The following is a 48,775-nucleotide window of genomic DNA, read 5'->3' on the forward strand; positions in this document are numbered from 1 at the left end:
TCGCCATCTTTGTCTCCCGCTCCGTGGGGCGAATCATTGACCGTTATGGCAATGCGGGGATTTTACGTTTTGCACCATTGCTCGTATTGACCGCTACCATCCTATTCGCTTTCTTTGCTGGGCGGTCATGGATTGCCGTCATGTTCATCTATATGATTATGAGTCTGGCCTTCACGACACTGTCCAGTAGTGTATCCAATGAAATCTCTCGGATTCTGCCTTCTTCGCAAATCGGCTCTGGGATGGGCCTGTTCCAGCTGCTGCAATTCTTTAGCGGCGCCTTCAGCGTGGCTATGGCCGCAAGCGCTCTGGAATGGCAGCGCGGACTGCCGCTTTCTGCAGCCTACTCCAATATCTACTGGGGACTCTCTATTGCAGCATTGATCGCCATCATCTCAGCTATTCTCTACCGCCGAGGCAACCGAAGTAGCTCGCTGACCGACATAGTAGATGCAGCAGATGCATAAGACCTAATCGGCTAACACATATATTATTTCATGCAAAAAAACACCCTGCGGCCCATTTCCGGGACTGCAAGGTGTTTTTAATAAATTTTAACAGTCCTTTAGACCACTAAATATTCCGCATTCTTCTCACATTCCGCACATTTGGCCGGCGGGTCCCAGTCCGAGAACTCGGTCTCCTTCAAGTCCACAATATCAGGTGCATCCTCATACTCGTCCACAAATTTGTCGATGGCTAACTCTACATGTTCTTTACATACTACATACATTCAACCAAGCATCCCTTTCTGTGCCGCTGCGGCCTAATACTCCTTCTATTGTTCTACCATACTTCCCACGAAAATGGAACTCCTATCTATCCATTCCAGCAATCTGTTCATCCATTGTCTATATTCTTGCCCTACCGAAAAAAAAGATTCCTCCCACCCCAAACGGGCAAAAGGAATCTCTTCACTTATCTTTCTCTAATTTCTATAAATGTTATCTGCAAACTCTCCATCCTACCCTAGAAACTCCACTGGACGATCCAGCTCATACAATCTGCGGTAACGTGGTTCTTTTTCCATCAGCTCCGCATGGGTTCCACGCATTTCTACCGAGCCATTTTCCATAAAAATCACTTCATCCATCTGCTCCGCACCAACCAAATGATGCGTTACCCAGATCAGAGATTTACCGTCCATAGCTTCAAACATCGTCTGCAAAAGATCACGCTCCGTGCTTGGATCCAACCCTACGGTCGGTTCGTCAAGAATGACGACAGGTGTATTTTGCAGCAAAATACGAGCTAACGCTATCCGCTGACGCTCTCCACCGGAGAAACGTTGCCCCGCTTCACGGACAAAGGTACTGTATCCATCTGGTAACGAGGAGATCAGCGTATCCATTTTGGCTAATGCGCCAGCTTCTTTAATCGCTTGTTCGGAAGCCTTCGGATCACCCATACGAATATTGTTCGCTACCGTAGTATCAAATAAGTGTGGGCTTTGATTTAGCACCGCTATAATAGAAGGAATATTATCGCCATAGGCAGCAGCCGCGATTCCATTAATCATAGCCGAACCTGCAGAAGGTTGGATAACCCCTTGAATAGCCTTTAACAACGTCGATTTCCCTGCCCCGCTACGGCCAATGATGGCAATTTTTTTGCCTTGTGGGATGTCGAGGCTGAGATCACGAACCGACCAATTATCCTCTGATCCATAGCGGTAACCCACATTTTCGAGCTTGATATGAGCACTTTTTATGGCCTGAGGTAGAACATCGACTACAGATGCCTGTTCGGAAACTATATTCTGCTCTTCTCCGACCACTCCAGACAACCGCTCCAGCGAGTTACGGTACTGCGGGATTTTCTCCACTGCTTCGGATACTGGCAAAAAAGCATCTGCTACAGGAAAAACAACCAAGACAAACGCCGCAATCAAAGTACCTGCAATAGCACCATCCGCATACTCTCCGGCGGCCCAATATAACATCGAAAGTACACCAACCCCAACGACTGCTTGCCCGATGAACGCACGTAGACGCGCCCAGCTGCGCAGCGCTGCATCAGTTTTGGCCACTTTTTTCTCATCTGCTTCGTAGGTCTCTACGAACTGGCTTTGCCGTCCACTAATGACCCAATCGCCCATACCGAGAACGGCGTCCGTCAGCTTTTGATAGAGGCGATTACGCTCTACCTTCACTTCACGTTGACGTTTCTGGGTGAACAACAAAGATATAAGCGGCAATACCACGACCAACACCAAAATATACAAAGCCATTAATAACGCAAAACCGATATCAAAGGTGCCCAACGCAATCACTGCAACCCCGTAGATCAATAAAGCAATAACACTTGGAAATACGGTTCTCAGATATACATTTTGCAAATATTCGATGTCATCAGCTAACATCCCGAGAATATCCCCAGTACGGAAACGCGACGACAGGAACAAGGCCTGTGGCTCCAAAATATTGTACAGGCGCACACGCATTTTAGAAAGAATCCGTAAAATGGTGTCATGCCCAATCAGCCGTTCCACGTAGTGAATGACTGCCCGGCTTGTTCCGAACGTACGTACACCAACAATCGGCACGTAGATCATCAGGATATTTTCGACCGGTGTAGACGCTTTTGAGATCAGAAATCCTGAAGTATACATCAATGAAGAGGCAGTAAAAATCGTCAACGCCCCAAGCACAATAATTAGCACAAAACGCCAAAAATACGACGATACATAGGGAGCAAACCATCCTTCACGTTTCAATGGATTCCCTCCAATTGCGACCCAATCAACTCATAATACGCACCCTTGCGGGCAAGTAACTCCTGATGGGTACCGATTTCTGCCACTTGGCCTTGCTTCATTACTACAATAATGTCCATATCGAGCATCCAGTGCAGGCGATGGGTAGCCAGAAAGACCAGCTTTCCTTCAAAAAGGGGCACCATCGTCTCCTTCAGCTCATATTCCGTTTCAATATCCAGATGCGCCGTTGGCTCGTCTAGAAGCATAATCGGACGGCTGCTAAGCAGTGCCCGGGCTAATGCCACCCGTTGCTCCTGGCCACCGCTGAACGAACGGCCGCCGCCACCAATCATCTCATCTAAGCCATGCGGAAGAGTATCCACCAGCCCCGATAAACCAGTAGCTTTCACTGCCGCGGCAACAGCCTCCATAGAAGCCTCAGGGTAATAAAAACGTATATTATCCGCTAACGTGCCGCTAAAAATATACGGACGCTGCGGGATATACGAGGTCTGTTTTCGCCAAGCCTCATCCGTTAATGCACTAACCGTAGTACCGTTAACCGTGATACTTCCTGAAGTAGGGTGTAAGAAGCCCCCTAATATATCCACTAAAGTAGATTTACCGGCCCCGCTCTCTCCGATAATCCCAATTTTGCTAGCTCCTTTAAATTGCAGGTTCAGCGCTTCCAGCGAAGAAAGCCCTGCTTCCTCATACTTCAGGCTAACGTCATTTAATGTGAGCACGCTATTCTCATGCCAAGTGAATATTTGTTCCGATGTTTTTGCTGCAGAACCGACAGATAGATCACCGTTAGGGACGATTACTTCAGCCTTCACCTCATCTTGATCTATAATGCTCTTCATTGCTTCAGCGGCTTCTTTCCCATCCAAAGTAGCATGGAAATCTGAACCTACCAATCTGACAGGCAGGAAATATTCCGGAGCCAAGATTAGAATCGTTAAGCCCGTAACCAATGTCATTTGTTCATTTACAAGCCGCAAACCAAGACTTACCGCTACAGAAGCTACAGACAGCATAGTGAAGAAATCCAGGGCGAACGATGACAAAAAGGCCACTCGCAGCGTACGCATGGTCGCCGAGCGATAACGATCGCTGACAGCAGCAATGCTGTCGCTATGACTACGACTGCGTCCTAGAAATTTTAATGTTTCTAGCCCACGTAATGAGTCTACGAAATGATTAGATAATGTGCGATACGATTTCAATTGCCGATCCATTTGCTTACGGGCCGTCATCCCAATCAAAATCATAAAAACAATAATAATCGGCATAGTTACCGTAAGAATAATCCCGCTCGTAGTGTCCATCGTAAAGACGTAAATAAGCACCAAGATCGGTGTAACAGACATCCCTACCATTCTAGGAATGATCGCTTCCAGATACGTGCGGAATTTAGTTACCCCTTCCAGCACCAGTGTAACAAGATCCCCGGTTCCACGCCCGCCCACCATTCTAGGGCCAAGCTGGAAGAGCTTGTCCATCATTTCCCTCCGCATAGTGCTGCCCGTTGCTTCCGCGAAGCGGTAAGAGACACGGCTCATCAGCATAGCACAAGCATGGCGCACAAGAAATGCAAGAAGGAACAATAGCGCAGTGCCCCATTGTTCCTTCAGAGGTTCTCCCGCAAATAGCGCAGAGATGACTTCTGCCAGCGATTTAGCCAGCAGAAGTATGGACAAGCTTTGCGCCAGGGTAAGGAAGCCTACAATCAGAAAGACTGGCTTAACTCCTTTATACCCAAGCAAGTTTTTATCCATTAGTATTCAAGATGCTCCTTCTCGTGAACCCGTTTATGAAAAACAAAGTAACTCCAAATTTGATATCCCAATACGAACGGAAGGATAGTCAGTGCCACAATCGTCATTACCTTCAAAGAGTAATGGCCGGAAGCCGCATTAGTGATCGTCAAATTAAAAGCTTGATCAATTGAACTAATCATAACACGCGGGAACAATCCTACAAAGATAGAAGTTACCGAAAGCGCCATTACCGCTCCTGTCATTCCAAAAGCGTAGCCATCCTTCTTCTTCGTCATGAAGTAACCGGACAGTACAAAGGCGATAACTCCCAGGGCTACAATAATCATAAGAATCGTTCCACGTTGCTCGAAAATATCCGTCATATTATAAGTCATAATCACAAAAGCAGTAAATAAAGCTGCGAGCGGGATTAGCAATTTTTGAGCCAACTTGCGAGCGCGAGCCTGTAGATCCCCCACTGTACGCAGTGTTGTGAACATGAGACCATGCACCAGGCACAGAAGGACAACAGTAAGCCCTGCTACTACAGTGTACACATTCACGATATCTGTGAACCCTGCATACATTTGCATCTCCCCATCAATAGGCAATCCTTTGATAAAGCTTGCAAATACTACTGCCAAGAGGAATGGTGGAAGGAAGCTGCCGATAAAAATACAGGCATCCCAAGTTCTTTTCCAAGCCAATGAATCACGTTTACCTCTGAATTCAAAAGCGACACCACGCGCTATCAAAGCTAATAAGGCAAATACAAAAGGAATATAGAATCCACTAAACAGCGTTGCATACCACTCCGGGAAAGCCGCAAACATTGCACCCGCAGCTGTGATAAGCCATACCTCATTCCCATCCCAGAAGGGTCCGATCGAGTTAATCAGAACACGGCGCTCTGTATCATTTTTAGCGAGAATTTGTGTTTCCATCCCTACGCCGAAATCGAAACCCTCCAGGAAGAAGAACCCTATAAACAGAACTGCAATCAGCACAAACCACAATTCATTAAGAGATATCATGGGAACCCTCCTCGTTATATGGATCATTCGAATCGCCGTGATCGTTATCCATTGCATAAGGACCTTTTTTAATCACTTTAATAAACAATCCGACCAACACTAATCCTAGAATTAAATAAATCGTTGTAAAAGAAATCACGGAGAACAGAACTTGACCACTTGTAATATTAGGCGACACACTGTCTTCCGTTGTCATCAGTCCGAATACCGTCCATGGCTGACGCCCGAATTCGGTCATAACCCAACCGGCTGTATTCGCAATCGGAGGAAGCAACAAGCCCCATAACATAAACCGCATAAACCAAGTGTTCGGACGGTCCATTTTTTTGCGCCACATTAAGTACATAGCGTACATTCCCAATACAATCATTAACGTTCCTGCTAGAACCATGATCCGGAAACTCCAGAATGTCGTACGTACAGGTGGAATATAGTCACCGGGGCCATAGGTTTGCTCATACTCCGCTTGCAGCTCAAGCATACCTTTAACTTCACCGGAAAATTTACTGTATGAAAGGAAACTCAGCATATAAGGAATTTGAAATTCTCCACTACTAATTTGATTTTTTGGATCAATGTTTGCCCATACGGTCCAAGGTGCCGGGTCACCACTCTTACCCCACAGTCCTTCGGAAGCTGCCATTTTCATTGGTTGAGTTTCAACCAAATATTGCGCTTGGGCGTGACCAGCAACAGCTACACCAATAGAAGAAATAATCCCTACGATGGCTGCAATCTGAAAAGACTTCTTAAAGAAAGAAACCTCTTGTTTCTTCAATATTTTATAAGCACTAATACCAGTTACAAGAAAAGCACCTGTTGCATAAGCAGCCAGTACGGTGTGTGGGAATTCAACCAGCAATTGTCCGTTCGTAATAAGCGCGAAGAAATCATTCATTTCTGCACGTCCATTATTTATCTCAAAACCCACAGGATGCTGCATAAAAGAGTTAGCCGCTAGAATCCAGAATGCAGATAACATCGTACCGAATGCTACCAGCCAGATGGACAGTAAATGTACTCGCTTGGACACCTTATCCCAGCCGAATATCCATATCCCAATAAAAGTAGACTCCAGGAAAAAGGCTGCCAATGCCTCAACTGCAAGTGGAGCCCCGAATACATCACCCACAAAACGTGAATAATCGGACCAGTTCATCCCGAACTGAAATTCCTGCAAGATTCCTGTAACTACCCCTACTGCAAAATTGATGAGGAATAGCTTTCCCCAGAACTGCGCCATTTTTTTGTACTCTTCATTACCTTTTCTAACGTACATTGTCTCCATGATTGCAATCAAGAGCGCTAGTCCGATTGATACCGGTACAAAGAAATAGTGGAATATTGTCGTCGACGCAAATTGTATACGCGACAGCATTACTGTATCCATATTTGTCCCTTCCTTCTCCCCTTTTCGTTAATTATATTCTGTCAAAAATTTAAACTTCTTTTTGTGATAAATGTCACATAAAGATAGTCATTTAACGGTGAAATTCAAATGATTTGTGACAAAGATCACAATTTAGCATAAAGAAAGCAAAAAAAATAAGACGGTTTACCCGTCTTGAGTGGTTCGTCGTTCTATTAAATGCTTGACTCATTTAGGTATTGGTTAGATGGAAATACCCTTCTTCAGCGATTTGAGATCGCCATTCGAATTAAGCAATTGGGGTAGCATCTTCGTGCTGCGAACCATTGGAGAGTCACATAGACGGCAAGAAGGCGCATGTTCAAATGCGAAATTATCCCTCATCCATCCGTTGCATCCCTCATTGGTACATGCCCAAATTGCGGTATTTTCTTCCGGTATTTCTTCCAAAGGTTTCTTCCGGTAGTTCATTGCCGTTCCTCCCATCCTGTAAGTCAAATAGTGAGTAACTAGATATAAAAAGACCGTCCCAACTTTCACAAGCTGGGACGGTTTCTTCTATTATTACAGTTTTACAACGTTTTCGGCTTGTGGTCCACGGTTGCCTTGAACAACGTTGAATTCAACGCGTTGGCCTTCGTCCAAAGTTTTGAAGCCGTCGCCAGTGATTGCGCTGAAGTGAACGAATACGTCGCTTCCGCCTTCAACTTCGATAAATCCGAATCCTTTTTCTGCGTTGAACCATTTAACTGTACCTGTTTGCATGTGTGTTACCTCCACAAATTTAAATTAATATGTTCTTTTTATCTTCAAACAAAGAAAAAATTCACACATTGAAAAAGGTTGTATTACCAAATATGACAGCCCTTTTCAATGCGAGAATTAGGGACTAAATGTATGATTGATATCATATTACCACACCTGATTAGCAAAGGCAAGCAAGCATCCGAATATATCCGGTTTTGCCCTAATAAGTATTACCTTCCAATGTAAGGGCTGCCACTTAGTGTTTATTCCCTAAATAGATCCTTTTTCTGGCATAATTATCATGGTTTTAGAAAAATAGCTTTTCCAAAAACGTTACTTTCATCCGTTTTTTCAAGAAGGTACCCCCTCGGAATCGAAGGGGTAGTCCGCTCTACTTGTCGTAACTGCTATATCATTATATACCGACTTCCAGCATATTATTCCTGTGGTTTTTCAAGAAGTTTAACTGTTGCCTGTTTGGCCTCGCCGTTTCGATAATAAGTAATTTTCAGATCATCACCGATCTTCGTATGATTATATAAGTACTTGCGAAGAGAAAGGGTAGATATGATTGATTGATCATTAAATTTGGTAATGACATCATTGAATTGCAGTCCAGCTTCCTTCGCAGGGCCAACGGCTTCTAGAACAACTACTCCATCCTTAACACTGTTCGGCAGGTTCAATTCATTGCGTTGATCTTCTGCTAGTGGAACGTACGGATTGTTCAAATCAACTGAATATACACCCAAGTACGAACGGGCAATATGTCCTTTTTCAGCCAGCTCATTAGCGATATCTATCACATGATTCGCAGGAATTGCAAAACCCAGACCCTCTACACCCGTATCTGAAATCTTCATTGTGTTAATTCCAATGACCTTACCATCCAGATCCACTAATGCGCCGCCACTGTTTCCTTCATTAATCGCCGCATCGGTCTGTATCACTTCTTGTTCCCAGTCATATACTCCATCCTGATTAAGGGATACGGGGACCATCCGTTCAGTATAGCTAACAATCCCCGAGGTCAATGTATCACCAAGTCCTAGCGGATTACCGATAGCAATGACCGTTTCACCTAGACGAAGCTTAGAGGAATCACCGAGCTGCGCGATGGTATCGATTCCTTTGGCATCAATAGAGAGTACCGCAATGTCGCTTACTTTATCCGTTCCAACGAGTGTTGCCTTACGAGTCTCTCCGTTCACTGTAACTACTTCGAGATTACCGGAGTCTTCAATGACATGATTATTGGTAATGATAAATGCTTTATTCCCTGTCTTTTTATAGATCACTCCTGAGCCTAGTGCAGACTCATCCAGAATGTTTAATTCTTCATTATCTTCTTTATGATTGATAATACTTACTACTGCAGGGCGAACCGTGGCAGCAGCTTGAATAATCCGGTCAAATGGATCACTACTGCTTGGGGCAACATTTCCAGTTGCTACAACCGGCTTCTGAGCAGTCTCATGACTCATCTGGCCTGTAAACATACTGAATAACAAAACTGCCACCACAGCGCTGACTAAGGAGCAAACGGCGGATATTTGCCAAGTAGATAAACCCTTACGCGATCTGCGTACAGAATGTCTACGATTAGCAAACGATCCCTTTGATGCTTCATCCCCTCTGGACCGCGAAACTTTAGTTGAATAGAAATCATCATCAAACAATCCCACCGAAAATCTCCCCCTTCTATTGCCAAGCGTTCACTGTTGGTAAGACCTGAACCTATAGCAACCACGTCCGAACCAAACCTCTGTAACCATTAGACTCCAAATATCACTAAAAAGTTTCACTTTATCCATTAACCCCACAAGAGTTTCGATCAATCGTTAGATTATGATAATCTTTTAATATATCTTCTCTATTAGGAATATTTTGCAACTTAAAAGACTACAATAAAATAGAAGTGTCCCTAAAATTTTAGCTTTGCTCATCACGCTTTTAATTGTATCACAGGCAACCTGCAATTCGGGATTTTCCTCAGCTAAAACACCTGCGAATTTTTTACAGTTTTCAGTTCTAATTACACTATATATTCACACTATTAAAGGAGGATTAATTATGAGTTCTTTTTCAACAAGTATGGATTTAGTCGAGTTTATCGGTAAGCTTGGTGACTTAAAGGATGAACACTACCACATGACCCTTGCCTTTAGCGCAATGATCGAATTGATGATTGAAAAAGGCCTAATCTCCCGCCAAGAATTAGATCGCAAGACCGCTGAACTTGATCAGCTTATGACTGGCTCAGCTTATCCCATGGCGTAGGTTGATCATAATACGTATCACACAGTCTGAACTCACTATCTTTGAAAAAACAGCCCCGATCCTCCATTGCGCCGCGTACCGACATTTTTGCCAAATCCATCATATTGTGATCCCGGCTTAAATGCGCCAAATAGGTCCGTTTGGTCCGCCCTGTAAGAATTTCGCTAAGCGCAGCTCCAGCTGCCTCATTGGAAAGGTGACCCATGTCGCCTAGGATGCGCCGTTTCGTATTCCACGGATAACGTCCCATTCTCAGCAATTCGATATCATGATTTGCCTCCAGCACCAATACATCTGCATCTGAAATTGCATCTCTTACCTTATCACTAACATAGCCCAGGTCTGTAGCTACACATAACTTCTCTTTTCCATCATAAAAATTGTAACCCACTGGCTCCGCCGCATCATGAGAAATCGCAAAGGATTCTACTCGCATACTGCCGAAATCCTTGTGCTGGCCAGACTCCATGATCATACGGTTATACTCCGGTATTTTACCAATTCCCTTCTCGATAGCTCCCCAGGTATTGGTGTTCGCATAAATCGGAAGATCGTATTTACGGGCCATGGCCCCGAGTCCCTTGATATGATCGGAATGTTCGTGTGTAACTAGAATCCCGTCTATATCATTACCCGTTAGTTCACGCATGGCCAACAGCTCATCGATCCGCTTGGCACTAAAACCTGCGTCAATCATAAGTGTTGTCTCCCCGTTTCGTACCACCGTTACATTGCCGGTAGACCCACTGGACAGTACTGTAAATGAAATCCCCATTTTCCTTACTCCTTCTACTCTGTTGTCTTAGGACTGATGATGTCCGCACTAATAGCATCCACATAATAGGCATTGCCGTTCTCCAGCATAAACCGCCACATCGGCGAAGCTACCTGACTTTCCGAGTTGAACAGCTCACCGTAATACCCCAGCTCAATCTCCTTCACTACGGAATCTGCCGGGAAATACTTCTCTATCAAACTACTAAGTGCTTGCGATGCTGGAAGCACCTTCTGTTCTTTATCGCTGCTGCTTGTCCCTATTTCAATCTTCGGCCAGCGGTAAGCTACGATTTTTTGATCACTGTTAATCAACTCTAGCCTAACACGGAACAACGACCACTGATTTTGAACCAGCGGATGAAGAACAAACTTTCCAACCTCACTTTCCTGTGAATCAAAGCGATAATTGGAAATGTCAGGAATCTTATCCTCAAGTGCCTTGCTAAGCTCTGAGAAGGAAGAATAGATCAGCTTGCTGTCTATAGGTACATCTAATTTAATTGGTGGTTCAGTCTGCTCTTCAGCAGAATAACGATAAGTAATGTTAGGAAGCTGCGGGGTAGAGGCCGGAATGGGACACAATACACGAATCCCTTTCTGCTCCATTACGGCTTGGGTCTCAGCAGACAGGGAAGTAAAATCAAGATTAGCACTAACCTGATCGCGCAAATCGACCCACAGCTGGTAACATAGCAGCAGATTCAGACCTAAAAAGGCGCAAATCAGTACATTTTTAGCTCTTCCCCAATCCATACCCGAACCTCCTAAATGTTATATGAACCACTTGCCCATTAATTCAAAGTAAGCACGCTGCCATCACTAAGTGTAACTTTCCAGACAGGTATCAGCTCCAGATGATCTTCCTTCACCTCAGGCACATAAGCAGGCGTTAAATCCTTCACTGCCGAAGTTTTACTGACCAGAGACAACCTATACTCCAGATCCGCACCTCCAGATAGCTCCACTACCTTTTTTACGGCCTTACTTTCATCTATATAGATTAGAGAACGTTCATAAGAGGATACTGTTCCCTGCTGCAGTTCCAGATTTATTACACCATACTGTAATGATGAATGGCTCATTATCGGATAGGAGCCGTACGGATAGGAGCCATAATATTGTTGAAAAGAGACCTTTCTCTCCTGTCTCCCTTCCTCTGTAGCCTCCAAACGGTAAGTCCCATTCCATCCGCCATGCTGGTTCACAAATTCTACAGCTTCCAAAGCATCCTTGGCAGGGGTACTTTCTCCAGCTGGAAGAGCCGCAGGGTCGCTATAGCTCATCCAGTTCTTACCCTGGTCCACCTGAAGGCTTCGTTTGCTGTCCGTATAAATCTCCGAGCCGTTTTTCTCCCGGATATATCTAGTACTTCCAACATCGAAGAAAAGATTACTCTGCATTTGCTCTATGGTGTACATCCCGGAAGGCATGTCTACCTGAACCAGAGAAATCTTACTGTCTGGCACATAATAATCCCCGCTTACGGTCTTGTAAGGCGTCCAATTCTTACCGAAATCAACATGCTGCTGCACATCCTGAACCGTTAAATCCGCTTTTGCCGCTTCGTATATGATGTCGCCTCTCGTACTGAAGAAAATAGCATGGGCCTTGGAATCGTTCTTAATGTTATAGATCCAAATGCGATCGATGCTTTCTCCTTCAAAAAGGGAATCTGGCGATAACTGCATCACCCGCTGCAATAACGTTACCGGAATGCCCGCTCCGAACGAAAGCTCAATCCCAGGATTCTCATTGCGGATCTTATCCCAATCATAATCCTGTACCGAGTGCCGCTGAAAGCTTTCGAAGCCACGACCTTTTAAGCGATTCATGATCAAGCTATAGAACGTAGAGTCCGGATAAAAAAGCGTATGCTTGCCTTCCCCCATATGGATGATCATTTTGTCAGGGTATAACAGGTTCTCTACCTTCTCTTCCGGACCCATATTATCTGTCTTCACATACAGGTTCTCAGAAAGCACCGCAGAATCAGCACCAGGCAAGCGGTAGATCAAATAATAGCTTTCAACCAGGCTTCCGAGCACGAGCAAGGCTAGAATGCATGATTTGATTCGTTCCTTCACGCCTCACTCCCCCTTTGCTCGTTCAAAGGCAGGGTAAAGGTTACCTTTGAACCTTCATTTAGCTCGGATTGCAGGGAAATGGAGCCTCCATGTGCCTTCACAATTTCCCGGGCAATGGAAAGGCCAAGTCCAGTGCCTCCCATGTTCCGCGAACGTGCCTTATCCACGCGATAAAATCGTTCGAAGATCCGCTCGATATCTTTTTTCGGAATCCCTATCCCCGAATCACGTACAGAAATGGAGAGCATTCCATCCTCATTCTTCAACGCTTCCAATTCAATTGTACCGCCTTCTGGCGTATATTTTAGCGCATTGGAGACCAAATTCCCCAAGACCTGGTCGATTTGATCACGATCAAGCCACGCCGTAGTAACATCTTTGCGGACCCTTGTACTGATATCGATACGCTTTTGCCGAATTTGAAAAGAAAAACGATCCGCCACATCCTCCAGCATCTCGGTAATATCTGTCTGCTGAATTCGAAGGAGAGCTTCCTTGGAATCCAGACGGGAAAGATGCAGCAAATCCGTAACCAGACGAATCATCCGTTCCGTTTCGTTGCGAATCACCCCAACAAACCGAACCGCCAGCTGCGGATCTTCAAGTGCTCCATCATCCAGTGCTTCAACATAGCTTTTAATAGTGGTAAGTGGTGTTCTTAGCTCATGCGAAACGTTCGCCACGAACTCCCGGCGTGATTCCTCCAGATTCTCCTGTTCGGTGACATCCTGCAACACAGCAATTGTGCCGGCAATGCCACCCTCACGACGATGAATCGGAGTAAACGTCACTCTTACGATATTAGAATCTTCTCCACCCATATGGGTCAGATGAAGCATTGCAGATTGGGCATTGCCTTTAGCCAGGGATCCGCTTTGTTCGTAATCTAAGCCCAACAGTTTATCTAGAGGAGCACCTTCCGGCAACGGACCTTCATTTCCGAGCATCAATGCTGCCCGCCGATTCATCAGAATCACTACTCCGTTCTCATCTGTAGCCACAACACCATCACTCATGTTCGTCAGAATAGAGGTAAGCTTCTCCTTCTCTTCTTCATTCTGCGAGAGTGCCTCACGCAATCTACCGGTCATATAATTGAACGCCTGACTGAGTTGTCCAATTTCATCATTGCCCAATACGGGCATTTTACGATTGAATCGGCCTTCAGCGACCGCCGTAGCATGCCTCGTCATTTCCTTAATAGGCTGCGTGATAGTGTGCGCCAGAATGACGCATAAAACAACCGTTAACGCTAGAGCTAACAGCAAACCTGAGATAAATACACTATTGATCCGGCCCATCGTGGCGTATAGATCCTTCATGTCAGCAGCAATATAGATTGCGCCCACTACCTTGTCCCCCGAGAGCACAGGCTTAGCCACAACCTTTTTCCGCACATTATCATCCGCAATAATATATTCCTCGTTATCACTGATGCCCTGCAAGGCCCGATTCACAACTGTCTGGGTGTTACGCTGCCCGACATAGTCATTCTGCGAGGGAACGGAAGTGGTGATGATTTTGCCGCTGGCATCCAGTACCTGAATTTCAGCCCCGTTAATGTACAGATTATTGACCATCCCGCGCAGACTTTCCACAGCCGTTTCCTCATCAGCCGTTCCAGCCTCACTACCAAATTTATCAGCAGTCAGGATAGACAACATCTCAGCACGTGCTTTAAGGTCCTTGGTGAAATTATCTGTTAACGAGTTCTTCATCGAGCTCACAAAATAAACCCCGATCAACTGCATAGCTATCAGAATCAGCAACACGTAAATAATAATAAGTTTTGCCTGAATTGTCCGGATAAAGGACCGCCACTTCATCACAGTCCTCCATTTTTAGGGCTATGCATCAAATAGCCAAGTCCACGCCGAGTATAAATATATTCGGGCTTGCTGGGGTTCTCCTCAATTTTCTCTCTTAGACGACGGATCGTCACATCAACGGTCCGCACATCACCGAAATACTCAAATCCCCACACTGCCTGCAGCAAATGCTCCCGAGTCATCACCTTACCGGCATGTTTGATCATATAGTAGAGCAGCTCATATTCACGATGGGTCAAGTCAAGCGGCTCCCCGCCCTTATAGACCATATACATATCTGTATCTATAAACAGATCAAAATGATAAATGCCCTGCTTATTCTCTGCTGGTTCACTCGCCATCCCCTGTGGTGACGGTTTATGCTGTCTCCGCATCTGGGCTTTAACTCGGGCCAGCAATTCACGTGTACTAAAAGGTTTGGTCACATAGTCATCAGCACCAAGCTCCAGGCCAAGTACCTTATCAATCTCTCCGTCCTTGGCTGTAAGCATAATGATAGGAATGTCCAAGTGCGCAGAACGCACCTCGCGGCAGACGTCCATGCCATCTTTGCCGGGCAGCATAAGATCAAGCAGCATAAGATCGGGCCTTTTGGACAATGCCAGCTCCACTGCACTGTTGCCATCAAAAGCACAAATAACCTCGTAGCCTTCTTTTTCTAAATTAAATTTCAATATATCAGCAATAGGCTGTTCATCATCTACTACCAGAATCGTTCCCATCTGCATGTCCCAGCTTCACCTTCCTATCCTTACTTAATGATCATTCCTTTATTTTAACATACCTGTCTAACCGTCACATCCTACGAAATAAGCAATCCCCCTGCCCAGCAAAAAGAACCGGCTTTGCCGTCACTCGTAGATTAAAAAAAATAAAAACCGCCCGATTAAAATCGAGCAGTTAAAGGATTAAGTATGAATTATTGCAAATACTTCATTGGATTTACAGCAGTGCCATTCTTCCGAATCTCAAAATGCAGATGTGTACCCGTCGAACGTCCGGTGCTGCCCATTACGCCAATCTTGCCACCCTGCTCCAAACGTTGGCCTGTAGAAACCGAGATACTTTTTAAATGACCATAATAGGTTTGATATCCGTTGCGATGGTCCACAATAACTACATTCCCGTATCCACTCTGCACCCCTGCAAAGATTACGGTCCCGGCATCAGAAGCTTTTATATTCCGATTGCTAGATACCATATCAATACCCTTATGGGCACGGCTCCAACGCTCACCGAAGCTACTTGTCAGGGTTGCGCCGCTTACCGGCCAACTGAACATGCCTGTTCCTTCACCAACAACCTTCGTTCCCCGATAAACAACTTCTGGCAGCGAGGCTTTTATAACGGTCTGGCCTAACCATTCTTCTTGGACAACCGTACCATTTTCCTTCGTTACCCGATACTCCATTTCCTTAAGTCCAGTTTGCCCTGGGCGAACCACTTTACTTTTGCCTGCCGCTAGCTGATCGCTCGAACGCACAACCACTTCCGGCTCAGTCACTATCTGCTCAGTCACTTTTTCCACAGTTACTACTGTAACATCTGGTTGGGGTACCTTCAGCTTCAGTGTATCTCCAATCTTCAACGTCAGCTCTTTCACGTTAGGATTGTTACTATAAATCTCTTTTTGGGTGATTTCAAACCGTTTGGCAATCCCCGAAATCGTATCGCCCTCTTGAACGGTATAAAGAAGAGGCGCCTCTTTGCCTTCGGTAAGTGTCTGGACCGCCGCTTCCACATCCAACACTTTATTAGGATCTGCTTTGATAGGAACGATAGAAATATCCTCGCTAATCTCTACCGACTCTACTTGCTCTGGAGCCTTCGCTTTTGCAGCAGATGAGCTGGAAGCAGCCGTTCTTGTTAGCTTACTAGCCGTCGTTGCTACTTCTGCTTGTGGGACATAATGATTTTTTACCCCTTCGAGCACAGCATTAGCAGTTTCCTGATCCTTAACTATGCCAACGGCCTTGCCATCTACCATCAATTGCACGCCTACCGCATAAGCTTTCAGCATTCCATCTAGTTTAGTAAGTGTCGCCTCACTATCAACTTCTGGCTTGTATGCCTTCTGCTCTTCTATTGTTATGCCCTCTGTTTGCAGCACCATGGTTGAATTCGGATATTTCTCCTGATATTCTCGTTGTTTCTTATCGTATAGCTGGTTAAGCTGCGTCTGATCGGTAAGTCTTCCGACTTCTTCACCCTTCACCAACACTTGATAATAGGTAACCGTGTTAGCGGCTACATACTTTTTCTCTGCTCCAACCAACACCGTAGCTAGAAGCACAAGGCCGACAGATCCCAAAATCCAAGCACGCCGAAATCTGCGAGTACCTTTCTCTTGTTGAAAGTGTTTGGAGTCGTGATCGAAATTGTGGCTCTGTTGAACATTCGCCTCGGATTCTGCTGGATGTCCATCCTGCAGCTTGCTCATCCGACGCATGAACTTAAATCCCTTCATGAAACTCTCCCTTTCAGTCCGCTTTTACTTCCGACAAAAGCGGCCAAGCTAATTGTACGACCTCGATTATATAGATTACGTCCATGTAAATTTCTACGTATACTAGTGCTTAATTCCTGCTTCTAATGAACCTATAAAAAGGTTGTTAAGGAGGTTACAAAAAATTAACCTCTTGAGGTCCTTGTTTACTGTACCATAGCTTAGAGAAAAATTTCAACTTTAGACATGACAAAAAACCCGCCAAATACGCGGGTTATTTGCGCAAATATGAAATTTTAACCTTTTTCTTGTGTCTATAAAGTGACAATTACAAATGCTATTGCGTAGATTCTGTAGTTGGTGTAAGCATTTTCATTATGCTCTCATATTCGTCTGCATCAACATATTTTGCAATTACCTGTTGCAGCTCTTTAACCTCATCTTCTGTTAATCCATCCTCCATCGCTGTTGAAATTTTTGCCATCTCATCCTGGGGTAGTTTGGACATCAAAATATTGAATATATTTACCTTCTCTTCCGATGGAAGATTATCTTTGAAGTCACTGAGTGCCTCAGGTGTCATTACTAATTGTTGGTCACCAACACTTCCGCTTCCGTTATCAGCTGAACTTTCGGTTGTAACTTGCCCCATAACTGGTAAGGCATCAGTCGGAGTATTATCATCTACGGGCTCACCCTTGCCTTTAGCTGGCGAATCCGTGCTTTTGTCGGTCTCCTTGCTAACTGTACTCCCTGTGGTTACTTCTTTATTGGCTGTATCCGAGTCAGATTTGTTATCCATGCCAATGATGCTCCGAATCATTCCTCCAAATCCCGGACCGGGAGTATTCACTTTAATATCGAAGCTAGCCAGTACCGACTGAATATAAGCATTTACAACCACGCCCGTTGTTAGAATTGAAAGAGTGCTGGCAAGTACCACAATCAGACATACGCTAAGTGCACGCTTCACGATCTTCATCTTCATTTCTCCTCTCACCTGTGTTCAAGTCTATCTGGTAGATCATGTACATGTTCTTCTATACATCCAGTATTGACTAGAACCGGCCTTGGGAAACGTCTAGGTATAAATCTAGGCCCCAAAAGAGAGAGATATAGTCCTCAGAACAAAAAAAAGAGCCTCTAACGGGGCTCCTTATTATAACTAGATTTTAGATATAAATTGGCAATACTTGATTCGTCTGCTCACGGTTACGACCCACTGAGAAGATAGCAATCGGAATACCTGTAAGCTCAGATACACGTTCAACATATCTGCGTGTATTTGCTGGAAGATCATCCAACGTTTTTGCAGAAGTAATATCTTCGCTCCAGCCTGGAAGTTCCTCATATACCGCTTCACATTCTGCCAGCATTTTGAGGCTAGCAGGGTAATGAGTAATTACCTCACCACGGTATTTGTAGCCTGTGCAGATCTTCACAGTCTCAAGTCCGCTAAGTACATCCAGCGAGTTAAGAGATAGCCCTGTGATTCCACTTACACGACGAGCGTGACTCACAACTACACTGTCGAACCAGCCTACACGGCGTGCACGTCCGGTAACTGTGCCATATTCATGACCTGTTTCACGGATATAATCACCTGTTGCATCATTCAGCTCTGTAGGGAACGGGCCATCTCCAACACGAGTGGTATAGGCTTTTGCAACCCCAATAACCTGTTTGATTTTGGACGGTCCAACACCAGAACCTATGCACACCCCACCAGCAGATGGGTTGGATGAAGTAACAAACGGATACGTGCCTTGATCGATATCAAGCATTACTCCTTGCGCACCTTCAAACAACACTTTGCGATCCGCATCAATGGCATCATTAAGAATAACAGAGGTGTCTGTTACATAATTACGCAGCACTTCTGCATATTCCAGGTATTGAGTCAGAATCTCTTCTACATTAAGAGCTTCAGCACCATAGACCTGCGTAATCACTTGGTTCTTCTCTTGCATCAAGGGGCGGAGTCTCAGTTCGAATTCCTCAGCGTCCATCAAGTCAGCAATACGGATACCGTTGCGTGCTGCCTTATCCATATAACAAGGACCGATACCTTTACGTGTAGTACCAATCTTGTTCGGACCCTTACGGTCTTCTTCGAGAGCATCCAGCACCATATGGTATGGCATAATGACATGAGCACGATCACTGATCACTAAGTTCTTAGTATCAAAACCGTTCTCATGAATATAATTAATTTCTTGGATCAAGGCAGCCGGATTAATAACCATTCCGTTACCAATTACACAAGTTTTCTCTTTATAAAATACACCCGAAGGGATCAAGCTGAGCTTAAACTTCTCACCGTCAATCAGAATCGTGTGACCGGCATTATTGCCCCCTTGATAACGGGCGACCACATCTGCACTTTCCGCTAGAAAGTCAGTGATTTTCCCTTTACCTTCGTCTCCCCATTGTGTTCCCACGACGACTACCGTTGACATGTTCATTCCTCCGTAGGTGCTACTTAGCACCATTATTTTTCATAATATGGACCCTATACGTCATTCTTATGTACGTGGCCCTCCGGACGCCAAGCAGATTTAACCCGCTAAAGGACAATTCTCAGTGTAACAGCGGTTTTTTTCAAAGTCAAATAAAACGAACGATTACACAAAGAAATGTGCAATCGTTCGGGAATTATACATGTCAGGTTTAACCAGCAAATGGTTCCGCATGTGCTCGCTCGTAGTTAACGAACTTGTTGAAATTTTTAAGAAAGACCAGTTCTACCGTGCCTACGGGACCATTACGCTGTTTAGCTATAATGATCTCAATAATATTCTTCTTCTCCGTATCCGCATTGTAATAATCATCACGATACAGAAACGCAACAATATCGGCATCCTGCTCGATAGAACCCGATTCACGCAAGTCACTCATCATTGGACGTTTATCCTGGCGCTGCTCTACACCCCGGCTTAACTGCGACAGGGCAATAACCGGCACATCTAGCTCACGGGCAATCTGCTTCAGTGTACGAGATATATCCGATACTTCTTGCTGACGGTTCTCTCCGCCTTTACCGCGGCCCTGAATGAGCTGCAAGTAGTCGATGACGATCATGCCAAGTCCTTTTTCCTTCTTCAGTCTCCGGCACTTTGCACGAATATCGGTTACCGTGATACCTGGTGTATCGTCGATATAAATCTCCGCTTCAGATAGAGACTGAATACCCATCGTCAGCTTGGACCAATCATCATCACTCTTGAAGTCACCGGTACGCATAATATTGGCATCTAAGTTGGCTTCAGCACAAATCATCCGCTGTACCAGCTGTGGCGCTGACATTTCCAGACTGAATATCGCAACAGTTTCTTTAGCGCGTACTGCCACGTTCTGTGCAATATTCAGGGCGAATGCAGTCTTACCAACAGATGGACGAGCCGCAACAATGATCAGATCGTTACGTTGGAATCCGTTAGTCATATGATCTAAATCCACAAATCCGGTTGGGATACCTGAGGTACCCCCCTTATTTTGATGAAGCAACTCAACCTTGTCGAACACTTCCATCAAGACATCGCGGATCGCAATAAATCCACTGCCGCTCCGCCGGTTGGAGATTTCAAGAATGCGCCGCTCTGCATCACTCAGCATATCGGCTACATCTTCACCGCCAGTATAACCTTCGCTCACAATTTGCGTGGCTGTGCGAATCAAACGGCGCAGCATGGCTTTCTCTTCGATAATCTGGGCGTAGTATTCTACGTTAGCAGCAGTAGGCACGGCATGCGCCAGCTTAGCTAAGTAGCTAACCCCACCAATATCTTCAAGCTCTCCTTTGTCCTGCAGTCTGGACGTAAGTGTAACAAGATCAATCGGCTGGCTCTCTTCTCCGAGCTGCACCATCGCCTCAAAAATCATTTGATGCGCTTTATCGTAGAAGTCTTCGGTATTCACCCGTTCCATTGCAGTAATGAGCGCTTCATCCTGCAACAGAACCGCACCAATTACCGCCTGCTCGGCTTCAAGATTCTGCGGGGGAACCCGATCGAAAAAGAGATCTCCACCCATGTTACTCCTCCGTTACCTCAACCTTAAGTGTGGCCTTTACTTCAGTATGCAATTTTACGCTTACTTGAAATACTCCTATATGGCGAATTGGCTCACCTAATTCAATCTTGCGCTTATCAATAGTAATTCCTTTGGTGGAAGCCAGTGTCTCAGCAATCTGTTTGCTTGTAATAGCACCGAATAAACGTCCGCCTTCACCTGATTTTGCTTTCATTGTCAGTGTTAGCTCGTCAAGCTTCTTACCCAATTGCTGTGCTTCTTCTTTTTCGTTATCTTTACGGCGTTGTTCAGCAGCCGCTTGATTCTCCAGCGTCTTCACGTTACCTTCCGTTGCCGGACGAACCAATCCACGTGGCAATAAGAAGTTAGAAGCATAACCTTCGGATACCTCTTTAACCTGACCTTTTTTACCTTGACCCTTAACATCTTTTATGAATATGACCTTCATTCGAATAACCCCTCTTTCGATTCGATTTCAGCCAGCACCTGCAGTAATCTGGCTTCTGCTTCTTTACATGTTCCTTCAAGCTGTACCGCGGCATTGGACAGATGCCCTCCGCCGCCTAATTTCTCCATCACGACCTGTACATTCATACGTCCTAGTGATCGGGCACTAATGCCAATCAGGCCGTCAGGCCGCTCGCTGATGACGAATGAAGCAACTACGTTGGTCATCCCAAGCAGCGTGTCCGCAGTCTGAGCAATAAGAAGCTGCGGAATTTTCATGCCTGGTGCCGTAACTACAAGCGCGATTTGGTCATACACCATCCGCGCATGTTTGATAATTTCGGCTTTGGAAATATACTCCTGTAAATCCTCCTTGAGCATGCGCTGAATAAGTACGGTATCGGCACCATTCCGGCGCAGGAAGCCTGCGGCCTCAAAGGTACGCGACCCCGTATGAAGCGCAAAATGCTTCGTATCCACCGTGATCCCCGCTAACAACATTGTAGCATCAAGCGGACTGATCTTTACCTTCTCATGAATATACTGAAGCAGCTCTGTCACCAGCTCACAAGTCGATGAAGCGTATGGCTCCAAATACACCAATACAGCATCGTTAATGAACTCTTCACCTCTGCGGTGATGATCCACCACTACAATTCTGCTGGCATATTGCACTAACCGCGGCTCCATCGTCATAGACGCCTTATGTGTATCCACAACAATTAGCAGGGTATGCTCTGTCATGATCTGTAGGGATTGCTCCGTTGTGATGAATGACTTATACAATTCATCGTCCTTACGAATCTGCTCCATCATGTTAGTTATCGATGGATTAGGAGTCTCCATCACAATGCTAGCCTCTACATTATACATCTGCGCAGCCCTTAACAGGCCGATTGCAGCACCCACAGCGTCGATATCCGGTGTCCGATGACCGAGGATCAGCACACGATCGCTCTCCTGCATCAGATCCCGCAAAGCATGCGCAATGACCCGCGCCCGCACTCGGGTACGCTTCTCAGCAGCATTACTCTTGCCACCGTAGAAGGATAACCGTTGGCCTGCTTTTACAGCCGCCTGATCACCACCTCGGCCAAGCGCCATATCTAGACTGGATTGGGCCAATGCCCCTAATTCACTTGCAGAGTCTGCGCCAAAGGCCAGACCAATACTCAGTGTCATGGGTACCTTAAGATCAGCAGTCATTTCTCTGACTTCATCTAGAATCACGAAGCGGCTCTCTTCCAACGCTTGCAGGCTACGATGATTAAGCAGCATTAGATAACGTTCCGAGGACAACCGCCGCAGATAAACCTCAAACTGCTTACTCCATTCAGTGATTTCACTCGTCACCTTAGCAATCAGCGAGGTTCGCTGTTGATCATCCATCCCTTGAGCAGATTCATCCAGGTTATCCATCATCACTATGCCGATCGCCAGCTTCTCATCCTCATACCGCTCACGTAACACCACAAGCTCAGTGATATCATACAAGTAAAGAATACGCTCACTCGGAATAATGACAGCTTGATAAAATCGTTCATCCACGGTGATCTCAAGACGGGTGTCATGGAGCACACCTTCTTTGGCGACCTCCCGCTTACCCGCTGCAGCACCTGTGAAAAAAGACTGCATATCAGGCAATAATTCTTGCAGTGATTCCCCAACTAAAGACTTGCGTGCGAAAATATCGCCGGCATAGCGGTTATTCCATTCCACCGTTCGATCCTCGCTAAACAGAATGATTCCAAGCGGCAGCATGCTGACTGCTTCGCCCTCTACCCGCTTAATGCGGAAAGATAGCCCATTAATATATTCCACCAGATTACGGCGGAACGAGATCTCCGCTTTCAACATATAGAAGCATAAAGTACCTGAGAGAAACAGGCCGGCGACCCCAAGCGCCCAGTTATAAACACTGACAATTATAATAAGGACCAACAGCAGCATGAACGCCCATACGGTATGATAGCCGTGCCAGCGTCTTTGCAGAAATTTAGGCATGAACTCTCACCCTATCGTTTCGATTTGGTCACATACTCCCGCAGTGGGAACGCAAGATCAATAATACCAATAATGCGCAGCGGCGGCAGTAAAATAACCGGTATCGCTAACAAAACGGCAGACATCTTGTTCCATTTGCGTTCATGCGCCAGGAAGAAGAAAAATCCGATGGCCTGAATCATAAAGCCAATTCGCAGCAGTGGCAGAAGATTGGCAGAAATCATGAGGATGAAATTGTTCTCCGACCCTGAGAAGAAGAGCTGTAGAACAACACCAATCAGATAGTACCAAATAAACGATCTCGAAAGTCTCCATTCACGTGCAGGCTTCATCTTAGGTACTGCATAATTCATACTGTTCAGAATCGGGCGGGCAATAGAATGCGTAATCACAGCAATCATGAAGGAGCTTACGATTAGAGTCATAGGGATCATTTGAACCGTCATATGACTTATCTTGTTTACGTCCTCAGTTGAAAATCCAATATCAGTGAGCAGAGGATTGGTAGTTCCGAGCTCAGACAGAGGTGAATTAACCATTTGCAATACATCGTTCACATAGGTAGACAGGTCAAAATTAAATAATGCCGTACCCAGCAGCAAAAGCAGCAGGAACTGTGCAAGAATCGTAACCGTACCTGCGATCACGGTAGACATGGCCGGGGCATGTCTTTTATACCAGCGCCCCATAACCAGAGCCGGTATTAAGAAATACGCAGCTATCAACAGATAAATTGGTGTAATCAAGCCTACAATCAGCAACACCGGCAATACATGCAGCACAAATTGTCTCGTGTTCAGGGTAGTAAACAACACTACTGCCGGAACAATCATAAAAAGGGTAGTGATGATGAGGAGTGGAGTCGTTAAACTAAGCAGCAAAAGTAAGTATGCTACGCTCCAAGCCACAGATGACCAGCGAAATTTCAACAGTATTCACCTCTTACGCATATGTTCTTCTAAAGCAGATATATCTTGGTACCAATCTTCCAGTTGATGCCCTTCCTGCTTGTGCTTTCTAAGCTTCTCCAGTAGCAAGTCATCTAAAGAACGATAAGGAATCCCTAGTCTGCGGCCCAAAATATAAGAGCTCATAATCAAGCTAGCCAGACTGTCACCGACACGGGTAGTACTGCCTTCCCATAACGCTTTAAATAACCTTGAAACTTGATCAATCACTTCGGTTTTCAGCCATTCAATTACCTTGGCGCGCTTGGCTACATCCAGATCCTTCGGCACATTGGACACGTCTCTCTACCTCCGGCAAAAAGCTTTATTCTCCATTATAGCATAAAAAATTCGGTGTCACACTGGACGCCCCGCGCCCCTTAAGTATGCTTCAATCCATGCTGACTATGCCTCTTTTGGGAGAGGAGCTTTCTTTAAAAAAGACCCGCATTCCGTTATCGCCGGAAATACAGGCCTTGTTCCGATAGCTTCTATAACCGCGAATACACTGGGACTATAATGATTCCTGTGATTGTCTTGTTACAAATTTCTCGCAATATTCTATGACTTGACTCCGGCGAACAATTCCAATAAACCGGTTCATATCATCGACCACAGGTACAAAGTTCTGCACCTTAGCCAAATTAATTAGATCTTCCATATCCGCATCAATTGAGACCGGCTTGTTATTCATACGTAATGGAACGTCCTTCAGCAAAAATTTTGAAGCGTTCTCAAACGAAACCTTACCCTCCGACTCTTTCATGTACCAGAGCAGATCACCTTCCGTTACCGTGCCGGCATACTCTCCATTACGGTTAAGAATCGGGACTGCTGTATAGCGGTGAAACTCCATCCTCTCAAGCGTTTGGCGCAGCGTAGAATCGAGCGTTACGCAGGCCACCTCCTGTTTCGGAAGTAAAAAAAATGCAATATTCATCTCTTGATCCTCCTCAAAGAGTTCCGAAGGAATTACGGTTCTTTAACTTCCTTTTACTGCCATGCCAATGTGATTATACGTAGCAGCTAAATAATAGTTCCAACTCATTATAACATGAAGACAGTAAGCAGCAGCCATGAGAATGTTTATGGCTGCTGCAATTTATTTATATGAGTTTAGCTTTCCAATTAGAATTACTGCGTAACTGCTGTTGCTTTGGGCTCGAGTGCATTACTTGCTTTTCCCGGCTCAATCAGTTGATCTACAGGTGTTCCTGCATTCATCCAATTATCAATCAGCGCCTTAGCTTCGCGCAAGTCCTCTTCATCAACGATATCATAATAAAGTCCGTCAATACGTTTTCCTTCGCCCATTACCGTAAAGCTTGAGATATCCATATCTTTGCCGCCCATAAATTTCTTGGCCAGACTAATAATCATTGAAGGCTCAATATCGGTCTTGAAATTATCGCCCATAATATCCAGCAGCTTAGGAATATTGCCGATTTGGCTGATCGATAACATTTTATTAGCTACGACATCAATAAAAACCTGTTGGCGTTTGGTCCGGTTAAAGTCACTATCTTCACGGTAGCGTGTATAGTTGAGTGCTTCTTGACCGTTATAATTCGACTTTCCACCCTCGATCGTAAACTTTTCATGGTCCTTACCCTTGTTTACAATGTCCTTCTTGATTGGCAGCGGAACGCCTCCAATAGCATCAACGGCATCCTTGAGCCCTTGAAAGTTAATGGTGGCATAATACTGAATATCATGCTCCAGCAGTGCTTCCAGAGTATCCTTAGCCATTTGCTGCCCACCAAAAGCATAAGCATGGGTAATCTTATCTTTTTTATTATCGTTATGCCCAATAATCTCGGTATACGTATCACGTGGAATAGAAATAAGCAGAATTTTGTAATCCTCAGGGCGAACAACAGCATACATCATAGTGTCTGAACGTGCGGTTTCATTGTCGCGTTGATCAGTCCCGAGCAGCATCAGCGAGAATGGATCGCTTTTGTATACAACCGGCTCTGGCTTAACCTTATTCTCATCCTTAAGTGGCTGGTAAGATTCTTCTTTCAGCTTGCTTTCTACCCGATCGGACAAAAAGAGGTCAAAGGCTAATACGGCCAAAGAATTCCGAAACAGAAAGCCTCCCGCTATAACAACGACGAGAACAATTAGCGCAATGTATCTTTTCTTTATTTTTTTCATCTTTGATTCCTTCTTTATTGTAGAATAATTACACATACCATATATTTACAATGCCTCCTGAACGTTCTCAGGCAGTCATGGTTTTATTTCTCTCGGCGGCGAATTTACTGTCCCTTATTCCATTATCTTATTGTCCCCCCTTTCAGGAAATTCGGGTCATTCTAAATTATAGAAAAAAGTTTTTTTGCGTTTCTAAAATAATATGGGATAAAACAATATTTCTATTGTAATCACTAAATGGATAAAAAGAAACAACAAATACCGACATGAATAGGGAAAAAGCACCATACCAAGTAATAATTACTGGTATGATGCTCCAAATTTAACTTCGAATTCCAAGGGCATGTATAATATGTTTTACCCGTTCTCCATAATGTAAACCTCGGAAAAACCCATAATCGAACAATTTAGCAGCACCCTCAAATCGGCTGCCATAGGTCTCTGCCCCCATAACGACCGCAATAAGCCGGTGCCCCTCTCGCTGGGCTGATCCCGCAATACAATATCCCGTCTGGCTATCATATCCAGTCTTCAACCCATCTGCTCCATCGTATGCGTAAGCGCCGCCCATACCTGGAAGCATAAGGTTGCTATTACTAACATATAACCCTTTATCCTTTAATTGCATCTGTGTACGACCGGAAATATTCAGTACATCAGGATGATTATGGATTAGCGCAGCTGCCAATTTGGCTGTATCCCTCGCTGTCATCATCGTCTGGCCACCGATATGCGTAGGCTGACGAATGATACCAAGATCCTTGCTCGACAATCCAGAGGCGTTGGTAAATACCGTATTAGGAGATAAACCTAAACTACGTGCTCTATCATTCATCATAAGTACAAAAGAATCCTCTGATCCTGCCATATATTCTGCCAATGCAACTGCAGCATCATTAGCAGAATAGATGGTGATGCCTTCGAATAGCTCCCTTACTGTATAGAAATCTCCTCGTTTTAATGAGAGACTCATACCTCCCATTTGACTGGCGTAAGCACTAATAGGGACTCTATCCTCCCACCTAAGGGTTCCAGAGGTTATGTGATCCAGCACAATCATTTCAGTCATTAATTTAGACACACTGGCCGGTGGCATAGGCACATCGCCGTTTATATTGACCCATATGTCTCCACTATCCATATCTAGCAGCACTGCTGAACCCGCGTCAATATCCGGTTTAAAGCCCAGCTCGATAGGCCTCCACACCGTAATTAAGACAACGACTATCAAAGCTGCACCAGCCCATATCAATATCCGTCTCTTCATCGTTGTCATCCTCCATAATATATATGACGAATGAAACAGCAATTTGATTTCACTTTTTGCGTAATTTTTTTTATTTTTTTTAATTTAGTCCTTTATCCACCATTTATTAGGCTCAATTATGGAGCCCAAAGAATCAACACGCACACCTTGTAGACGTTTATTAACAGCAGTAATGCTTTCTCTTTCCGCAAAAAAGATCATTGGAACCTCTTCATTCACTAGCTTCTGCCATTCATAATAGATTTGTTGTCGATAATCTCTATCATATGCCTTCATACTTGTGCCATCGCGAATCAATTCTTCATTCCGCTCCGAGGACCAACGTGGGTAGTTCCACAAATCATTCTCCCTCCAGAGACCTGAAGGATCAGGATCATTAGCTAATCCCCATACCCCGTTAAACAACTCAATGGACGGATCATCAGCCTCTACTGCTTCATAGAAGGTGTTGAGCTCTTTTAACGCCCCACCATTAAGCTGCACATCGAGTCCCACATTTCGCCAATCCTCCAGAATAGCAGCAGTTCGTAACTCCGCTGAATGACTGCCTAGCATAGAATCATAATGAATAACTAACTTTTCTCCTTTTTGATCCTCACGCAGCCCATCTCCATCAACATCTACAAAACCAGCCTCATCAAGCAGCTGCTTCGCTTTTTCCGGATCATAGGGATACGTATTAATCTGACTGTCAGGGATCTTCGCCCAGCTTGCACTGGAAACCGGAGTTTCTATAGGCTTGCCTAACCCATGAGAAAATGATTGAATGATCCCCTCCCGATCAAGTGCATAATACATCGCCTGACGTAATCTTTTATCCGCAAATTTAGGGTTATCCATTACGATTTTTTCAGCTTCACTATCCCAATACCCAAATTTAAACCCTATATACTCATAAGCAAGCTCATTTGATTGTAAAATATTAATATTATCGAGTTCGCTCAGCTTTTCATAAGTATCTCGTGGGGCATTCTCTATATCAATTACGCCTTGTTCAAACAGGCTGATGATTTCCTTGTCATCAAATACCTTATACAACACACCATCCAATAAAGCCTTACCTTTATAGTATTGATCAAAGCGCTTCATCTCGACCCGCTGGCCAGGTTCAATAAGGCTCACCTCAAAGGGGCCAATCCCAATCGGATTTTTTCGCATCTGATCACTCTCAGGCATATCCTTAACAGCGACTCCAGTATAATATTTTTTATTCATCGGATACGGCCATAGATTATCAATCGTATTAACGCGGGCAGCTGTCATTGTTATTTTCAAAGTATAAGGATCTATAACCTTAAGGCCTGTTATATTCTTCGCCTCACCCTTATGATAGGCTTCTGCACCTTGAATCATTTCCACACTATAATAACGCGATCCGGTGTATTCTGGACTAGCAATAGTCTCCATCGCAAATTTCCAGTCCTCTACGGTCAGTTCATCTCCATTATGCCAACGGATTCCCGGTTTAATTTTAAAGGTAAATATTCTATGATCCTCGGACTCCTGCCAAGTGGCGATATTAGGAACCGTTGATAAATCATCATCTATCGTAAACATGGCCTCAGTAATAAACTCCAGCACATGAAAGTCATCTTCACCTTCATAAAAAGCAGGCTCAAAGAAGCCCATAAACGGCGATGAGTATCCATAAGTAACTACTCCGCCAGTCTGTGGCTTTTCGACCACCTCATTGTGATGTAAAGATAATGAATTACTGCTGGTACCTGCTCTGCTGCATGCTGACAATACAGTAGTCATCACGAGCATTGTTAACAAGAACCCGCATATCTTCTTATTCTTCATGTGTTCCTTCCCTTCTCTAGTTGAACGTATATCTACATATAAGCTATGGAATAAATATTTACTGTAACAAAGTTTTAGAATGGTTACAATAACTTCTAAGCTTTAGGCCTATACTCCTGCTTGAATTTACGCATATTTCATAGTATTTATAAAAAAAGAGGGACCTACCTCATAGGCAGATCCTTTTATTACATTATTCTTCATCCTTATGCGTAATTCTCAAGCCTTCGACATGCTTACGCTGCATCAATTTCCGCTTTTTACGGGTATCCTTGCTCTCAAAAATTATATCAAAGTCATATTCCTCAGGATACAGCTCATCTTTGGATAGATATGGTTTTAAACGTTTATGATTAATCCGCATTTTTTGCTTCTGGATCATCACTCCGACCATTCCTAAGTGATCTCTTTTCTCATAAACAATGCCTATCCGCCCTAGTGAAGTTACAAGAACAGCATCACCAATTTCATATTGGGTCTGCTTCTCCTTATCGCTCAGTGATTCCGCAGACTTTTCTTCTTTTTCAAAATCCTCTATAACAGGTGCAGTCTTCCCTTTCTCCCCCTCTTTGCTAAAAAGACTTGCCCATGCCGACCCATCACCTTTCTGTAGCCTTTGCTGCTGCGCCTCAACGATCTCCCACGAACGCTTGATAACGTTATCCTGGATACCCAGCTTTTTGGCAATTTGCAGAGCGTAACTCTCCCCCGCTTCTCCGATAGTCAGACGATACAACGGCTGCAGCGTTTCTTTGTCGAATTCCATTCTTGCATTTTGAAAACCGGCTGTCGCAGCGGCAAAGGCTTTTAGCTCATTAAAATGGGTTGTGACGATAATATTGGCCCCTTTACGGCTCAGCTCTTCCAGAATGGCGATTGAGAGGGCGATTCCTTCACCAGGGTCTGTACCTGCCGCCAGCTCGTCAATGAGCAGCAGCACCCCTTTAGAGGCATCTCTCAGCATTCCCTCAATACTCTTCATTTGTGCCGAAAATGTACTGAGTGATTGGGCCAAACTTTGTCCGTCTCCGATTACACTGATCACATCCGTAAAGACCGTAAACTCACTCCCCTCCTCGACCGGAATCAACAACCCGGATTGAGCCATGAGGGTCAGCAGCCCGAGGGTCTTGAGCACCACCGTTTTCCCGCCTGTATTTGGACCTGTAATGATTAGGGATTTATATCCCTTCCCTATCTCCAGGCTAATTGGAATCATGCCCTGCAGCATGGGATGTCTGCCTCCGTTCATCCTTAGAAAACCCCTATCATTTAGAGTAACCTCAGATGCTCCCAGCGTTCTTGCATATTTTGCTTTGGCAAAAATAAAATCATAGGTGCCTGTAACCTCGATATTTAGGCGCAGTGCAGTTTGTTCCTGTTCTACCATGCTGGTCAGCATACTGAGGATCACAGCTTCTTCACGCGCCTCTTCTCCTAATAACAAATCCAGCTCAATCTGCATGGAGGCGATCTCATCTGGTTCGATGAACACCGTCTGTCCACTTGTGGATTGATCAAGTACCGATCCCTTTATTTGCTTATGATACTCCCGCTTTACGGGGATAACGTAACGTCCACCACGCTGACTATAAATATTCTCTTGCAAAATCGATTGATGGCGCGACATGATCCCGTCAATTTTTTTATGAAGACGTTCTTTAGCTACGCCAATCCGTTTACGAACCCGCTCTAACCCCTTACTAGCTCCATCATCAATCGCCCCAAAGCGAATACAACGATCAATTGCTTCCCGCACATGATTTAATTCCAGCAGCGAGGAAGCATAAGCAGCAATCCGGGGAGCACTTTGCTCTTTAGAAGCCATATATTTGCGCAATTGACTACAGCTCTTTAGAAATGTAGCCACTGCAGTGAAGTCTTGCTCACTGTACAAATATCCAGTCCCCATTAGTGACATGATCCACTCAATCCCCTCCAATGAAGGAATCGGTATACTGGACCCCCGCTCGAGCAGCTCTTTAGCTTCAGACGTTTCCTCCATCGCTCTTTGAATCGAAGGCAAATAGGTCATAGGCATAAGCTCTTCTACAGTTTTCTTTCCTACATAAGATACCGCATGACGGCTAAGCTCGGTTTTAATAATTTCGTATTCCAACGTGTTTAGACTTTGTAAATTCACAGCAAATCCTCCTTATTGATCTAACTTTTTTTGGAACTAAATCTCCCTAACGCAAAAAGGACAAAGAATGCCACTATGGCAGTCCTTGCCCTTCTTTTTATGCTATTGTTCTCTGGCGTCTTAAGGTCCCCATAAAAGCCAGGGTGGCCGAAAAACAAAAAAACCGTGCTCTAAGAGCACGGTTAATTACAAAGAGAACAACAGCCGTAAAGAGGCCATATGACGCTTCGTGTGTTCTTAACTAAATCATCCACCGTTAGGAACAACAGACCTCTGCGCGAAACGAACTCAAATAGAGCACGTAAACGCCAAAAGACGAGCCTGCTAAAGCCTTCCTAATCCAGTGTTATGAAATTGCTAGTTAAGAACGGTCACCAACATCAATATTTCCCCTTTTGTTATAGGATAGCTGTAATTTAACACATTCCAGATGGAACGTCAACGTAATCCACACGCTGGTTTTTCACAACAAAAAAGCAGCCGGTTTCCCGACTGCTTCTATAAAACGTCCTATTCCGTTGTGTAAGGAAGCAACGCGATTTGACGCGAGCGTTTTACAGCAATGGTAAGGGCGCGTTGGTATTTTGCACTTGTACCCGTTACACGACGTGGCAAAATCTTTCCACGTTCGCTGATGAACTTCTTAAGAAGTTCAGTATCTTTATAATCAATGTGAGTAATCTTGTTCACAGTGAAAAAGCAAACTTTTTTACGCTTGTTGCGTCCACCACGACGTGCTGGTCTTTTGTCGTTGTCAGCGCCTTCTCTTGGTTTAAAAGCCATATTCTTTTCAGTCCTTCCTAATTAAAATGGCAAATCATCATCCGATATATCAATCGGTTTACCATCGCCCGAAAAAGGATCTTGAGTATTGTTGTTACGCGAGAAATTATTGTTGTTATTTCCGCGTCCAGCGTTACCACCGCCACCATATGCTGGCTCTTCAGGCATACTACTTGCACCACTTGAAGTATTTCCACCTTCACGGCTTTGTGAAGATTCCAGGAAACGAACATTATCAGCAATAACTTCAGTTACGTATACACGTTTACCTTCGTTATTCTCATAGTTCCGCACTTGGATGCGTCCTTCCACTGCTGTCAGACGACCTTTGCGCAAATAATTGGCACAGGTTTCTGCTAGCTGTCTCCAGGTAACAACCGGGATGAAGTCTGCCTCACGTTCACCGTTCTGGCCCGTAAAGTTACGATCTACGGCAAGCGTAAATTGAGTTACGGCAACACCAGCGGGAGTATAACGAAGTTCCGGGTCACGGGTCAACCGTCCGATCAAAATGATACGGTTCAACAATTCTGGTCCCCTCCTTTAGAGCGATTCATTACAAAGCTTGTCAAGATCTTAAGCAACGTCGTTCGTAATGAGATAACGAATAACTTCGTCAGAAATCTTCATAAGACGTTCTAATTCAGTAACTACTGCAGGTTCTGCATTGAAGTTAACCAAAACATAAACGCCATCACGGAATTTCTTGATCTCATACGCAAGACGGCGTTTACCTTGCACTTCGTGCTTTGTAATTTCCCCGCCATTGGAGATGATGCCTTGGAATTTATCGACTGCTGCTTGAACAGCTTCTTGTTCAATGTCAGGACGAATAATGTACATCACTTCATATTTGCGCATAATTTTCACCTCCTTATGGTCTGAGGCCCCTAATCACGTCAGGAGCAAGGAACGAGCACAAACATAGACTCGCACCTGATTAATATACCAAAACGAGCAGCAGAGTGCAAGCAATATTAATACCGGACAACCCTCCACCCTCTTTTTACATGAAAAAAACCCTACCTGCGCACAATAATCGGTGAATTCATCTGCACTTAAGGAAGGAGCGATAATGATGGGCGAAAAGACAGAATATGAAAAAGGCGACAAGGCCCCCAATCCAGGCATGTATACAGAGGTAGGTGAAGCGCGAAGCTTCCACACCGAAATTCAGAATCCACAGCATATTAAAATGGAAAAAGGGGACACCTTCCCCGAGACCAGTAACAAAAATCGGAAGTGGAAAAAGGTTGAAAAAGCACGTGTACATTAAATAAAAATAAATGTGTATAAAAAAAACGACATTACACATACTATACTCAGGCAGTACAAAAGAGAGGTGTGGTTCCGTTGGCCGTCGTAGACGAACACAATCACAGGATATCTGATTCAGCATCTATTGTTAGCTGGGAATAGTAGTGGGTTATTGTCTAAAAAGCAGTAACCTCAGCAACGCCTAAATCACTTTAGTCGCTATATACAGAGAAATTCCAACATCATTGATGTACTGCCTCTTGAAGAAGGACCCGAAAGGGCCCTTCTTTTTGCATGTTATGATCTTTTGCAAACAGCTCAGTGGACACAAAAAAACCTCCGTTACAGGAACGAAGGATTCATTAAAATGTTATATTATGCTGAAGTGGCGGAGAGGGTGGGATTCGAACCCACGCACGCTGTGACACGCCTAACTGATTTCGAGTCAGCCCCCTTGGGCCTCTTGGGTACCTCTCCGCAGCAAAAATAATTGTATCATGCAGACATGCCATTTGCAAGCTTAATTATTGTCTGTATTTCCCTCTGCAGAACGCAGTACCTTCTTCATATTCTTCTCGAATTTCGCCCGGGGAATCAGAACACTATGCTGACATCCTGTACACTTAATGCGGATATCCATCCCCATACGAATGATCTCCATCTCATTAGAACCGCAAGGGTGCTGTTTCTTCATCTGTACAATATCTCCAAGCTGAAAAACTTTACGTTCCACTACCCTTCCCCCTTTTTCCCCTCTTGTGTAGCTGCGATTTGGCGTCTTGATCCAGTGTCAGGCGTATCCGATACTTCCTGCTCATTTTCTGTTTTTTCCAGTTCAATTTCAGCCTTTGCTTCTTCTTCTTCTGCCTTCAAACGCGCTTCCTCTTCGGCTTGAGCAGCTTGGGCCTGCTCTAGACTGCTTAGTTTCTCTAGTGCCTGCTTAATATCATTCTGAATCTGTCTCTCCGCAACCTCTTTTGCATTAGGTAAACAGCTAGCCGCTATACGAATTACATATTCCGAAGTACTCATGGACTGTATACCGAGCACATTAGGATAAGCAAGAACATTAGAGTTACGCTCTTCTATTCCTTTTAGCGCTTCTCCAATCAAACCTAGCGTGGCCTCCAAGCTCCGCTCCATTTTTACAGGAACATCAACTACAGCCAATGCATTCGAGAGAGAATAATTGGTCACGTTCGTGATTAATCCATTCGGGATAATAAATACTTCTCCAGTTGTGCTTAACAGTCTGGTTGTTCGCAGTCCAATTAATTCTACCGTTCCTTTATAGGTCCCCGTTTGAATTACATCACCCACTGCAAATTGATCCTCTAAAATAATAAAGAAACCTGTAATAACATCCTTCACCAAACTTTGTGCCCCAAAACCCACTGCTAAACCAAGCACACCCGCTCCAGCCAACAATGGTGCCAAATCGAAGTGGAACTCAGAAAGCACGAGCATGATCATCACAAAATTACAGATAACTGTCACTACATTTTTCATCAATTCCCCAACCGTAGTAAACCTTCGTGTGTTGGACAGAAGTCTGCCACCGGTTTTACGCTCAAGCGAACGATCAATAATATTAGAAACAATTTTAATAATAACCCGGGTTAAGAGAAAAATAACAAGAATCCGTAGACCCGCAAATAATACATCCGCCCACATATCAGCATCGGTAAACCAATTCCACACCTTATCTTTAAAGCGAATGGCATCTTTTAATGTATCCGCACCGGGTGTATCAGCCTCCAGTATCCACATATTCATCGCATGTACTCCTCCCTACCCCTAAATCAGTATGTAGTTCTCGTTGTGTTTTCCGTAGATGCCGCGTATTTCTATTTCTTGCTCAACTATAATTCTTTTTACCTCTTCCAGCGCATTTTGAAAAAACTGAATTGAAATTGCACAGCCTGCGGTGATCTCCTTCGGAGTTGGAAATATATCAATTTCTATTTCAGCATACTCAAGCAGCATTTCAGCACGAAGCGCCTGCTGGGTGGAGTCAAACGCTATTAACATCTCATCCTGCATATACGTCAAGCCTCTCCATAGGTTTATCGTCCTATCTCTTGCTGCTGGAGTATAAAACCCCTCTTCTATCCATATACTAGATACCAAGAAATAGAATCACCTTTAGAAAGGAAGATGGTATGAACTCCTCATCCAAGGCTACAGCAGCGCAAGAAACGTCCTGTTTAAAAATATCACATACAGATCCCGATATCTATTCCGCAATTACTCATCGGCTACTTTTTCACTTTTCACGCACGCGTCCAGAGACTCAAATTATCGTCATCTGTGTAGGCACTGATCGCTCCACCGGAGATTCTCTCGGTCCTCTTGTTGGTACTGCATTATCCCGTTTTCATAGTCCATTGTTTCATTTATACGGTACCCTTGAAGAACCGGTTCATGCCGTCAATCTTGAAGAGACTTTGTCTCTAATTAATGAAAAATATAATAACCCGTTTGTCATCGGAATAGATGCCTGCTTAGGTCACTCTACTAGTGTTGGCTGCATCCAAGTCGTTGAAGGTCCCCTCAGACCAGGAGCTGGCGTAAATAAACAATTGCCGCCGGTTGGAGATATCCATTTGACTGGAATCGTTAATGTCGGCGGCTTTATGGAGTATTTCGTATTGCAGAATACACGGCTAAGTCTAGTCATGCGATTATCTGATATTATCGCTACAAGTCTATATTCTGCTTTAAAACAATGGAACCTGCATGCTACTTCTGCTGCAACGCGAGAGTTATAACTTCTTTTTCTTCAGGCGATAAGGCATATTGTGATTCCCCATTTTGCATAGGCTTGGAGTAAATATATGAGTTCTCACGATTATGAAGGCTGGTTAATACAATGCCACTGCTATTGTCATCCAGAATAGCCACCGAGAAGCTCAAATCATTACCACGTTCACCGAAGGCATTATAACGCTTCAGAGCGATATTTGACTTCATGCCGCGGATTTTGACTTGGGTAGCTTCTATCAACGCTTTTTGCTCACGTTGTTCTTCTTCCAGCATGTCGCTTTGGTTCTTCAGATCAACCAGAAGGCCTTCCAGATCCTCCACACCGCTTCCTGCCATCATGGCCTCATATTTGCGCCGTATAGTCCGCAGCTTAGCTCCCTGGGCGATTACAGTCACTATCAATACTAGCATAATTACTACGAAACCAAACACAAACCACTGCAACTGTTCATTAATTAATTGATTCATTTCAGACATGAATGGACCATCCTTTTTATTTATCTGCTGCGGGCATCAGCCATATAACTCATCCATAGCAGCTAGCATTCTGCTTATATTATGCTCTGTTGTATCTACGCCTACACTCGCCCGAACAGCACCACTTTCTAGTGTATCAACAGCCTTATGTGCCAGTGGGGTACAATGCATACCCGCTCTGACGGCTATTTTATACTCACGATCTAGACGGTGGGCTATATTCGCCGATTCTTCCCCATCCACTACAAACGACACAATTCCAGTTCTCGGAGCCCCTAATGTGGGCCCTAATAGTTTAATGTTTGGAATATGGGACAAGCCCTCCATCAGCAGTTGAGTCAGCTTCCACTCTCTTTCGTGGATAACGTTTGTCCCTATCGATTTTACCTTTTGAACACCGGCTAGTAAACCAGCAATTCCTACCGCATTTTGCGTTCCCGCTTCATACCGATCTGGGCGAACAGAGGGTTGTTCACTATTCTCAGATTGACTGCCTGTCCCTCCATGCATTAAGGGCTCAAGATCCAATTCAGGTGATATATAGAGCCCACCAGTCCCTTGTGGTCCAAGCAATCCTTTATGCCCAGGAAAAGCTAATAAGTCAATATTCATCTTTTTCACATCAATATCAAGCGAGCCTGCACTTTGAGCAGCATCCACTAGAAATATAGCACCGTTTGCTTTAGCTAGATCTCCGATTTCACCAATGGGAAGTATACTACCTAGTAAATTGGAGCTATGATTACAAATTACCATTTTAGTGTTTGGTCGAAACACCTTGTCCAATTCGTTCAAATCCAATTGCCCTTCTCGATCCACCTTCAGATAATCAACACTTATCCCTAGTGACTTACGTAAATATTCCAAAGGTCTCCGCACAGAATTGTGTTCAGTCATTGTAGAGATTACATGATCCCCTGCTTTGAGCGTACCTCTAATCGCCATATTTAATGCCATCGTAGTGTTTTGGGTAAACGCTATGTCTTGTGCATTAGAAACCCCAAACAACTCCGCCAGCAAACTCCGGGCTCTCACCAACACCCGTCCGCTTCCCATGGCCAGCGAATAATTCCCTCTTCCAGCATTTGCTCCCGACTGCAAAGCATTCATCATCGCAGCTGCCACCTCTGGAGGTTTAGGCCAGGACGTAGCCGCATGATCCAAATATACGAAGTCTTCCATAACCCCGCTCCTCGTCTCATACTCTTTTTCATTAAGAAGAAACAACGTTGTCGCCCTTTATTGATAATAACCTTATCTGTAGAAAATATAAGGATAATATTCAGCTGCACTTTATACATCCTTATATTTTGAAAAAACATACCCCTACTCATCCGATTACGGATAGCTCAGGATATGTTCTTGGCATAGATACCCATTTAGTTACCCAATAATTCTAACAATCTTTCTAAGTCCTGCGCACTGTAGTAATTCAGTTCAATCTTCCCTTTTTCCTTACCTTGTTTTATCTTAACCGTTGTTTTAAACCGTTCACGTAATACTTCCTCTACATTATCAATATAGGGATCACGTTTAACAACTTTAATCTTTGTACCGTTCGTTGGCTTTCGATCCAGATTTTTCACTGTTTCTTCAAGCTCTCTTACGCTCCATTGCTGTTCCACGCATTGTTCAGCCAATTGTTTAATAACTTCCGGATCTTTCAGGGCAACAATAGCTCGTGCATGTCCCATAGACATTGTTCCACGTGAAACATATTCTTTTACTTCTTCCGGTAAAGTAAGCAATCTTAGGAAGTTAGCGATGTGTGATCTGGACTTTCCAACTTTAAGTGATAGCTCTTCTTGTGTGAGTGAAAATTGATCCATCAAACCTTGATAAGCAACTGCGATTTCCATTGCATTTAAATTTTCACGTTGCAAGTTCTCAATCAGGGCGATCTCCATGACCTGTTGATCACTTAGATTTCTTACGACTGCTGGAATCGTAGGTTTACCACAATATTGCGATGCCCGGAATCTGCGTTCACCGGCAATGATTTCATACCCCTTCAAAACACTCCGTACAATGATCGGTTGAATCACGCCATGTTGTCTGATGGACTCAGCCAATTCCTGGATTGCTTCTTCATTGAAATCCTTGCGTGGTTGATAAGGGTTAGCCCGTAATTGAGCTAATGGGATTTCTACTACCTTATCATCTTCATTAATAGATAAAGAAGGAATCAGAGCATCCAGACCTTTTCCTAAACGTTTACTCATAAGAAATCACTTCCTTTGCCAACTCTAAATACACTTCTGCTCCCTTTGAGCGAGGATCATAAGTAATAATGGATTGTCCATGAGACGGCGCCTCACTTAAGCGGACATTCCGAGGAATGATAGTTCTGTAAACTTTTTCCTGAAAATACTTTTTAACCTCTTCGATGACTTGGATCCCTAGATTCGTACGGGCATCCAACATGGTTAATAGTACTCCCTCTATTTTTAAATACGGATTAAGATTTTTTTGTACTAGACGCACGGTGTTTAAAAGCTGACTCAACCCTTCGAGCGCATAATATTCACATTGAATCGGAATGATTACCGAATCAGCAGCTGTAAGGGAATTGATCGTCAAAATCCCAAGGGATGGAGGACAATCAATGATGATGTAGTCATAATTATTTTTAACCGCATTTAGGGCTTTTTTCAATTTCAACTCTCTGGAAATCGTTGATACTAATTCGATCTCCGCCCCCGCTAATTGAATGGTCGCCGGGATGATGTGCAGTCCTTCATTTTGAGTTTCAAGTATCGTTTCTAGAGGATTTACTTCATTAATGAGAATGTCATATATACAATTCGCTACGTCCGCCTTGTTGATGCCAACGCCGCTGGTAGTGTTACCTTGAGGATCGATATCAACTAGAAGCACTCTTTTTCCTAATGTAGCCATACCGGCACCTAGGTTCACAGAGGATGTTGTTTTACCGACACCGCCTTTTTGATTTGCTATGGCAATAATCTTGGACACTAATTTCACCTCGAATAGTTAGGAAGAATCTTCTCGTAGATCGCAAGTACAAACGGCCAAACTATGTTACTTTATATGAGCTAAAACTCTAAAATGCAGGACTGAGCAATACATCCTGGTTTAAGTCACACAAAAGGCGGCCAATCACTTTAAGGCCGCCTTCAGCTTTTGAAACAATTTATCTTTTGGGGATCTGGATTACAATCTCGTAATGGTCACCACGGTCATTTTCTGACGTTTTGATTTCCATACCTGAGCCTGACACCATATCAATAGATTGACGAATTGTATTAAGAGCTAGACGAACATCCTTGGTATAGGAGACCCGTTTTGACTTTTTAGTTTGCGAAACTTGTTTATAGAAAGCAATACGAGCTTCCGTCTGTTTAACATTTAATCCTTTTGCAATAATCTCTGCCAAAACTTTTAATTGCATTTCCACACTATCCAGTGATAAGAGTGAACGCGCATGTCTTTCGGAAATCTGACGTTCCATCAACGCTGTCTTAACCTCTTCAGGTAAGTGGAGTAAACGAATCTTATTCGCAATAGTCGACTGACTCTTGCCTAAGCGTTGTGCTAAGCTTTCTTGTGTTAATTGATGAAGATCAATTAACTTCTGATAAGCGACAGCTTCTTCTATGGAGGTCAAACCTTCACGCTGTAGATTTTCTATGAGCGCAATAGATGCAGCCTGAGAATCATTGAACTCACGGACAATAGCAGGGATCGTCTCTAAACCAAGCTTTTTAACTGCCCGCCAGCGCCGTTCACCTGCGATGATCTCATATATGGAATCTCGCATACGTACAACAATAGGCTGAATGACACCATGAGTTTTAATTGTCTGACATAACTCATCAATTTTGTCATCATCGAATATAGTCCGTGGTTGGTAAGGACTGCTAACGACCTCATGAACTGGTATTTGTTTGATTTCTTCTCCGCTGCTCCGCTCGTTAAACCCAAATAGCTTGGTAAATTGTTCTTTCATTCCGTTCATAACCACCTAATTTCGTTATAGTACGATCTTCTTGACCTTCTTCACGGAAAGCATATCGTACAGCAATCTAAAACATTCTGATATTATGGAATTACCTGTAATGAACAGGCATCATAATCTCTCCTTCTTTCGAACAAGAGTACAGAGAAGGAGTTATATACAAAATTAAAGTCTACTATGCTATTCTATCACTTTTCTCCACATAATCATATTCTCCGTAAAGACCTATTTTTCCTGCATTTTTACAGGTGCAACAACCAAATCAGCTTATAAATCTAATTTTTATCTAATTTGATATTTATCGATTTTTGTTATCATCAACTTCATAAAAAAAAAGCATTCCCTTTGTTCAAAGAGAATGCTCCTAAAGGAACTTTGAGTATCGGCAATGTTTCACGTGAAACATTATTTTATCAATGGTGTTTTGGCAGGAATTCCCGCTTTTCTTGGATATTTAGCTGGTGTTGCTCCTGTCTTACGGATCATAATAATATGTCGATCCGACTCCTCCACTGGTAAGCTGAACGACTCCACTTTGCTGAGTTCAGCACGAAGCTCTTTTAAGCTGTACTTAGCTTCGCTTAATTCCTCTGAAGGATCGCTGCCCTTCATTGCAGTGAACACCCCATCTTTGCGTGTGAAGGGAAGACAAAATTCATTCAATAAAGACAGTCTTGCTACCGCACGTGCTGTAACCAAATCATAGGCATCACGATGAGTGAACTTGCGCGCGACATCCTCTGCCCGCCCATGGATCAATTGTACATCAGTTAATCCCAATGTCGTACTTACATGCTGCAAAAATGAAATTCGTTTATTGAGCGAATCAACAATCGTTAGCTTCAAATGAGGAAAACATATTTTAAGTGGGATTCCTGGAAACCCAGCTCCTGAACCTATATCTGCGAGATTGGTGATCTCGTTAATATCAAGGAAAAAAGCTAATGAAATAGAATCATAGAAATGCTTCGTATATACCTGCTCTCGCTCAGTTATACCCGTGAGATTCATTTTTTCATTCCAGGTTACGAGTTCCTTATAATACAGATCAAATTGTGCTAACTGTTCTGCTGTAAGGGATATGCCTCGTTCCTGTAATAGTTGTGTGAATTGAACTTCCGTATTATCCATAGCTTATCCTTTCGCCGCGGTTACCCGGTTGTAATGCTCAAGATATACAAGAAGAATGGAAATATCAGCAGGTGTAACTCCCGCAATCCGAGAAGCCTGCCCGATAGAGATCGGGTGAATCTTAGTCAGCTTCTGCCGCGCTTCCATCGCTAATCCATGGATTTCATTATAATTAATGTCATCTGGAATTTTTTTCTTCTCCATCTTTTGCAGGCGCTCCACATGTTGAAGTTGTTTTTCTATATATCCGGCATATTTAATTTGGATTTCTACTTGCTCCTTCATTTCTGCATCCAGCATCTCTGGTGATGGTGATACTTGATCAACAAAACTATATACAAGCTCTGGGCGCCGCATCAGAACAAGCAAATTACTGCCATCTACAATAGGTGCCGATTCATATTGCGCTAGTACTTGGTTTACATCAACAGGTTTAACCTTTGTTTCTTGCAGACGAACAATTTCACGCTCCACCCGTTCTTTCTTATCTGTGAAGTTATCGAAACGCTCCTGTGTGATCAAACCAATGTCATAACCGATAGGTGTAAGTCTTAGATCTGCATTGTCATGGCGAAGCAACAAACGATATTCTGCACGTGAAGTAAGCAGACGGTAAGGTTCATTCGTTCCCTTAGTCACGAGATCATCAATGAGTACACCAATGTATCCCTGTGAACGATCTAGGATTACGGGTTCTTTGTCTTGCACTTTGCGTGCTGCATTAATTCCAGCCATAACCCCTTGGCCTGCTGCTTCCTCATAACCGGAAGTGCCATTGATTTGTCCAGCAGTGAACAGACCTGGAAGACGTTTGGTTTCAAGAGATGGCCATAGCTGTGTAGGAACCATTGCATCATATTCAATAGCATAGCCGTTACGCATCATCTCTACCTTTTCCATACCAGGAATGGAACGTAAGATAGCTAGCTGTACATCCTCAGGAAGACTAGTGGACAGACCTTGTACATAGTATTCCGATGTATTTTTTCCCTCCGGCTCTAAAAAGATCTGATGCTTAGATTTATCACTGAATCTTACGACCTTGTCTTCTATAGAAGGGCAATAACGTGGGCCAGTTCCTTCGATAATACCTGTGAACATCGGCGCACGATGAAGGTTATCATTAATAATCTGATGAGTAACCTCAGAGGTATACGTTAACCAACAAGGAAGCTGTTCGTTATCGGATGATTTCGTTTCGAACGAAAAGAATTTCGGTTCATCGTCCCCTGGTTGAATTTCTGTCTTAGAGAAATCGATCGTATCACGATGTACACGTGGTGGAGTACCTGTTTTAAAACGAACCAATTCAAACCCAAGCTCCCGTAAGTTCTCAGAAAGCTTCACGGATGGCTGTTGATTGTTAGGTCCACTTTCATATGTTAGCTCACCCATAATCACTTTACCACGCAGGTAAGTACCTGTTGTCAGGATAACAGTCTTACTATGGTACTCAGTGCCAGTCTTCGTAACTACACCTACACAACGTCCATCCTCAACGATTAAACGCTCAACCATCCCTTGACGAAGTGTCAAATTAGGCGTTTTCTCCATAGTTTCCTTCATTGTATGTTGATAAAGGAATTTATCAGCTTGTGCACGTAAAGCATGTACTGCTGGTCCTTTACCTGTATTCAGCATACGCAGTTGAATGAATGTCTTATCTATATTGCGGCCCATTTCTCCGCCAAGCGCATCAATTTCACGCACTACATGTCCTTTGGCAGGTCCGCCTATGGACGGATTGCAGGGCATGAATGCAACCATATCCAGGTTAATTGTGATCATTAACGTACTGCAACCCATCCGGGCTGCAGCCAGTGCTGCTTCACAGCCAGCATGACCAGCGCCAATGACGATAACGTCATAGTTGCCTCCATCATAACTCATGTCCTGTTTCCCCCTTGAAATTATATTAAATCGTGAATCTTATTTTCCTAAACAAAATTGTGAGAATATTTGGTCTAACAAAGAGTCAGCTGCAGTATCGCCAATTATTTCCCCAAGCTGTTCCCATGCGAGCCGTACATCGATTTGAATCATATCAATCGGTATATACTGTTCTGCAGCATCGTATGCATCTTGAAGTGATTTATAGGCTTTTTTGAGCAGGGCTATATGTCTCACATTACTCACATATGTCAAGTCACCCGATTCCAGCTTTCCACCAAAAAAGAGTGTCGAAATGGCATCTTCAAGTTTGTCTAGACCTTCCTCTTCCAGAACGGACATCGGTACAATGTTAGACTCTTCAAAAAATGAGAGCAACTTATCCTTATCCAGTTTGGGCGGTAAGTCCATTTTATTCATGATTACTAGGCACTGTCTACCGTGGATTTGTTCCATCAATGCCAATTCATCCTCATGCAGCTCTTCATTAGCATTCAGCACAAGTAGAATCAGGTCGGCGTCACTAACTGCCGCTTTGGAGCGCTCCACCCCAATTTTCTCAACAACATCCATCGTTTCACGAATTCCCGCTGTATCGAGCAGCTTAAGCGGTATATTATTTATCGTTATAAATTCTTCTATTACATCACGTGTTGTTCCTGGAATATCTGTTACAATCGCTTTGTTATCACGCGCTAATGCGTTTAGCAATGATGATTTACCAACGTTCGGACGTCCGACAATAGCTGTCGTAATCCCTTCACGAAGTATTTTTCCTTCATTAGATGTCTTAAGCAGCTTTGTTATTCCCTCCATAACCTCACTGCTTTTATCTTTAATAAATTCAGCTGTCATGGATTCTACATCATGTTCTGGATAATCTATATTCACTTCAATATGAGCCAGCATCTCAATAAGTGTATGGCGTAAAGCATGAATTCGATCCGATAAGGATCCGCTAACCTGTTTTAAAGCTACAGAAAAAGCCCGGTCAGACTTAGAGCGAATCAGATCAATAACAGCCTCAGCCTGCGATAAATCGATACGTCCGCCCAAGAAAGCACGCTTGGTGAACTCCCCCGGCTCGGCTAACCTTATCTCCTGCTGCAGAAGTAAATCCATCACTCTTCTTACAGAAATTACACCGCCATGAGCACTGATCTCTACTACATCCTCTGTCGTAAAAGAACGTGGTCCTTTCATAACGGTTACCAACACTTCTTCCATCTTCTCTCCGTTATCAGGACTGACGATATGTCCGTAATGAACGGTATGCGATTCCGCTTCAGTTAATGGAACTCGGCTACGAAATAATGGTGCCACTTGGGAAATAGCCTGTGGGCCACTTACCCGAATAATAGCAATTCCTCCCTCGCCTAATGCCGTCGATACGGCAGCAATGGTGTCACTAAGCATGCTGTTTTTCACCCCAAAACTTATATTTTTTGAATAGAAACGTTCTTTTATTTTTAAAAAAACAATGACCCCTTACATTGGTCAAGGAGTCATTGCATCCATATAGTCTTTACTTCAAGGTTATAACGACGCGGCGATTTGGCTCTTCGCCTTTACTGAGGGTACTCACTTGCCGGTGATCCTGTAACCTGGAGTGGATAATCTTGCGCTCCTGAGGAGACATTGGCTCCAATACAACCTCTTTACGAGTGCGAATTACACGTCCGGCTAAACGATCAGCCAGCTCTTCAAGCGTTTTTTTACGGCGCTCACGGAAGTTCTCTGCATCTAACACAAGCCGTATAAAACTGTCAGAATAACGGTTAGCTACAATATTAGCCAAATACTGTAGAGCATCGAGAGTTTGTCCTCTTCTGCCAATTAACAGTCCCAAATCTGGACCGGAAATTTGCAGAATCGTGGATTCCTTGGTGTGGACGATTTCTACCTCCACTTCGAGCCCCATGCTCTTAGCGACATCCACAATGAAATGAACGGCTTCTTGGTAAGCTTCCTCCACCGGTTGTCCGGAATCTTGGCGTGGCACACCGCCGATGGCCTCCTGTTTGCTCTCTCTTGCTGACTGTTGAGGCAGTGACGGAGCACTCGCCGCTGATGCCGGTGCGGCTTCGGCTATCAAGGTTAGTTCAACCTTGGCACCTTTCGCACCGATCAATCCCAGGAATCCTCTTGATGGCTGCTCAAGTACGTTGACCGTTACCCGGTCCTTTTGAACTCCAAGCTGGGTTAGTCCCCGTTCTACAGCTTCTTCAATGGTTTTCCCTGTTGCGACGACTTTGCTCATTTTGACTTTTTGGCTCCCTTCGATGACTTGTTGCCGCCTTTGCTCTTCGGAGCAGGACTGGAGTCATCTGTACTTTTTACAGCACTTGCGATTGCCAATTTGTGTTTATCGTTGTTGCGGTATAAGAAGTAGTTCTGAATAATAGTGTAAAGGTTACTGTACACCCAGTATAATGGCAAGGCTGCAGGGAAGTTGTACGACATAACGAAGATCAGAACTGGATAGATCATCATCATGAACTGCATTGGCCCTTGTTGTTGCACTGGGTTCATTTTGGTCATCATTCTAGTTTGAATAAATGTTGTTAATGCTGCTAGTACTGGCAAGATAAACAGATGATCCGGTTTACCTAGCTCCAGCCACAAGAAGGTATGCTCCCGTAGATGTGGATTATAGTAGATCGAGTTGTAGAGAGCGATAAAGATAGGCATTTGTACGATCAGCGGTAAACAACCCGCCATTGGGTTAACCTTATTTTCTTGGAACAAACGCATTGTTTCTTGCTGCACCTTTTCAGGTGTGTCTTTATATTTTTTCTGGATCTTTTGGAGTTCCGGTTGAATGGCTTGCATTGCACGCGAGCTCTTCACCTGTTTAATAGTAAGCGGAAGAATCAACGTGCGGACAATAATAACCATCACAAGTACGGCTAAACCATATTCTCCGTTAAACCAATCTGCAAACTTGTCCAAGGCAATGGCGAAATAATACACTACATTACTTTGCCAGAAGCCTCCATTCTTCAAATCCTCCGTAGTGTGCGTGACAGCAGTCGACGGAGCGCATCCCGACAGAACAGCTAACGACAACACCATTACCGTGATGAGGAGAAACCATTTTCCTCGTCTAGTCTTCATTAGAGACACTTCAAAACCCCTCTCTTAAACATTCCATTCCACCGTAAATCATACCATAATTATGAATACAAATAAACAAGCCTCTTAAGCACCCTTTATTTGCGGGAAGCCTTGAGTAGCTTGGCTTTACGAAGCACATGCAGCACACTTTTTTCGAGCTCTGCATACTCCATGGAAAGCGCTCCTTTTCTTACGATAAACACCATGTCTAAGCCACCTGCAATCTCAGGTTCATGGTGACGGACGATTTCCTTAACTAATCTTCTCATACGGTTACGGACAACCGCGTTTCCGACCTTTTTGCTAACAGACACACCTACTCTAAATCGCTCTACCTCTTTTTTGCCAAACCAATACACTACAAATTGATGATTCGCAAATGACTTCCCATGGCGGTATACACGACTGAAGTCGGCACGGTTTCGTAAACGTAACTTTTTGTGCACGGGAATCTCCTTCATAAAAATCCGGTTTAAGTGTCCCTCCGAATTTTTTCTTCTAATAGTATAGGCATTTGCAAGCAGCCATAAACGACCACATTTGCTGTGCTGAAATTAAGCTTCTATATATAGTAGGAAAAATAATTTCAACTTCTCACAAAATATTTCTCAATATACGTTAAATAGCCCCGCAAAGTATAGCTAGCGCATTAAGCGAGATCCTAGACTTTTGCAGAGCAATAATAATAAAAAGCAGTAAAAAAAGACCACCGCAGTGGTCCCTTAGTGGCCTAACTTACGCACTCAAAACTTTTCTGCCTTTCAAGCGGCGAGCTGCCAGCACTTTACGGCCGTTTTTCGTGCTCATTCTTTTACGGAAACCGTGAACCTTACTACGTTTGCTCACATTTGGTCTAAATGTCGGTCTCATAATTGCACCTCCCTTACAGGAACTTAATTACTGTCATATAAGCAGAAACGGACTAAGCCGTCCTTATAGTAGGGACAGTATCTACAAGAATTATCATTTTTATATATCGAGACATATCCTTACAGAAAACACCTTTATATATTTAAACATATTTTATGAGCAAAAGTCAACCTAGTAACCGGCTTGTTCCTCCCCCTCAAGCTCAGGTGTTTATCCACAACTCTCCCCAGGAAAAAAGTAATCCACAAGATATGACAGTTATCCACCTGTGATCAAAAAATAAAGTCGACTACTCACAGTTGAGCACAACCTGTGTATAAAATTATCGAACCTTTGGCGTAAAGTGTCGAACCGTAAACAAATTATCAACAATATGTAGTGGTGTTCCTAATAATTGTACACAAGTGCTTGAATTTGTGGATAAAATAGCCCTGCTCATTGAAAAACAAGGGGCGTTTTGCTATGATGGTATTACTTTTGAATGTGAATAGATTTGTTTGTTCTCTTAATTATCAACAAGCTGTGGATAAAGTTGTGAACAAATCAAATTTATCCATATTTTTTTGTCTCTTCATATTGCCTACTGGGGATAAATATCAGCACCAACCTATTTTCTTCGACATTTCCACTTCATGGCTGATGCCACATTTGGAAGATTTAAAGGAGTGACAGTCT

At 43.9% G+C, this 48,775-nt stretch carries 48 protein-coding genes and 1 tRNA gene (1 of these 49 cut by a window edge); 4 read left to right on the forward strand and 45 right to left on the reverse strand.

Translation table 11 applies throughout. The features are described from left to right. On the forward strand, positions 1 to 467 hold the 3' portion of the coding sequence (locus NSQ91_RS31600) for an MFS transporter (RefSeq protein WP_038573941.1). The gene continues 946 nt to the left of window position 1, outside the view; the window shows 467 of its 1,413 coding nt (coding positions 947–1,413); its start codon lies beyond the left edge, outside the window; it ends in the stop codon at positions 465 to 467. 98 nt (positions 468 to 565) lie between these two features. Here the strand turns inward: NSQ91_RS31600 and NSQ91_RS31605 are convergent, their stop codons facing one another. The 8 genes from NSQ91_RS31605 to NSQ91_RS31640 all read right to left on the reverse strand — a co-directional run bounded on the left by NSQ91_RS31605 (position 566) and on the right by NSQ91_RS31640 (position 9,296). Then, positions 566 to 733, reverse strand: coding sequence for a CxxH/CxxC protein (locus tag NSQ91_RS31605; protein WP_063829780.1), 168 nt, complete (start codon positions 731 to 733; stop codon positions 566 to 568). A gap of 231 nt (positions 734 to 964) precedes the next feature. Beyond that, positions 965 to 2,716, reverse strand: coding sequence for a thiol reductant ABC exporter subunit CydC (gene cydC / locus NSQ91_RS31610; protein ID WP_076301546.1), 1,752 nt, complete (start codon positions 2,714 to 2,716; stop codon positions 965 to 967). Beyond that, positions 2,713 to 4,479 carry a thiol reductant ABC exporter subunit CydD gene (cydD, locus tag NSQ91_RS31615; protein WP_340921346.1) on the reverse strand — a complete coding sequence of 589 codons (1,767 nt, stop codon included), beginning with the start codon at positions 4,477 to 4,479 and terminating at the stop codon, positions 2,713 to 2,715. The genes cydC and cydD overlap by 4 nt, the downstream gene beginning before the upstream one ends. Next, the gene (cydB, locus tag NSQ91_RS31620; RefSeq protein WP_076124301.1) at positions 4,479 to 5,495 is read right to left on the reverse strand and encodes a cytochrome d ubiquinol oxidase subunit II; all 1,017 of its coding nucleotides are present in this window, start codon (positions 5,493 to 5,495) and stop codon (positions 4,479 to 4,481) included. Before cydB ends, cydD begins: the two co-directional genes overlap by 1 nt. Next, the gene (locus NSQ91_RS31625; RefSeq protein ID WP_076181720.1) at positions 5,482 to 6,885 is read right to left on the reverse strand and encodes a cytochrome ubiquinol oxidase subunit I; all 1,404 of its coding nucleotides are present in this window, start codon (positions 6,883 to 6,885) and stop codon (positions 5,482 to 5,484) included. Before NSQ91_RS31625 ends, cydB begins: the two co-directional genes overlap by 14 nt. Before the next feature lie 222 nt (positions 6,886 to 7,107). After that, on the reverse strand, positions 7,108 to 7,335 hold the full coding sequence (locus tag NSQ91_RS31630; protein WP_036677829.1) for a cold-shock protein: 228 nt from the start codon (positions 7,333 to 7,335) through the stop codon (positions 7,108 to 7,110). A gap of 93 nt (positions 7,336 to 7,428) precedes the next feature. After that, on the reverse strand, positions 7,429 to 7,629 hold the full coding sequence (locus tag NSQ91_RS31635; protein ID WP_019914582.1) for a cold-shock protein: 201 nt from the start codon (positions 7,627 to 7,629) through the stop codon (positions 7,429 to 7,431). A gap of 419 nt (positions 7,630 to 8,048) precedes the next feature. Then, complete coding sequence (locus tag NSQ91_RS31640) at positions 8,049 to 9,296, reverse strand: S1C family serine protease (RefSeq protein WP_076124305.1); 1,248 nt, start codon at positions 9,294 to 9,296, stop codon at positions 8,049 to 8,051. Positions 9,297 to 9,684: 388 nt separating this feature from the next. Between NSQ91_RS31640 and NSQ91_RS31645 the strand changes: the two genes are divergently transcribed. Further along, positions 9,685 to 9,891, forward strand: a complete 207-nt coding sequence (locus NSQ91_RS31645) for a hypothetical protein (RefSeq protein WP_036677826.1) — start codon at positions 9,685 to 9,687, stop codon at positions 9,889 to 9,891. Here the strand turns inward: NSQ91_RS31645 and NSQ91_RS31650 are convergent. The 21 genes from NSQ91_RS31650 to rpsF all read right to left on the reverse strand — a co-directional run bounded on the left by NSQ91_RS31650 (position 9,860) and on the right by rpsF (position 33,474). Further along, the gene (locus NSQ91_RS31650) at positions 9,860 to 10,666 is read right to left on the reverse strand and encodes an MBL fold metallo-hydrolase (RefSeq protein WP_036677825.1); all 807 of its coding nucleotides are present in this window, start codon (positions 10,664 to 10,666) and stop codon (positions 9,860 to 9,862) included. The two genes, NSQ91_RS31645 and NSQ91_RS31650, sit on opposite strands and share 32 nt — an antisense overlap. Positions 10,667 to 10,680: 14 nt before the next feature. Beyond that, on the reverse strand, positions 10,681 to 11,421 hold the full coding sequence (yycI, locus tag NSQ91_RS31655; RefSeq protein ID WP_036677823.1) for a two-component system regulatory protein YycI: 741 nt from the start codon (positions 11,419 to 11,421) through the stop codon (positions 10,681 to 10,683). A gap of 38 nt (positions 11,422 to 11,459) precedes the next feature. Beyond that, on the reverse strand, positions 11,460 to 12,752 hold the full coding sequence (locus NSQ91_RS31660) for a YycH family regulatory protein (RefSeq protein ID WP_076124306.1): 1,293 nt from the start codon (positions 12,750 to 12,752) through the stop codon (positions 11,460 to 11,462). Next, complete coding sequence (gene walK, locus NSQ91_RS31665; RefSeq protein WP_036677817.1) at positions 12,749 to 14,578, reverse strand: cell wall metabolism sensor histidine kinase WalK; 1,830 nt, start codon at positions 14,576 to 14,578, stop codon at positions 12,749 to 12,751. The genes NSQ91_RS31660 and walK overlap by 4 nt, the downstream gene beginning before the upstream one ends. Then, on the reverse strand, positions 14,578 to 15,309 hold the full coding sequence (yycF, locus tag NSQ91_RS31670) for a response regulator YycF (protein ID WP_076124308.1): 732 nt from the start codon (positions 15,307 to 15,309) through the stop codon (positions 14,578 to 14,580). Before yycF ends, walK begins: the two co-directional genes overlap by 1 nt. Before the next feature lie 191 nt (positions 15,310 to 15,500). Then, positions 15,501 to 17,048 (reverse strand): M23 family metallopeptidase, encoded by a 1,548-nt coding sequence (locus tag NSQ91_RS31675; protein ID WP_076278206.1) that lies wholly within the window; start codon positions 17,046 to 17,048, stop codon positions 15,501 to 15,503. Between the two features lie 316 nt (positions 17,049 to 17,364). Next, complete coding sequence (locus NSQ91_RS31680; RefSeq protein ID WP_076132908.1) at positions 17,365 to 18,009, reverse strand: hypothetical protein; 645 nt, start codon at positions 18,007 to 18,009, stop codon at positions 17,365 to 17,367. Positions 18,010 to 18,199: 190 nt separating this feature from the next. Next, positions 18,200 to 19,486: an adenylosuccinate synthase gene (locus tag NSQ91_RS31685; protein WP_076105178.1), complete on the reverse strand. Its 1,287-nt coding sequence runs from the start codon at positions 19,484 to 19,486 to the stop codon at positions 18,200 to 18,202. 211 nt (positions 19,487 to 19,697) lie between these two features. Next, a complete protein-coding gene (gene dnaB, locus NSQ91_RS31690) occupies positions 19,698 to 21,059 on the reverse strand; it encodes a replicative DNA helicase (protein ID WP_036677807.1) in 1,362 nt (453 codons plus the stop codon). Position 21,060: 1 nt separating this feature from the next. Beyond that, positions 21,061 to 21,507 carry a 50S ribosomal protein L9 gene (rplI, locus tag NSQ91_RS31695; RefSeq protein WP_036677804.1) on the reverse strand — a complete coding sequence of 149 codons (447 nt, stop codon included), beginning with the start codon at positions 21,505 to 21,507 and terminating at the stop codon, positions 21,061 to 21,063. Next, complete coding sequence (locus tag NSQ91_RS31700; RefSeq protein ID WP_076124313.1) at positions 21,504 to 23,510, reverse strand: DHH family phosphoesterase; 2,007 nt, start codon at positions 23,508 to 23,510, stop codon at positions 21,504 to 21,506. The genes rplI and NSQ91_RS31700 overlap by 4 nt, the downstream gene beginning before the upstream one ends. Positions 23,511 to 23,521: 11 nt before the next feature. Beyond that, a complete protein-coding gene (locus NSQ91_RS31705) occupies positions 23,522 to 24,439 on the reverse strand; it encodes a DUF2232 domain-containing protein (RefSeq protein ID WP_076124314.1) in 918 nt (305 codons plus the stop codon). A gap of 6 nt (positions 24,440 to 24,445) precedes the next feature. Continuing rightward, entirely contained in the window at positions 24,446 to 24,748 is a 303-nt protein-coding gene (locus tag NSQ91_RS31710; protein WP_170914153.1) for a MazG-like family protein, read from the reverse strand. 223 nt (positions 24,749 to 24,971) lie between these two features. Further along, positions 24,972 to 25,397 (reverse strand): CBS domain-containing protein, encoded by a 426-nt coding sequence (locus NSQ91_RS31715; RefSeq protein ID WP_036677795.1) that lies wholly within the window; start codon positions 25,395 to 25,397, stop codon positions 24,972 to 24,974. Positions 25,398 to 25,591: 194 nt separating this feature from the next. Continuing rightward, a complete protein-coding gene (locus NSQ91_RS31720) occupies positions 25,592 to 26,617 on the reverse strand; it encodes an LCP family protein (RefSeq protein ID WP_076099795.1) in 1,026 nt (341 codons plus the stop codon). Positions 26,618 to 26,939: 322 nt separating this feature from the next. Then, complete coding sequence (locus NSQ91_RS31725; RefSeq protein ID WP_036677789.1) at positions 26,940 to 27,884, reverse strand: D-alanyl-D-alanine carboxypeptidase family protein; 945 nt, start codon at positions 27,882 to 27,884, stop codon at positions 26,940 to 26,942. Between the two features lie 84 nt (positions 27,885 to 27,968). Continuing rightward, positions 27,969 to 29,687, reverse strand: a complete 1,719-nt coding sequence (gene opp4A, locus NSQ91_RS31730) for an oligopeptide ABC transporter substrate-binding protein (RefSeq protein WP_076278205.1) — start codon at positions 29,685 to 29,687, stop codon at positions 27,969 to 27,971. 193 nt (positions 29,688 to 29,880) lie between these two features. Continuing rightward, positions 29,881 to 31,830: an endonuclease MutS2 gene (locus NSQ91_RS31735; RefSeq protein ID WP_248548871.1), complete on the reverse strand. Its 1,950-nt coding sequence runs from the start codon at positions 31,828 to 31,830 to the stop codon at positions 29,881 to 29,883. Between the two features lie 510 nt (positions 31,831 to 32,340). Continuing rightward, complete coding sequence (gene rpsR / locus NSQ91_RS31740; RefSeq protein ID WP_036651767.1) at positions 32,341 to 32,613, reverse strand: 30S ribosomal protein S18; 273 nt, start codon at positions 32,611 to 32,613, stop codon at positions 32,341 to 32,343. A gap of 21 nt (positions 32,614 to 32,634) precedes the next feature. After that, positions 32,635 to 33,141, reverse strand: a complete 507-nt coding sequence (ssb, locus tag NSQ91_RS31745) for a single-stranded DNA-binding protein (RefSeq protein WP_036677780.1) — start codon at positions 33,139 to 33,141, stop codon at positions 32,635 to 32,637. 48 nt (positions 33,142 to 33,189) lie between these two features. Continuing rightward, positions 33,190 to 33,474, reverse strand: a complete 285-nt coding sequence (gene rpsF, locus NSQ91_RS31750; protein ID WP_036677776.1) for a 30S ribosomal protein S6 — start codon at positions 33,472 to 33,474, stop codon at positions 33,190 to 33,192. A 217-nt stretch (positions 33,475 to 33,691) separates the two neighbouring features. Between rpsF and NSQ91_RS31755 the strand changes: the two genes are divergently transcribed. Beyond that, complete coding sequence (locus NSQ91_RS31755) at positions 33,692 to 33,889, forward strand: YjzC family protein (protein WP_036677774.1); 198 nt, start codon at positions 33,692 to 33,694, stop codon at positions 33,887 to 33,889. A 367-nt stretch (positions 33,890 to 34,256) separates the two neighbouring features. On the opposite strand, the gene NSQ91_RS31760 is transcribed toward NSQ91_RS31755, so the two are convergent. The 4 genes from NSQ91_RS31760 to NSQ91_RS31775 form a co-directional block, all read right to left on the reverse strand. Further along, positions 34,257 to 34,347 (reverse strand) — tRNA-Ser (locus NSQ91_RS31760). A 43-nt stretch (positions 34,348 to 34,390) separates the two neighbouring features. Further along, positions 34,391 to 34,603, reverse strand: a complete 213-nt coding sequence (locus NSQ91_RS31765) for a DUF951 domain-containing protein (protein WP_036677772.1) — start codon at positions 34,601 to 34,603, stop codon at positions 34,391 to 34,393. After that, on the reverse strand, positions 34,603 to 35,646 hold the full coding sequence (locus NSQ91_RS31770) for a mechanosensitive ion channel family protein (protein ID WP_076282220.1): 1,044 nt from the start codon (positions 35,644 to 35,646) through the stop codon (positions 34,603 to 34,605). The genes NSQ91_RS31765 and NSQ91_RS31770 overlap by 1 nt, the downstream gene beginning before the upstream one ends. 21 nt (positions 35,647 to 35,667) lie before the next feature. Beyond that, positions 35,668 to 35,913 (reverse strand): DUF3343 domain-containing protein, encoded by a 246-nt coding sequence (locus NSQ91_RS31775; protein ID WP_076124321.1) that lies wholly within the window; start codon positions 35,911 to 35,913, stop codon positions 35,668 to 35,670. Positions 35,914 to 36,032: 119 nt separating this feature from the next. Between NSQ91_RS31775 and yyaC the strand changes: the two genes are divergently transcribed. Continuing rightward, entirely contained in the window at positions 36,033 to 36,641 is a 609-nt protein-coding gene (gene yyaC, locus NSQ91_RS31780; RefSeq protein ID WP_036677770.1) for a spore protease YyaC, read from the forward strand. On the opposite strand, the gene NSQ91_RS31785 is transcribed toward yyaC, so the two are convergent. From NSQ91_RS31785 to rpmH, 12 genes are all read right to left on the reverse strand, one after another. After that, the gene (locus tag NSQ91_RS31785) at positions 36,613 to 37,113 is read right to left on the reverse strand and encodes a DUF4446 family protein (RefSeq protein ID WP_036677768.1); all 501 of its coding nucleotides are present in this window, start codon (positions 37,111 to 37,113) and stop codon (positions 36,613 to 36,615) included. The genes yyaC and NSQ91_RS31785 overlap by 29 nt on opposite strands. Positions 37,114 to 37,149: 36 nt before the next feature. Continuing rightward, positions 37,150 to 38,295, reverse strand: a complete 1,146-nt coding sequence (locus tag NSQ91_RS31790; protein ID WP_340921358.1) for an aminotransferase class V-fold PLP-dependent enzyme — start codon at positions 38,293 to 38,295, stop codon at positions 37,150 to 37,152. 197 nt (positions 38,296 to 38,492) lie between these two features. After that, a complete protein-coding gene (locus NSQ91_RS31795; RefSeq protein WP_036677764.1) occupies positions 38,493 to 39,335 on the reverse strand; it encodes a ParB/RepB/Spo0J family partition protein in 843 nt (280 codons plus the stop codon). Further along, entirely contained in the window at positions 39,328 to 40,089 is a 762-nt protein-coding gene (locus NSQ91_RS31800; protein ID WP_340921361.1) for a ParA family protein, read from the reverse strand. The genes NSQ91_RS31795 and NSQ91_RS31800 overlap by 8 nt, the downstream gene beginning before the upstream one ends. Positions 40,090 to 40,267: 178 nt before the next feature. Then, positions 40,268 to 41,083 carry a nucleoid occlusion protein gene (gene noc, locus NSQ91_RS31805; protein WP_036677760.1) on the reverse strand — a complete coding sequence of 272 codons (816 nt, stop codon included), beginning with the start codon at positions 41,081 to 41,083 and terminating at the stop codon, positions 40,268 to 40,270. A 414-nt stretch (positions 41,084 to 41,497) separates the two neighbouring features. Beyond that, complete coding sequence (rsmG, locus tag NSQ91_RS31810; RefSeq protein WP_340921364.1) at positions 41,498 to 42,223, reverse strand: 16S rRNA (guanine(527)-N(7))-methyltransferase RsmG; 726 nt, start codon at positions 42,221 to 42,223, stop codon at positions 41,498 to 41,500. A 3-nt stretch (positions 42,224 to 42,226) separates the two neighbouring features. Continuing rightward, on the reverse strand, positions 42,227 to 44,113 hold the full coding sequence (gene mnmG, locus NSQ91_RS31815) for a tRNA uridine-5-carboxymethylaminomethyl(34) synthesis enzyme MnmG (protein ID WP_036677754.1): 1,887 nt from the start codon (positions 44,111 to 44,113) through the stop codon (positions 42,227 to 42,229). A gap of 39 nt (positions 44,114 to 44,152) precedes the next feature. Then, positions 44,153 to 45,529, reverse strand: coding sequence for a tRNA uridine-5-carboxymethylaminomethyl(34) synthesis GTPase MnmE (gene mnmE / locus NSQ91_RS31820; RefSeq protein WP_076124328.1), 1,377 nt, complete (start codon positions 45,527 to 45,529; stop codon positions 44,153 to 44,155). A 109-nt stretch (positions 45,530 to 45,638) separates the two neighbouring features. Beyond that, positions 45,639 to 46,373 carry an RNA-binding cell elongation regulator Jag/EloR gene (gene jag / locus NSQ91_RS31825; protein ID WP_036677749.1) on the reverse strand — a complete coding sequence of 245 codons (735 nt, stop codon included), beginning with the start codon at positions 46,371 to 46,373 and terminating at the stop codon, positions 45,639 to 45,641. Beyond that, positions 46,370 to 47,239: a YidC/Oxa1 family membrane protein insertase gene (locus NSQ91_RS31830; protein WP_036677747.1), complete on the reverse strand. Its 870-nt coding sequence runs from the start codon at positions 47,237 to 47,239 to the stop codon at positions 46,370 to 46,372. The genes jag and NSQ91_RS31830 overlap by 4 nt, the downstream gene beginning before the upstream one ends. 86 nt (positions 47,240 to 47,325) lie before the next feature. Next, positions 47,326 to 47,676: a ribonuclease P protein component gene (rnpA, locus tag NSQ91_RS31835; RefSeq protein ID WP_036677842.1), complete on the reverse strand. Its 351-nt coding sequence runs from the start codon at positions 47,674 to 47,676 to the stop codon at positions 47,326 to 47,328. A gap of 289 nt (positions 47,677 to 47,965) precedes the next feature. After that, complete coding sequence (rpmH, locus tag NSQ91_RS31840) at positions 47,966 to 48,100, reverse strand: 50S ribosomal protein L34 (RefSeq protein WP_036677745.1); 135 nt, start codon at positions 48,098 to 48,100, stop codon at positions 47,966 to 47,968. Positions 48,101 to 48,775 lie beyond the last annotated feature (675 nt).

Origin of the sequence: Paenibacillus sp. FSL R7-0048 (assembly GCF_038004505.1) — a bacterium.
GTDB classification, from domain to species: domain Bacteria; phylum Bacillota; class Bacilli; order Paenibacillales; family Paenibacillaceae; genus Paenibacillus_AQ; species Paenibacillus_AQ odorifer.

Excerpts from the sequence above, each read along its gene's own strand:
- NSQ91_RS31775 (WP_076124321.1), bottom strand. The coding sequence starts at position 35,913 with ATGCAGGATGAGATGTTAATAGCGTTTGACTCCACCCAGCAGGCGCTT.
- NSQ91_RS31675 (WP_076278206.1), bottom strand. The coding sequence starts at position 17,048 with ATGAAGGGATTTAAGTTCATGCGTCGGATGAGCAAGCTGCAGGATGGA.
- walK (WP_036677817.1), bottom strand. The coding sequence starts at position 14,578 with ATGAAGTGGCGGTCCTTTATCCGGACAATTCAGGCAAAACTTATTATT.
- NSQ91_RS31720 (WP_076099795.1), bottom strand. The coding sequence starts at position 26,617 with ATGAAAAAAATAAAGAAAAGATACATTGCGCTAATTGTTCTCGTCGTT.
- rpsF (WP_036677776.1), bottom strand. The coding sequence starts at position 33,474 with ATGCGCAAATATGAAGTGATGTACATTATTCGTCCTGACATTGAACAA.
- NSQ91_RS31605 (WP_063829780.1), bottom strand. The coding sequence starts at position 733 with ATGTATGTAGTATGTAAAGAACATGTAGAGTTAGCCATCGACAAATTT.
- jag (WP_036677749.1), bottom strand. The coding sequence starts at position 46,373 with ATGAGCAAAGTCGTCGCAACAGGGAAAACCATTGAAGAAGCTGTAGAA.
- rsmG (WP_340921364.1), bottom strand. The coding sequence starts at position 42,223 with ATGGATAATACGGAAGTTCAATTCACACAACTATTACAGGAACGAGGC.
- rplI (WP_036677804.1), bottom strand. The coding sequence starts at position 21,507 with ATGAAGGTCATATTCATAAAAGATGTTAAGGGTCAAGGTAAAAAAGGT.
- NSQ91_RS31645 (WP_036677826.1), top strand. The coding sequence starts at position 9,685 with ATGAGTTCTTTTTCAACAAGTATGGATTTAGTCGAGTTTATCGGTAAG.
- yyaC (WP_036677770.1), top strand. The coding sequence starts at position 36,033 with ATGAACTCCTCATCCAAGGCTACAGCAGCGCAAGAAACGTCCTGTTTA.
- NSQ91_RS31630 (WP_036677829.1), bottom strand. The coding sequence starts at position 7,335 with ATGAACTACCGGAAGAAACCTTTGGAAGAAATACCGGAAGAAAATACC.
- NSQ91_RS31755 (WP_036677774.1), top strand. The coding sequence starts at position 33,692 with ATGGGCGAAAAGACAGAATATGAAAAAGGCGACAAGGCCCCCAATCCA.
- NSQ91_RS31790 (WP_340921358.1), bottom strand. The coding sequence starts at position 38,295 with ATGGAAGACTTCGTATATTTGGATCATGCGGCTACGTCCTGGCCTAAA.
- rpmH (WP_036677745.1), bottom strand. The coding sequence starts at position 48,100 with ATGAGACCGACATTTAGACCAAATGTGAGCAAACGTAGTAAGGTTCAC.
- NSQ91_RS31770 (WP_076282220.1), bottom strand. The coding sequence starts at position 35,646 with ATGAATATGTGGATACTGGAGGCTGATACACCCGGTGCGGATACATTA.
- NSQ91_RS31795 (WP_036677764.1), bottom strand. The coding sequence starts at position 39,335 with ATGAGTAAACGTTTAGGAAAAGGTCTGGATGCTCTGATTCCTTCTTTA.
- dnaB (WP_036677807.1), bottom strand. The coding sequence starts at position 21,059 with ATGGGTGGAGATCTCTTTTTCGATCGGGTTCCCCCGCAGAATCTTGAA.
- NSQ91_RS31700 (WP_076124313.1), bottom strand. The coding sequence starts at position 23,510 with ATGCCTAAATTTCTGCAAAGACGCTGGCACGGCTATCATACCGTATGG.
- NSQ91_RS31650 (WP_036677825.1), bottom strand. The coding sequence starts at position 10,666 with ATGGGGATTTCATTTACAGTACTGTCCAGTGGGTCTACCGGCAATGTA.
- NSQ91_RS31715 (WP_036677795.1), bottom strand. The coding sequence starts at position 25,397 with ATGAATATTGCATTTTTTTTACTTCCGAAACAGGAGGTGGCCTGCGTA.
- yycI (WP_036677823.1), bottom strand. The coding sequence starts at position 11,421 with ATGGATTGGGGAAGAGCTAAAAATGTACTGATTTGCGCCTTTTTAGGT.
- yycF (WP_076124308.1), bottom strand. The coding sequence starts at position 15,309 with ATGCAGATGGGAACGATTCTGGTAGTAGATGATGAACAGCCTATTGCT.
- opp4A (WP_076278205.1), bottom strand. The coding sequence starts at position 29,687 with ATGAAGAATAAGAAGATATGCGGGTTCTTGTTAACAATGCTCGTGATG.
- mnmG (WP_036677754.1), bottom strand. The coding sequence starts at position 44,113 with ATGAGTTATGATGGAGGCAACTATGACGTTATCGTCATTGGCGCTGGT.
- NSQ91_RS31725 (WP_036677789.1), bottom strand. The coding sequence starts at position 27,884 with ATGAAGAGACGGATATTGATATGGGCTGGTGCAGCTTTGATAGTCGTT.
- NSQ91_RS31785 (WP_036677768.1), bottom strand. The coding sequence starts at position 37,113 with ATGTCTGAAATGAATCAATTAATTAATGAACAGTTGCAGTGGTTTGTG.
- noc (WP_036677760.1), bottom strand. The coding sequence starts at position 41,083 with ATGAAAGAACAATTTACCAAGCTATTTGGGTTTAACGAGCGGAGCAGC.
- NSQ91_RS31680 (WP_076132908.1), bottom strand. The coding sequence starts at position 18,009 with ATGAAGATCGTGAAGCGTGCACTTAGCGTATGTCTGATTGTGGTACTT.
- cydB (WP_076124301.1), bottom strand. The coding sequence starts at position 5,495 with ATGATATCTCTTAATGAATTGTGGTTTGTGCTGATTGCAGTTCTGTTT.
- NSQ91_RS31685 (WP_076105178.1), bottom strand. The coding sequence starts at position 19,486 with ATGTCAACGGTAGTCGTCGTGGGAACACAATGGGGAGACGAAGGTAAA.
- NSQ91_RS31635 (WP_019914582.1), bottom strand. The coding sequence starts at position 7,629 with ATGCAAACAGGTACAGTTAAATGGTTCAACGCAGAAAAAGGATTCGGA.
- mnmE (WP_076124328.1), bottom strand. The coding sequence starts at position 45,529 with ATGCTTAGTGACACCATTGCTGCCGTATCGACGGCATTAGGCGAGGGA.
- cydD (WP_340921346.1), bottom strand. The coding sequence starts at position 4,479 with ATGGATAAAAACTTGCTTGGGTATAAAGGAGTTAAGCCAGTCTTTCTG.
- rpsR (WP_036651767.1), bottom strand. The coding sequence starts at position 32,613 with ATGGCTTTTAAACCAAGAGAAGGCGCTGACAACGACAAAAGACCAGCA.
- NSQ91_RS31625 (WP_076181720.1), bottom strand. The coding sequence starts at position 6,885 with ATGGATACAGTAATGCTGTCGCGTATACAATTTGCGTCGACGACAATA.